This is a genomic window from Tenacibaculum sp. M341, assembly GCF_004337695.1.
In the GTDB taxonomy this organism is placed as follows: domain Bacteria; phylum Bacteroidota; class Bacteroidia; order Flavobacteriales; family Flavobacteriaceae; genus Polaribacter.
This window is the reverse complement of the sequence record NZ_SJXJ01000006.1, coordinates 57,672-115,342: the sequence shown is the minus strand read 5'-3', so window position 1 is coordinate 115,342 and position 57,671 is coordinate 57,672. Positions and strand designations below refer to the sequence as shown.

The window sequence follows — 57,671 nt, the reverse complement described above, 5'->3', positions numbered from 1 at the left end:
ACAATCAGTGGCAGAAATATCTAGACAATTAGGTTTTGAAGAACCCAATCACTTTTCAAGATTTTTTAAACACTATTCTAAAACAACTCCTACAGACTTCAAATTTAAAAAGTACAATTTGTAGTCCTTTTTTTGTAGCAACCAAACTTTAATTCAATCTCATCTTTGCAGTGTAATTATTAAAACACTAAACAAGATGAATATTAAAGAACAAGTACAAAAAATAGACGCAATAGTTTCACAAGGTGCCATTGTAGATGCTGTAAAACAATTCTTTGCAGAAGATGCAAACACATCAGATTACGGAAATACTGGTACCAATGGCAAATTAGAAATGGTTGCCAAAATGGAAGGTTTTGCTGGAGCAATTGCTACAGTAAACGGAATAACACATCATAACTCAATAGTTGACGGAAACGTATCTGCGTCAGAATTTACATTCGATTTTACTATGAAAGATGGCAGTAAAATTTACTGGCACGAAATCATTCGCAGAGTTTGGAATGAAGAAGGAAAGATAATTCAAGAACAATACTTTAACGCAGCATAATAATTTATAAAACTTTACACATGAAAAATATCATAAAAACAACAATCGTAGTAGTAGCTTTAATCATAAACTCAGCAGTTTTTGCTCAAGATAAAAAAGCAAATAACATAGATAATAGTAACATTGCTTTACAAGGATATAGCCCAGTATCTTACTTAGATTTAGGTTTGGCTCAAAAAGGAAATAAAAACTTTAAATCTGACTACAAAAAAGTGGTTTATTACTTTACTTCAGCAGATCAAAAAGCAGCATTCGATAAAAACCCAGATAAATATGTTCCTCAATACGGTGGTTACTGTGCATTTGGTTGCTATGCAGGTGCTAAATTTAGAGTTGACCCTAATAAATTTTTAGTAAAAGATGGAAAATACTATTTGTTTTTAAACAATGTTGAACTAGATGCTAAACAACTATGGTTAGCAGAAAACAACCATAACAAGTTAAAAAGTGTGGCTGATAAAAACTGGAAAAAACTTAGTAAAACACATAATTAAAAATTGAAGTTATGAAATTTGTAACCAAAAGAATACACGCATTTTTAGATTATCCTGTTGCAATTGCTTTAATAGCGCTTCCTTTACTACTTGGACTCGGAAAGTCTAATCCTATAGCATTACAACTTTCAATTGTAACAGGTATTGCAGCTTTTATATTAACCTTATTAACAGATCATCATTTAGGAGCTTTTAAGGTTGTTTCGTATAAAATGCATTTAATAGTAGATTTTATAGTGGCAATAGTATTTATTGTTACTCCTTTTATACTGTCTTTTAAAGGAATAGATGCTTATTATTATTGGATTAATGGGGCTGCGGTTTTAACTGTAGTAAGTTTACATAAATCGGAAATAGCCGTGTAATACTATATTTTAGTTAGTATTTATTAATAATAGTGATTTGGAAAAATTATTCAAATCACTATTTTTTATTGTTATCAATCCAATGATTTGAAAATGGATAATATTTGTTTTATTTGTATGAGTGTTATGAAAATAGTTGGGCTAAAACTAAGTAAAGCGACTTGTCTTTAAAAAATTATCAATTGAGAAATCTAAAAATATGAACAAAGAAATATTTAAAACAATCCCTCTAGACGATATATCGAAGCTTTATTATTCTGATAAAATAAAAGAATTTGATTTTTCTGAAATTGATTTTCAAAAGATTTGGGATACTCATCCAGAAGAATTCCACACTGTTAAAATGTATGGAAAAGAAATTTTAACTCCCAGATGGCAACAAGCATATGGAAAAAACTATAATTATTCTGGATCTAGAAATAACGCATTACCAATTCCTGAAATTTTTAAAAAATTCTTAAAGTGGTCACGAGAAAATATTGATGATAAACTAAATGGGTTGTTAGTAAACTGGTATGATGGAAAGAAAAATCATTACATTGGACCTCATAGAGATGATATTAGAGATTTATCTGAAGGTACTCCAATTGTTACCATATCTTTAGGTCAAGAAAGAGTTTTTAGAATGCGAAAATATGGTGAAAAAGGATTTAAAGATATTACTATTAGAAATGGAGGTATTATTATAATTCCCTGGAAAACAAACTTAAATTGGACACACGAAGTACCTAATTTCAAAAAATATGACGGAAAAAGAATTTCTGTAACCTTGAGAGCTTATTTATAGAAAACACAAAACATGAATACAGAAATTCTACATTTTATAGATAACAATTTTACATCTGACATAAGAGAAGAAGTAATCAATCAGCTTTTATCTATAGAATTAAAGCATGTAATGGCTGAATCTACAGATAATTTGTATAATACTCGAATGGCTATTTTACATTTAGCTGATGGTAACATAAATGAAGTTATTGAATTAACTGAAAGAGCAAAAATTGATTTCCGTGATGTTATCTTGTGGGCAACTAAAAAAGACGAATAATACTTTTACATTAAATAATGACGTGTAAAAATTGTGGTAATACAGTAATTGGTAATTATTGTTCTAATTGTGGACAAAGTACCAAAGTTAATAACATTAACCTTTCTAATTTTATTACGGAAGTTTCAAATAGTGTATTTCAAATTGATAAAGGTTTCTTTTTTACCTTAAAAGAACTATTTGTAAGACCTGGGCATTCTATTAGAGAGTTTATAAATGGTAAAAGGAAAAATCATTTTAAACCAATTGCATTTATTTTAACGCTTTCAACCATTTATTTTTTAATTTCTAAAATATCAGACGGTCATACAATAATTGACAATTTTTTAGCTAGCGCTTCTGATGCTGGCGACAAACATAATTTAAATACAAGTTCCTCTAATTTAGCCAAATGGCTATCTAATAATTATGCTTACACTGCATTACTTTTACTTCCTGTTTTTTCTTTTGCTACTTATATTTCCTTCGTTGACTTCAAAAAAAATTACTTAGAACATATTGTTATTAACGCATATGTAACTGGTCAACAAACTATTTTTTACTCTTTTTTTTAATTCTTGGAGTACTAATTGACAATGAAGATACAACGACATTGTTTGCTACAATCATTGCTGTTTTATTTAATTTTTGGGTGTTTTGTCAATTCTTTTATGATAAAAGAAAGCTTTTTATAATACTAAGGCTAGTCTTAGCATATTTCATCTATTATGTATTTGTATCTTTATTACTCACGGTGTTTGTAATTGAGAGAATGATGAATCTGTAAAAAAAGAATCTAAAGATGAATAAGAGAATTTCTAGAATACCAAATGATGTACAAGATAGAGACTCTGTAGCTTGGAAAAAATTATGCGAATATGTTAACCAAGTAGCAGAAAACGGATCTGAAGAATTTGTTCCAAGAAAAGCGCTTGGTGATGAACTATTTTCTCAAATTTCCACACTCCCAGAATCCATTAAAAAGCTTAAAAAAGTAAAGAAAATGTACCTTTATGGAAGTAATTTAAAAAGGATTCCACCAGAGATTGGAGAAATGGAATCTCTTGAATATTTTGATCCGTATACCTCATATAATTTACATTGGTTTCCTTTTGAAATAACTAAGTGCAAAAACTTAATTGATAGCAGGATTAGTACAAGAGCTTTGTATGGAAATTATAAAAATAGAATGGGGTTTCCTAAACTCAATCATAATCCGGTTAGATATTTTGGTAATGAATTAAAATGCAGTGTTTGTAATAAAGATTTAACATACGAAACTACCAATCAAATGTGGATTACTGCTAAAGTAGCAACTGACATTATACCAATGCTGGCAAACCTTTGTTCTCTTAAATGTGAACAACAATTGCCTAAATCACCACAAAATTATGTTCCTGTTCCTCATAAAGGAGGCGCGAGTTTAGTACAACCTTTAGACGAAGACAGTCAGCCTGTGCAAGTACAAATAAACATGATGCAAAAAAGAGCTCAAAATATAACCGCTGAGAAACAAAAAGAAACTGAATCATCTATTTTTAAACTGATTAATAAAACCTGGAAGAGATAAAGAATATATAGCAAGAAAAGTCAAATATTCTAATGGTTAGCAACTATCTTTATCAATATGAAACAAAAAGAAACAAAAGGTTCCTATCTAGAAGCTATAAATAGAGCTATTGAATTTATAGAATCTCATACTTCAAAGAATATTAAACTAGAAGACATTGCTGCCTATTCTTTTTTATCAAAATTTCACTTTCATAGGGTGTTTAAATCCATTATTGGAAATACTGCTAAAGAATATCTAATCCGATTAAGATTAGAGAAAGCCGCACTGCAATTAAAAAATACAGAAAAAGCAATCAATGAAATAGCATATGATTGTGGCTATAATTCTCCTGAAATCTTCAATCGTGCATTTAAAGCGTTTTTTTCAACAACACCAATGCGCTTTCGTAACAATTCAAAAAAAGAAATTACTATAAAAAAGAACTTATACAGCAATATTTCTTTTGATGCCTTAAACATTACTAAGCCTGAAATTATAGAAAAAGAAAGTATGAGTTTGGCTTATATTAGACACTTTGGAAGTTATGAAACTATTGATAGTTCTTTTGAGCAATTACTTTCTTGGGCAACAACAAACCTATTACTTAAAACTCCGCACTCAACAATTGGCATTGTTCACGACAATCCGGAAATAACAGAAGAAGCGAATCTAAGATTTGATGCTTGTATAATAATATCAAAAGAAATTCAACCTCAAGGAGCAACAGGATATAAGAAAATTAAAGGCGGAAAGTTTGCTGTTTTTAAATATAAAGGATCTTTTGAATCATTCCATACTGTGTATAATTATATTTACAATTGTTGTCTTTTTGAATTTCAATGGGAATTAAGAGATGAACCTGCTTTGGAAACTTATATAAGCAAACCTCCATTTTATGGAGCTAAAGAATTAATTACAAATTTTTACTTACCCATACTTTAGCAAGAAAAGTCAATTTTAAATATTTCAAAAGGATCAAATTTGCATCAATATTAATTTAAAACATAAGAAGATGAACAAATTACCTTTTAAAACACACCTATCTCTTTTATTAATGAGTTTTATAACTTGGGGCTTTTTTGTATTGGTTGGATTCCCCGATTACGGACAAAGTTGGAGTTTTAATTTAACCGTAACAGTTGTAATTGCAATTACCATTTTTTACATTCCTTTTGGAGAATTTCTCTTAAAAAAAATGTTTCCTAGTAAAGAATACTTTAAAAACTCAATATGGTTGGCATTGTATTTAACTGTTCCATTATTTACGTACGATACTATTTTTATTAGCTTAATAGGTGGAGAAGGTTTTGCCTTTTTACCAAAATACTGGTACCTAACTTTTTTCTATTTCTCTTTTTGGATTCAGTTTCCTTTAATTGGGTTACTTCATGAAATAAACTTATTGAAAAAGAATAGTTAACATTAAAGATAGTTAGCTAAGCAACTTTTTATATATTTGTAACATGATTAATAATACATACTTTCAAATTGAGCTTACCGCAAGAAAGATTAGACAATACGGACAAAACGTATTAAAAGCTCATGGAGTAGATATTACAATAGAACAATGGTTGGTTTTAAATGTAATAAATGAGAATGAATCTATTAGTCAAATTTCAATAGGAGAAAAATTAGTAAAAGATAAGCCTACTATTTCAAGAATGGTTAATCATTTAGAAAAAAAGGAATTCATTGAAAAAACCCCTTCTCCCATTGACTCAAGAAAAGTTGAATTATCAATCTCAAAAAAAGGGAAAAATTTAATTGATACCCTGCACCCAATTATTGAAAAAATTCGTTTTTCAGGCTTAAGTAAGCTTTCTGAAAGCGAAAAAGAAAGTGTAAAAATCATTTTAGAAAAAATTCAAAAAAATTTAGATGACTAATTTTTTAACCAAACAGTTGTCTAGCTAACTATATTAATAATTCTTAAATTTAAAATCATGAAAACTAAATTTTTAACCATTTTAATTGCATTCAGTTTTATAACTTGTACAACAACAGCACAAAATAATGAAGAACAACAAGTAAAATCTGCTTTAAAATCTTATATAAATGCTGGTGATACAAACAATGTTGAAAAACTAAAACCTAATTTACATAGTGACTTTAGAGTTGTTTTATACGATGACAAAAAAGATGCTACTTCAATTCTAAACAAAGAAACCTATGTTTCTTTTATAGAGACTAAAAAATTTGGTGGTTATAAACGAAATGCTACTTATGAAAGTATTGAATTTATTGGTAAACATATGGCTACTATTAAAGCAACACTTACAAGTCCTGGAAAACCAACTTTAAAGAATTTTTATTCTCTGGTAAAGATTAAAAATAAATGGAAGGTTATTCAAGATTATGTAGTGTTAGTTCCATAAATCGATTCGGTTACCAACATGTTATTATGGACAGTAACTATGTAGTCCTATCAGTATGGAGTATTTAAAATCAAAAAGATAAACTCAAAATAGTATATTTGACTTAATACCAATCTGAAGGAAAGTACATAACTACTGTCCTTTTGTTGTTAACAACTATTGAAAATGAAAAATTGGACTACTAAAGATTTACTAAATGCAGCTTTTGATTTCAAGGGAATAGTTCCTGACTCAAGTGCATGGAACGAACAAAATTTAATTCACAATAAACCAAGGTTAATTAGATTCAGAAGATTAAACTCTTTATTTAAAGCTTTTGAATTATTTGAAGTAGAAAAACAAGAGAAAAGTATTTGGTCTATTTTTAAAGAAAAGAAAAATAATAACGATTTAAAAAAAGTTAATATATCCTCAATTTTTAACGGGAATTTCATCTTCCATAGAGGAGAATTTGAATACACAGAGATTAAGGAAATTATAGAAAAAGAGAAAGTATTTGAATCAGATAACTATAGTGGATTGAGAGATGTATACTTTTTCTATTCAAATCTGATAAAATATCGATATAAAATTGAAAATGTATTAATGCATAATAGTGGAGTTCTTGAAGCAAGCAGTTTAGGCTTCAGGTCAGTCATTTCTTTAACTGATGATTTTAATAATAACATTCGTAATAAAATTGATGAAATTGACGAGTTATTATTTCAAATTATAAATCCAAAAGGTTTGTCATTCAATGAAGAAATTCTAATTAATGAATATAACTTCCCTACTGACGATTTAGACGCTATTGACTTAGATAATTTCTAAAGTATTCTCAACATAAAACTCAAACAAATGGGACTAGACTACACTGATGGTTGTGTGAATTTTAGAGATGTAGCTGAGTTTATTAATTTAATAAAAGGAGAAAAAGTTACTCAATGAAAATTTACTGTTTAGAGGTGGAAGTATTGATTATGTTGATCAACTAAATGAAATTGGTAATGCAAAATCAATGATAAACCTAAGAAATGGAGCTGATTCTGAGTTATTTCAGATCGACTATTTTCATTTTCCAATGGCTAACAAAGTTGAAAAATATGATACTAGCCAAAAAGAAGTTAGAGTTTGGTTGAATGAAATTATAAAAACATTCGAAAATTCTAACTTAAAATTTCCTGTGTTAGTTCATTGTTTGTCTGGAAAAGATAGAACAGGTATTGTAGTTGCAGCAATACTTTTAATTATTGGAATTGAAAAAGAGATCATTATTGAAGAATACCTTTTAAGTGATGGCGAAGTAAAATTAGAATGGATACAATTAGCTTTAAACGGAATGCAAAATATTGATAATTACTTTAACAGGGTTGACTTGGAGAAAATCAGAGAAAACTTGCAAGAAACACTAATGAAACAGAAATAATCAGTTCTTTAACAGAAAGAAAGCCTCGTTTTAACAATAAATATAATAACTTTATCGTATTGGTAAAGGATATCCAAAAAGTGTAGATAAAAACTACAATCATCAATCATAAAAATGAGCGTAGTAAAAGTCCACATTATATGCTGTTTTTATTGCTTTTGTTATTGTTAAAAGCACTAAAACAACATCTCATGCTTTTTGACTAACTTTACACCCGAAAGTCCCCTTATAATTATATAAATCTATACCCAAAAAATGAGTCAGAAGTTGTGCAAAACCAGAATTTTTATTAAAAATAAACTACTATTTTTTTTCGGAGTTATTGGCTTTTTAATGATTTCTGCTTGTGACGAAAATCAAGAAACATTTCCTAACGATACTTTTATAACAGAAGCACTCACCTCTGCTACCACCGAACAATTAATTGGTAAATGGACTATTTCAGAATTAGAATTTGAAGGTAAAACAACTGAAGTACCAGCTTCTTTTGCAGAGTGTGGTAGAGATTTTTTTGAATTTAAAGAGAATGGTGAATACCTAGAATATTTATTTAATGACAATACAGAGTGTACGCCACAAATAAATAAGCTTAGTTGGTCTTTAACAAACGGTGTTATTAATTCAAGTAACGGTACACAAACTGATCAATTAGTAATTACTGAATTATCAGAAAATAGATTAGTGTTTAAATTTAGACTTGAAACTAGTGTAAATGGCTATCCTAAATTTTTTAAAGCAATTTGTAATCGCTATCAACCTCCAACTGAAACCGATGTTTATTCTGACAGTTTTCAATGGGATACCAATGTTGAAAATTTAGATAAAATACTTTTAAAATGGAATACTTATGAAGGTTTCAATCAATTTGATAGGTATGAAATTTATAGATTAGACGCTAATTGTAATGCTGCTAATGCTGAATTAGTTTCTACAATTACAGATGTTAATCAATCATCTTTTACAGATCTTACTCCACCTCCTTATGAAAACATTTGTTATTTCTTCAGAATATATACCAACGGAGAACTTTTAGGAGAAAGTGATACTATTACTGTAGATACAAGCCAAATAATAGTGCCTAATATTAATGCTATAACAGTAAGTAATATTAATAACTCTTTTATTGATTTAAATTGGGAACAATACCAAGGTTATTATTTTTCACATTATGAAATTGAAGCTCGTAATTACTCTTCTGGTTCTGGAGGAGGCTTTCAAGCTGTACAATTAGCAGAAATAGATAGTTTAACTACCTTAAATTATAATTGTGAATTGCCTTACTTTTCTAACCCTGTATTTGTAGTTCATGTTCATAATATTTTTGGTTCTGTGAGTCAAACAGTAATTGAAGGACAAAATCAACAAAGCACTAACTTTGTTAGAGATGAAATTTTACCAATCAATTTTATAACGTTTAGTGCATTTTCACCTAATGAAACAGTGTTATACTATTCTGATTATTCAACTTTATACCGTTATAATTATACTACTAAAACCGTTGAAGCTACGGACAATCTTAATAGCTCTTCTATTGTGTTTTTAAAAGTTTTTGAATCTAGTTACGGTACCGAAGTTATAGTGAATACAGGTAGTGAAGTAAGAGTTTATGATGCTAATTTAAACTTTAAATACAGCTTAAATATACCTGTGTTTAATATAGAGCATCTTATAAAGACCTTTAATGATTATTGGATAGTTACTGATAGAGAAAGAATATATTCACTTTATAGAACTGAAAGTAACTTAAACATAATAAGTGTTAACGATTTATACAATCAATCCTTTAGTAATAGCAGAATAAATATTATGGATATTGGACAAGATAGGATTCTTGTTGGTAATTATACACAAGCTTATGGTATACAATTATACATTAGTGGAAGCGGTGTATTATCAAATCCTACTCCAGTAAATTTAAATCCAAATTCTCAATGGAAAAACAATTCTCTGTTTTCTGAACCTAACGAGTATATTTTAAATTTAGAAGATAAAACAATACACTCAACAAATACCTATAGTTTAATTACAACATTAAATCAAAGTTTTACGCCTACAGGTATAGGCGATCGAGGATCAATTATCTTAGGAACAAATAATAATCCAGTTCCTTCAGTAAATAGTTTTCACGAAAAAAGAGTTAGAACTCTAAGTTACCCTAATTTTACTGAACAAGTATATGATACTAAAGGATATCCTCATATTATACATCAAAATCACTTAGGACAAATAATTTCTCTTTCTAAAGGATTAATCGGTAGCCTAGATTACAGCACTGTTGAGCGAGATATTTTCATTGAAATTGTTGAATAATTAACGTGTTTAGAAAAATTAAAAAAAACTTACTAACTAAAAATAGGATTAAAAAATATATAACCTACGCTATTGGAGAAATTGTTCTTGTGGTTATTGGTATTTTAATTGCTTTGCAAATTAATAACTGGAATGAACAGGCTAAAAACAATCAAATTAAAACTGTTTTTTTAAAAGATTTTATTTCTGATTTAGAAACTGACATACATGTTTTAAAAGGAAGGATTATAGATAATGAAAATAGGTTAAAAGCTATCGATTCAATATTATTCAACCTAACTAATAAAACGAAGTTATCTAATAAAAAGTTAAATCAATTCATCAATAATCATTATGAATTAGCTACCGAATCTTATTTTATTGCTGAACAATCAACCATACGACAATTTGAAACCAGTAATAATGGAAATTTAATACTACCCAAAAAGATAAAGGACAAACTATTCAAGTATTATGCTATGAATAATAGAATTGAACAAAATGATGAAAAAAGCCTTCAATTATATCAACACAATTTTATTACCAAAGACATTATTACTCCTTTTTTAAAAATAAATGCTCCTAAAATGGTTAACTTTAACTTCAATACGAAGAGTTTTGAATTACAAACATTGAAGGAAAATGAAAACTATCTTTTTGCCATAAATATTAAAAAAATTAATACTGTAAATCAAACAGGTAATTATAAACTCATCATTAATACTGCTGAAAACATCATAAAATCAATAAATACTGAATTATCTAAATGAAAATAATATGCATTTCTGATACTCATGGATTCCATCGCGGGCTAAAACTTCCGAAGGGAGACATGATAATTCATGCTGGAGATGTAACAAAAAGAGGGGAAAAAGAAGAAGTTATTGATTTTTTGAGTTGGTATCAACATCTCGATTTTAAACACAAAATATTTATTGCTGGCAATCACGATTTTTTCTTTGAAAAAGCTTCTCCTAAAGAAATTAATGAACTCATTCCCTCTGGTATTACCTATTTAAATGACACTGGTATTACAATTGAAGGAATAAAAATTTGGGGATCTCCTATTCAACCTTGGTTTTACAGTTGGGCATTTAATCGCCAAAGAGGAAAAGAGATTCAAAAACATTGGGATAAAATTCCAAACGGATTAGATATTTTAATTACACACGGACCTGCATATGGTGTTTTAGATTTAACTCAACATAACCAATCTGTTGGATGTCAAGATTTATTTAATAAAATTCGAGAAGTAAAGCCTAAAATTCATATTACTGGTCATATACATGAAGCTTATGGAAGATTAAATATGTTTGGTGTAGATTTTGTGAATGCAAGTGTGTTAAGTGTAAAATACGAATTAACCAATCCGCCAATTGAAATAGATTTTTAAAAACTACTAGAAATTTACTAATGAGCTTTCTAACTAAAATATATAGAGATAAAAATGGCATCAAAATTCATGGTATTAAACTCCCTGTAATTATTAACGATCATGGTTACTATTTGACTGAATTAATTGTTTATAAAGATGGTTTAATTGACTGTTGGGGACTTAAAAGTTTAGAACAAATTAAAGCTGAAGTTAACTCAGGGAAACTATTACAAAGTGCTCCTGATAATGTTAGCATAGAATGTGATTTAGGAACAATAAAATGCGGCAAATTCGCTGCTGAAAAAACTAATGAAGGTTTTATTAAAGAAATTGAAGATACTATTAACACACTTAATAATCGTGATACTAGAATTACAATTTGTCAAAACGCCTACAAAAACTACTTAATCAATCCTTCTAAAGAGAATTTAAATGATTTAAATGAAAAATATGATGACTTACCATCACATGAAAAAGTTTTATTCGAATACACCGAAGAAAAAGACCCTTTGTGTAAATTTATTGATGAAAAAGAAACATATACGGTTGATCGTAGGAAGCAACTTTTGAAGTTTTACTTTAAATTTGATTTGTAAAAACCCCACAAATTAAAGGAAAATTGAAAAATAGAGATTACACCCAACCTATAATTTGGAAGGGAGATTTAAATGATGATTGTACTGCTAAGTGGGCTGGTTTACTACTAAGAGCTGAATGGATGGATGACGGTTACTGGTGGTGGAGTGTTTACGACTTGTATGATAAAGAAAAGCAAATTGACTCTTCTAACGAATATAATAAACCTTATACTAATGGAGAGATTGCCAGAAAAACAGCTGAAGACAAAGCAAAAGAATTTCTAAAAAATGAATTAATTCTTAAAATTAAGGAAACGAATTCACAACTAAACATAGAGTTGTTAATTTCTGAATTGAAAACTATTGGCATTTCACCTACACAATTAATATCAACTTTAGTTAAAGATTTTAATTTTGATCTTAAAGTTGCAAAAGAAAGTGTTTTAAACTTATAACCTTAACACGATTTACAATGATTCCTTCAGAACAAAATATAAAGAGTTTGACATTTCTAATGTGTAAAATTTCATTTTATCAACCTTCTATTTTTAAGTAAGTCAATAGTTTAATTATATTTACGGACTGAAAATTAAAAAAATTGTGATGACTTCCTAGTCAAAACATTTGCTACAAACACAAAAAAGATGAGTAAAACATACGTAATTGGTGATATTCATGGATGCTATGATGAATTGATCAAACTTACCAAACAAATAGGAATAACAGACGATGATTTAATAATCTCTTTGGGAGATATCGTAGACCGAGGAAATAAATCTTTAGAAGTTTACGAATACTTTAAAAACCGTAAAAATTCAGTAGTGCTAATGGGTAACCATGAGCGCAAACATTTAAACGGAGTACTTAGCTATTCTCAAGAGATCGTTAAAGTTCAATTTAACAACAAATACAGCGAGTTTTTAAAATGGTTAAAGACTTTACCCTATTTTTATGAAACAGACACTGCAATCATTGTCCATGCCTTTTTTGAGCACGATAAAAACCTTTATCAACAAAAAGAAGAAGTATTAGCTGGTACCACTTCTGGAAGTAGGTATTTAGAAAATAAATACGAAGAAGGTACCTATTGGTCAGATTTTTATAACGGTGAAAAACCTATAATTTACGGGCATCATGTTGTTGGTGAAAATCCTAAAATAGCAAATAACACCTACGGAATTGATACTGGTGCATGTCATGCAGGAATGCTTACAGCTATTGAATTACCAGGCTTTATCATTCATCAAGTGAAAGTTGATAATGATTACTGGAAAGAAGAACAATCGAAATGGCAAGTTCCTGTATTAAAAGCTAAAAACTGGGAACACATGAAAATTGCTCAAATACATAAGCAAATAGAAAAGCTTGCTTACAAAGAAGAGCAAGATGTAAAAGATTTCTTAGAGAATCAAAAAATATGGATTAGCGAAATTGAAAAATTCATCGAAGTAATTAAAACTGAAATTGAAAAGACAACTACAAAGTTAATAGATCAATTTGCAGATAATTTTAATCAAGAAGTTTCAAAACTTAAATATAAAACATACGTTTTTAAAGCAAAATCTAATAAGTTAACCATAAACGACTTAATTAAAACGTTAGATACGCCTCAAAAAGTAATCAATTTAGCTGAAAGTTTACAAATTAAAAATATACCTTACAGGAAAAATTAATTATTTGAATATAATAGAATTATCTACAGAAGTTAAAAATTTACTCAAACAATACAATGCTCCTCAAAGGTTAATCAAACATTTAACCATTGTCAATTCAACAGCAAATTATTTAGTCCAAGAATTAAAAAAAGAATGGAATGATTTGCTGTTAAATGAAAAAGAAATTCTCTTTGGTGCTTCTACTCACGATATTGGAAAAACTATAATTACAAACGAATTATATCAAAAAGGTAAACAACATGAGCTAGAAGGTTTTAAAATTTTAAAAGAAAACGGTTATAAAGATGCCAAAGCAAGGTTTACCATAACTCATGGCAATTGGGAAGATGAGAATATTAAAATAGAAGATTTAATTGTTTGTTTATCAGATAAAATTTGGAAAGGAAAAAGAGTTCTTGATCTGGAAGAATCTATTACTCATAAAATTTCAGAATTAACTAAAACTAGTTTTTGGGAAGTATCAACAAAACTAGAAGTAATCTTAGAAAAAACTGTTATTGGAGCAGACGAAAGAATAGCTTGGCAAGGAGCTTGAATCGTTTTTTGTTTAATTCAGTATATTGGATGCTTAAATTAAAATGAATAGAAAATGCCATTTGGAATATTTAATAGTTTTTGGGATGATCATCCCAATCATTTACCTCTATTAGGTTTGAGCATTAATTCATCAAATACTGAAAGGATAAACCTTGATAAATCATTAAAAAAATTGATCAAGTCATTGCTAATAATTCATTCGAAGAAATTTATGAAGATGGCTGTAAGATATTAGCCGAATTTAATTGGCGACCTCATTTAGTACTATTTATAACCATCTTAAAATTAGAAAAACCTGAACAAGAAAAGTTTGTTCCTCTTTTATGGAAACGACTTTGTTTAGGTACATGGGTAAGCCCACAATTATTAGTAACACTATCAAATATTGATACAGACTTCAAAGAAACTTCAAAAAAGATAACTACTAATATAGGATTGCAAGAATTTAGAACACTGTATTTAAGTGAACAAGAAATAATGCAAAGAAAATTCAACTATGAAATTACTGACAGAAAAATATTAAACGCTCTCAGATATTTAACCACTGGTGAATTTTTAATTAATGAAGATGATGACAACGGAGGTTCCATTGCTAAAAACTGGAACGAAAAAGTAAACGAATTAAAAAAACTTGGTTTGATTTTGAATCAATCTTAAAACTTCAAAGATTATATATTCAATCGAAATAAGTAACTTAGTGCAGTTCCTCATTTCAGGAACATTTATTGAAAATCAACCAAATATTAATAACTAACACCAAAAATGAAAAAACCTAGTATTGCATTTAAAAATGTACTATTCATCAACATTTTACTAGTTACTTCTCTATTCTTTTTTTCCTGTGCTAAAACTGAAACTAGCGTAAAAAGTATACAGCTATCTTTTTCAACAGATCATTATAAAGAAGCTTTAGATGGAAGGCTTATTGTTTTAATCTCTAAAGATAATGCAACAGAACCACGCTTTCAACTTAGAGACGATTCTAAAACTTGTCAGGCTTTCGGAATGGATGTAAACAATTGGGAACCTGAAAAACCGATTCAATTTGACATGAAAGCTTTCGGATATCCAATTGAAAGCTTTGAAAAATTACCTTCTGGAGAATATTTTATACAAGTTTTATTTCATAAGTACGAAACATTTAATCGTGCAGACGGACATGTTGTAAAATTACCAATGGATAGAGGCGAAGGTCAACAATGGAACAAAGCTCCTGGAAACCTTTACACAACTCCACAAAAATTTACCATTACCAACGGGGAATTTCCTGCCATCAATATCAAATTAGATCAGAAAATACCTGCAATTGCTGAACCTAAAGACACTAAATACGTAAAACACATTAAAATTAAGAGTAAGTTATTAAGTGATTTCTGGGGAAGAGATATGTATTTGGGCGCACATGTATTGTTACCAGAAGGATGGGATACACATCCAAATGTAAAATATCCTCTTGCTATTATGCACGGACATTTTCCGAGTGATTTTGGAGGATTTAGAACAACTCCACCTGATGCTAATTTAAAACCAGATTACAGTGAGCGTTTTAAAGTGAAAGGCTACAACCTAATGGTACAACAAGAAGCATACGACTTTTATAAAAAATGGACAGGACCTGATTTTCCTAGAGTTATCGCTATTGAAATTCAGCATCCAACACCATATTACGACGATTCTTATGCTGTAAATAGTGAAGCTCAAGGACCTTATGGTGATGCAATTACTTATGAACTAATTCCATATATCGAAGAAAAGTTCAGAGGAATTGGTGAAGGTTGGTCTCGATTTACTTATGGTGGTAGTACAGGCGGATGGGAATCTCTTGCTGTACAAGTAAAATACCCAAAAGAATATGGAATGTGCTTTGCTGCTTGTCCAGATCCTATTGATTTTAGAGCATATTGCTTGGTAAATATTTACGAAGATAAAAATGCATACTACAAAGAAGGTGATTTCAGAAAAACCTTAGTTGCTGGTCATAGAGATTATTTAGGAAATGTAGATGCTACGTTAAAAGATATGAATTACAGAGAATTGGTATTGGGTACCAAAGGAAGATCTGGTCAACAATGGGATATTTGGGAAGCAACGTACTCTCCTATCGATAATGAAGGATATCCAAAAAGAATTTGGAATCGTTTAACTGGTGAAATTGATAAAGAAGTAGCTGAATTTTGGAAAGAAAACTACGATCTTGCTTATATTTTAAAACGTGATTGGGCTAAGCATGGTGAAGATTGGAAAAACAAAATTCATTTGTATTGTGGCGATATGGATAATTATTACTTAAACAATGCTGTTTATCTTGCAGAAGAAATCCTTTCAGAAACCACTGCTCCTTATTACAATGGTGAAGTTGATTATGGTGACAGAGCTGAACACTGCTGGAATGGTGATCATGAAAATGGAAATCATATCAGTAGACTTCGTTATCATAGCATGTTTATTAAAAAATATGTTGATAAAGTTCTAAAAGTTGCACCTAAAAATGCCGACTTAAAAAGCTGGAAATATTAAAATAAACTAAAAAGGAATGTACAAACAATGCTTAGTAATGTTTGTACATTCTTTTTTATAGATTTTAAGATCTAAAACCAAACCTAACATACTTGAAAGATTACGAAAACATACTAAATAATATTAAACGATATGTTTCTTTAAACGAAGAAGACGAACAACAATTTTCTTCCATTATAAGAACATCTAACATAAAACGTAGGCAATTTATTGTGCAACCAAATTTTGTTTGCACGCATCTAACTTATGTTTTAAAAGGCGCTTTTCGTAGTTATTTTGTAAATGATCAAGGAGTAGATCATACAATTCAATTTGCTATTGAAGATTGGTTTATTAGCGATTTTAATAGTTACATTACTCAAACACCTGCATCACTTTTTGTTGAAGCTTTAGAAAACGCTGTTATTCAACAAATATCTTATGAAGATGTAGAAAAGATTTGTGCTGAAAACCCCAAGTTTGAACGTTTTTTTAGATTAGTTGCTCAAAAGTCTTTTGCTTTTGCTCAAAGACGTGTTTTATCTAACTTAGGAAAATCTGCTGAAGAAAGATATCTAGAATTTCAAAACCTTTATCCTAGCATTGTTCAAAGAGTTCCTCAATATACATTAGCCTCTTATCTTGGTATGTCTGCTGAATTCCTAAGTAAAATTCGTAAAAGATTAGCTACAAAATCTTGAACTAGTTCAAGAGAATTTCCTAAAATAGTTCATTTTCTATCACTATAAAGTAACTCAACTTTGTAATGTCAATAAAGACATCATTTAAAACAAAGTACCATGAGTATACAAACACAAACTCCTTCTTATGCCGAAGGATTAAAAACATTACAAAACAATTTAGGAGAGATGTTACCCAAAGAAGCACTTGCTGTTTTTGAATCAGATGCAGCAACATTAAAAGCTAATTATCAATCTATTTTAAAATTAAATGTAGGAGACATAGCACCTAATTTTTCATTATTAAACGCAGTAGGAGTTGCCACTTCTTTAACATCTCTTTTAGAAAAAGGAAAAGTTGTACTTACTTTTTACAGAGGTACATGGTGTCCGTACTGTAATTTACAATTACAGCAATACCAACAAGTTTTAAAAGAAATTAATTCACTTGGTGCCAACTTAGTAGCTGTATCACCACAAACACCTGATGAATCTTTAAACATTAAAGAAAAAAATGAATTACAATTTGAAGTATTAAGTGATAATGGGAATATTGTAGCAAAACAATTTACCACTGTGTTTAAAAACGATTCAAAACCTATTGAAACCATGCATTCATTAGGTATCGATTTTAATAGTCATTACGCAGATGATTCTCAAGAATTACCAATTCCTGCTGTTTTTATTATCGAAAAAGATCAGACTATTTTATTTGCAAAAGCAATTGATGGCGATTATAAAAATCGTGTTGAAGCTTCAGAAATTATCAATTCTTTAAAAAACAAAAACTCATGAAATATTGGTTTATAACAGGAATATCTAGCGGATTGGGTAAAGCACTTGCCCAATCTGTTATGGAAAATAACGATTTTGTTATCGGAACATTTCGTAAACAATCTCAAGTAGATCATTTTAATGAAATGTACCAAGGAAAAGGTTTTGCTTACCTACTTGATATTACAAACTTTAATGAAATTGAAAATGTTGTACATGCGATTATCTCACAGTTTGGTAAAATTGATGTTTTGGTAAACAATGCTGGAGTTGGTTTTGTTGGAGCCATTGAGGAAGCATCTATAAACGAAATTAAAAATGTTTTTGAAATTAATTTATTTGGAACACTAAAACTTACCCAAGCTGTATTGCCCTTTATGCGTAAACAAAAGAACGGAAATATTGTTCAAATTTCTTCACACGGAGGAATTAAAGCCTTTGCTGGTTTTGGTATTTACAATGCTAGCAAATTTGCTTTAGAAGGGTTTAGTGAGGCTTTGGCTGAAGAAGTAAAACCTTTAGGAATTAAAGTTTTAATTGTAGAACCAGGACCTTTTAGAACAAGTTTTGCTGGAAATGGACTGATAGAAGCACAACATAAAATTGATGATTATTCAGATACGGCTGGAATATTTAGAACCAAACTTAAAAATGTTGACGGAAAACAAGAAGGTGATCCTGTAAAAGCTGCCAAAGCCATTATTAAATCTGTAAACTCAGAAAACTCAATATTAAGATTACCGCTTGGCAAAATTGCCATTAAAACTATTGGTATAAAATTAGAAAACGTAAAAACGGCTATTGAATTTTATAAAGAAATTGCTGAAGATTCGGTGTATGGTTAAACTTAAAAAAACAATACTAATAGTCTGTAAATCTTTCTTTATCAACAAACTCACAACTCTAAACAAAAAGTTAAAATTCAACAGCACTATTGTTAAATAACAAACTACAATACATTTTTTTTATACTTTTAGTGATAACCAAATAAATTTTTAACTAAAATTCATCATTATGAAAAATATTTTGAAGATCCAAGGTATTAAAGAATTAGACAAAAACAGTCAAAAAGAACTTGTAGGAGGCTTTTTAACAGAATACGTAGCTTATTGCGGTGTGGCTTCTAATGGTTTAGCTTGTTTAACTGGCTTACCTCATTGCCCAACTGGTTTCTGTGTTGGTCCTGGAGTTTGTTCTCCATCTACAAATGGATAAATCTTTTTGTTACTTTTAGAACAAAAAATAGCCATACTAAAAAGTATGGCTATTTTTATTTTAAATATATCGAGTAAACTATCCTTCCATCTTCATTGAAAGTTCAAACCAACGTTCTTCTTTGGTTTCTAAATCTTCAATAATTTTTTGAAGTTCTACGGATTTATCATTTATATCTTCTGCAGCAACTTCTCCATTAGCAAATTGCCCTTCTATTTCGTTTTTCTTCTTCTGTAATTTTTCAATATCTATTTCTAACACACCAAACTCTCGCTTCTCATTATAGCTTAACTTTCCTTTTTGAGGTGTTTTTTCTCGTTTTACAACCTCTTTCTTTTCAGTTTTAGGTTCTGGTGCTTTAGAATCTTCATAAGCTCTAAAATCAGAGTAATTTCCAGGGAAATTCTCCACAACTCCATTCCCTCTAAAAACAAATAGTGAATCTACTATTTTATCCATAAAATAACGGTCGTGAGATACCACCATTAAATTCCCAGGATAGTCTAATAAAAAGCTTTCCAATACATTTAATGTTACTACATCTAAATCGTTGGTAGGCTCATCAAGAATTAAAAAATTCGGATTTTGAATTAACACTGCACACAAATACAAACGCTTCTGCTCTCCTCCACTTAACTTTTCTACAAAATCGTATTGTTTTTTTCTATCAAACAAAAAGCGTTCTAGTAATTGAGCTGCTGAAATTTTTCTTCCTTTGGTTAACGGAATATATTCTCCAAATTCTTTAATTACCTCAATAACCTTTTGTCCTTCTTTAATTTGAATTCCTTTTTGTGTATAGTAACCAAATTTTACAGTTTCACCAACCACAATTTTACCTCCATCTAATGGAAGTTGTTCAGTAAGAATATTTAAAAACGAAGACTTTCCTGTACCATTTTTACCAATAATTCCAATTCGTTCACCTTTTTTAAACACATAATCAAAACCATCAAGAATCACCTTATCGTCAAATGATTTTTTCAACTTATGCAATTCAACAATTTTGCTTCCCAATCGTTCGATGTTAATCTCTAACTGAACTTCATGTTCGTTTCTTCGTTGATGTGCTCTTTGCTTAATTTCAAAGAAATCGTCTATTCTAGATTTAGATTTTGTTGTACGTGCTTTTGGTTGACGACGCATCCAATCTAATTCTTTTTTGTATAAACTTTTTGCTTTACTAAGATTAACTGCCTCTAAAGCTTTTCGTTCTTCTTTATTTTGTAAATAATAAGAATAGTTTCCTTTGTATTTATATAATTGTCCGTTATCTAATTCTATAATTTCATTACACACTCTCTCTAAAAAGTAACGATCGTGTGTTACCATAAACAACGTAATCTTTTCCTTTGCAAAAAATGCTTCTAACCATTCAATCATTTCTAAATCTAAATGGTTGGTAGGCTCATCAAGAATTAACAAATCTGGCTTGTTAATTAAAATAATTGCTAATCCTAATCTTTTCTTTTGCCCCCCAGATAAAACAGCCACTTTTTGCTGTAAATCGTTCAGTTTTAACTTTGATAAAATTTGCTTGTATTGCGTTTCAAAATCCCAAGCACCATGTTGTTCCATTAATTCAAAAGCCTCCTGATATGCTTCTGTATCATCAGGATTTTGAAGTGCAGCTTCGTACTTTTGAATAATCGGTAATATTTTATTTTCTGTTGAAAATATAGCTTCTTCTATTGTTTGATTCGCATCAAAACTATGCTCTTGAGACAAATAAGCAATATGAATTCCTTTTCTACTAATTACCTGACCTGTATCTGGTGTATCTTTTCCTGCTATTATATTTAAAATAGATGTTTTTCCGCTACCATTTTTAGCTACAAACGCTATTTTTTGATCTTTACTTATACCAAAAGATAAATCTTCAAACAACACTCTTTCTCCGTACGACTTTGATATATTTTCTACAGTAAGGTAATTCATTCGTTGTATTTAAGCTGTTTTTACTAGAATCGCAAAGGTAATCATTTTAAAATGTGAGCCTCTTGTAATAGTTACTTACTTCTTTTAAAAATCAAAACCAAAATTAAATAGCTGATTTAATAATATTTACAAAAAAAAGCCCAAGCGTAATGCTTGGGCTCACAATTGGCTTAATTATAAAATAACTGAAGGGTTTTTTACCTTTTAACCAACTTAGTTTTAAATCCTTCTTGTCCATCAGTAACTTCTAGCATGTAAATACCAGAACTTAAATCTGTTATATCTAATCTATCACCTGTTAAGTTTCCTTTCTTAACAACAGCACCTACGTTATTCACGATTCTAAAAGATGATAAAGTAATATCGTCTCTATTTAACTTCACTTGAATAAAATCTATAGATGGGTTAGGGTATACTAATAACTTTAACGGTTCATTATCTTCTAAAGTTGAAAAATCAGATACATCAGCGCTAGTAGCAGCTGTTGTATTGTTAGTTGTAACTGCTAAGTTATCAATAGCTATATCACTTCTCCAACCATTTCCAGTGCTACCTACAAATCTTAACTTCACTACTGCACCTGCATATGTGTTTAGGTTTACAGTAACATTGTTCCATTGGTTACCTTGATTTCCAGCATCAGTCCAAACATTTGTCCAAGTAGTTCCGTCTGTAGAAGCCTGAACTGTTAATGAACCTATATTTGTTCCAAGCATGTGGTTGCTAAATGTAAAGTTTGCAGAAGATGCTCCTGAAAGATCAAAACAAGGACTTTCTAAAATTGCTGTTGCATTAGATCCTATTTGACCTGCTCCACTTGTTGATCCTTCAATATACATGTAGAAAGATCCTTCTGTTGCAGCACTTGGTCCAGTTTCTCTTGATGGAGTTCCTCCACTATTTCTTAACCAATCTCCGTCATCTCCTCCTACTTGAGTCCATGCAGCTCCAGATTCGAAACCTTGACTGTAAGGGAAACTACTAACTGTTGAAGTACATGAAATTGGTGAAGTTGTTGTAAAACTTACTGTATTACTTGCAGCAGATTCGTTACCTGCAGCATCTTTAGCTCTAATAGAGAACGTATAACTTGTACCAGAAGTTAAACCAGTAATATTAGCTGTTGTATTAGCTACAGATCCAATATTAGTAGATCCTTGGTAAATATCATATTCAGTAACTCCTACATTATCTGTAGACGCATTCCAACTAATTGTAGCTGTTGTTGCTGTAACATTAGAAGCTTGAATATTTGTTGGTCTAGATGGAGCTTGTGTATCTGCACCACCTCCGGAAGCAGTAGTTACAGCTAAGTTATCGATTGCAATATCACTACTCCAACCATTTCCTGTAACACCTACTAATCTAATTCTAACTGTTGATCCAATATATGTTCCTAAATTAACAGCAACATCATTCCATTGATTTCCTTGACTTCCAGATTGTGTCCAAACATTCGTCCAAGTAGTTCCATCCGTAGAAACTTGAGCAGTTAAAGAACCCACATTATTACCAAACATATGGTTGCTAAATGTAAAGTTTGCTGAAGAAACTCCTGAAAGATCAAAACATGGGCTTTCTAAAATTGCAGTAGCATTTGAACCTATTTGACCTGCTCCACTAGTTGAAGCTTCTAAATACATATAGAAAGATCCTTGTGTTGCAGCACTTGGTCCTGTATTATTTGATGGAGTTCCACCACTATCTCTTAACCATTGTCCATCATCACCACCAACTTGAGTCCATCCATCTCCAGATTCAAATCCTTGACTATAAGGGAAAGTATTAACTGTTGAAGTACAAGAACCAGTTGGAGGAGGCGCTGTAGCTGTTCCTGTAAAAGTTCCAGTAAATACACCTCTACCATATGTAGATGCTATAATTCTATTTTCTGTATTATTTCCATTTACATTCCAGTAATCAAAAGAAGTAACACTAACATCACTCATTCCGTTATAAGCTTGTGTCCAATTTGGATTAGCATCGTTAAAGTTTGATGTAGACCAAACTCCTAATTGAGTTGCAATAATAGCTTCGTCTCTATCTAAAGGATTTTGTAAAATATCTCTTACAGGAATATTAGGTAAATCTCCTTCTCTACTTACCCAAGTAGTTCCTCCATTATTTGTAGACCAAACACTTACTACACCATAATTATGAATCGTTACAAAAATATCATTTTCAGTAGCTCCAAATCTTACAGAAGAAACTGACCCTACAAAAGGAGTGTTTATTTCAGTAAATGTAGCTGTTGAATTTGTAACATTAGAAAGTCTTAAAAGACTACCATTTGCTAAACCTACAAACCATCTGTTATTTGTAAAAGGTGAAGCTCTAAATGCTGTTGGTGCTGCATCTAAATTTGCATTAGTTAAAGTACCATTAGAGTTATTGGCTACATTAATACTTAAAATAGAAACAGTCACATTTCCTGCATTATCTCTTGCTGTATTATTAGAAAGTAAACGATTTGCATCACTATCAAAATCCATTTCATTTACAAATGATCCTGTGTTTTGGTTTTGTGATAAAACAGTTGCTCCTCCTTGTAATCTACTTCTTCCATTCCAAGGTAAATTGAAACGATAAATCACATTATTAGTAAAAGTAGAAATCATAAACTGACCATCTTTATCTACAAATGTGTAGAAACCATCACCATCACTAAGTTCAACTGAAGCGTTAACTCCTGCATTAGCGTTTCTGAAAGCCTGAGTTCCGTTATCTTGAGCACCTGCAGTAAAAATACCATCTCTATCTCCTCTTCCATCTGGACCAATAGCAGCTTTTACAAACTGAGTAACATTATATCCTCTATTTCTTGCATTAATTGTTCCTCCTGAATTGTTTGAATAGTAAACTCCTCCATCGTTACCAAATAACATTCTAGTAGAAGAATTATTTGCAAAAGCAATAGAGTGCTGATCGGCATGAACTAAACTTACATTTCTAAGCCCAAGGTTTCTCCACTGAGAAATTTGGTTCCAAGTAGTTCCTCCATTTGTAGTTCTAAATAAATCAATACCACCTACATATACTACATCGTCGTCGTTAGGATCTGCTTCAATAACTAAATCGTAAAAAGCTTGCCCTCTACAAAAGTCATTTGCAGGTATACCTGTATCTGCATCATTAGGTAAAGCTAATGTTCTAACAGTATTAAAGGCATTAGTAGTTTCAAAAATACGAACAGGATTCGCACGAGTTGTACCTTGTGCTAATGCATAAATTCTATTTCTATCAATAGCAGATGGCTCCAATTCAACTCTATTAGATTCTACTAATGGAGAAGCAGCAGCTTCTGTCCAAGTTCCACCGTTGTTAGAGCTAAATATTCTTCCTCCACCTTCACCTAAACCAGGACTAGTAATAGTTCCCAGCCAAAGTCTATTATCCGCACCTACTTCTAAATCATTTGGTATAAAGTAATAATTATTTCCACCAAACTCATATCTCATATTTGCACCTTCAATCCTATTCCAAGTAGTACCATTATTTGTTGAACGATACAAACCTGCAGATTGTAATCCTAACCAGTTTGTTGGATCAGAAGAATCTCCATAAACATGTGCTCCTACAGCCACAAATAATTCAGTAGAGGAACCATTATCCCAAGCTAAAATATCATTTACATAATGAATACCTGAAAGAAAAACATTTCCTGCGTTTACATTAATATCTCCGCCTCCAGCAGCAGGAATATTGATAGCTCTCCATGTAGTACCACCATCAACAGTTCTGTAAACTCCGTTACCAACAACATCTCCTGCTGTATACTGCTCACCAGTACCAACATACCAAGTGTTAGAGTTTCTTGGATCTACAGTAATTGAAGTAACTGATAAGTTTCCTGGTACATTTTGAATTCTTTGCCATTGAGAATTAGCATTGGTAATATCATTATTTACCCACAAACCTCCACTAACTCCACCAGCATATACACGTCTGTTAGTAGCATCATTCGGATCAAACATAATAACTCTAGTTCTACCTCCTACATTGTTAGGTCCTCTTTCTACCCAAGCATTATCATCATCTCCAGGTGCTCTTTGTGCTGCTCTTCTAGCCATTAACTCCTCACGAAGTTTTATTAGCTTATCATCTTCAGTTTTACCTGTAGCAGGGTTCATTGTAAGCTCCCACATTTGCTCAAAATACCTGTTTGGAGGTAAACCGTTAAGTTTTCTTGTTTTTTTGTCCCACTTTAAAGTTTCGTTGTAAGGACTGTTTTTTAGAAATTCAGCATGGATTTGCCTTTTTTCTTCAATTTCTCTTTTTTCCTTAATTGATTGGTATCCTTGATATCCGATGCTCGAAATTAGAGCCAAAGATACTCCACCAATTAAAAATTTGAAATTTTTAATCATTATTTGAAGGGTTTATATAGTTTTTATGTTTGAAAATAACTAACAAAAAAGGTTGCGTTTTTGTTAATTATTGCGCCAAATATAGATTTTTTATAATACAATCCAAAAAAAGTAGTTTTAATTTTGCAATTATTATGTTTTTTGTTTAATTTTTTTACCTTTTTTACACTTTTACCTCAAATCACTATTGATTTTTAATAAATCTATAATTTACATTAACATTTCCATAAAGCACTAAAAAAGCTTAAGCACTGAATATCAGTCAACAAAACCCGAAATTTAACTTCAAAAATTGTTTTTTTAACCTAAAAAATTTTGTTTTATTCAATATTTTAAACAAAGAGAGGGTTTGATAAAAACTCCTTTTCATTTCATTTTCAGCAATAAAAAAACCCAAACTCTAAGTTTGGGTTTTTAAAATCGGTAATCGATATAAAGGGTTTTTTATTTCTTAACCAATTTAGATTTGTGTTCTTTTTGACCATCATTAACTTCTAATACATAGATACCAGAATTTAAATTTGAAATATCAATTTGCTCAGCACTTAATTGTCCATTCTGAACTGTTTGTCCTATAGTATTAATGATTCTATAAGTACTATCAGCATTTCCTTTATTGATCATTTTAACTTGTACAAAACTACTTGCCGGATTAGGGAATGTAGTAATTTTTAACGGCTCTTCATTACCTAAAGTTTTAGCATCACTTGTAGTTGCAAAAGTTGTAAAGCTACTTGTACCAGTTGCAATAATATTAATTGTATAATCTTCAACTTCACCATCATCAAAAGTTTCACAAGCAGTTTGTGCGCTATTATACTTCATAGATACTCTCATTCTTGTTTGCCCTAATAAAGCAGAAGAAGGAACATCAACACTAGCAGATAAATCACCTGCACTAGAAGAAGAACCACTTACAACTTGCTCAGAAGCTTCAAAAGTTCCATTTTGGTTAAAGTCAATCCATACTGACCAGAATTCTGTATAAGCAGTACCACTAAATCCAGCACTAACTACCATTGAATTAGCAGAACTTCCTCTTACTAAAGAACCTACTTGAGAAGTAAAGTCTCCATAACCTCCGTTATCACCAGTAACGTTACTAATACCTCCTAATTGAACTTTATCAATCCACTCAAAAGAAGAACGGTTACCTCTAGATGTACAGTAATTAACTGGAGCTGGAGTATTTGATGTAGTTGTAAAAGATACTGAACCAGCAGAAGACTCATTTCCTGCAGCATCAACAGCTACTACTGAGAAAGTATAACTTGTTCCAGCAGATAAACCAGTAATGTTTGCTGAAGTAGCCGTTACAGTTCCAATATTTGAACTTCCTTGATATACATCATAACCAGTAACTCCTACATTATCTGAAGAAGCTGACCAACTAATTGTTGCAGTAGTTTCTGTAATACTAGATGCTTGAACATTAGAAGGAACTGAAGGCGCTTGTGTATCAGCAGTAGATCCACCACCAGCAGTTACAGCTAAGTTATCAACAGCAATATCACTACTCCATCCATTTCCTGTAGTACCAACTAATCTAATTTTTATGTTAGATCCTGCAAAACTATTTAAGTTTACAGACACATCATTCCATTGGTTACCTTGGTTACCAGATTCACTCCATACATTAGACCAGCTAGCTCCATTATTTGAAGAAACCTGAACTTGTAAAGAACCTACATTTGAACCATACATATGGTTACTGAAAGAGAAAGTAGCATTACTTACTCCTGAAAGATCGAAACATGGACTCTCTAAAATAGCAGTTCCATTTGCACCAATTTGACCTGTACTTCCATTAGAAGAAGCCTCTAAGAACATATAGAAGTTTCCTTCTGTAGCTGAACTTGGCCCTGTATTACTTGAAGGAGTAGCTCCACTATCTCTTACCCAATCTCCATCATCACCACTAACTTGTGTCCATCCTGCATTTGATTCAAACCCTTGGCTGTATGGTAAGTTTTCACATGTATCTGGTGTAGGGTTAGTTGTTCCAGAACCTTTTAAACCAGTTACAATTAAAGAGTAATTTTGACTTCCACCTGTTAAAGTTCCTTTGTTTGTTACTGTAATAGTATAAGTACCTGAAGCACCAGTTACATCAATTCTTTCATAAGGATCAACATTGTTATCTCTTCTTGTGTTAGTAGTAGCACCAGTTAACTCATATGGTAAATAAGTAGTTCCTGATTTTGTTACTCTAATATCTAGATCGTTTACTAAAACCGGAGTTGTTGAATTTACTGTTGTAGTAGCAACACCTGGTCTGTCTGTCCATGAAATAGAAGCTAATAAAGGACTAGTTCCATCAGACTCAACTGTAATAGAATATGTTTGTCCTGAATTTAATGTTAATTCCTCTATTCTTGTAGCACCTGTAGACTCGTTTGTAATAGTTTCAGCTGCTTTCTTAGCATTTAATAATCCCCATCCAAATACTGCATCAGGACCACTAACACCAGCATCATCAGCTGTATGTAAAGCTAAACCTTTTAAAGTTGCAGCTCTCATAAAACTACCATTTACATTGTTATGGTGTTGTTGTAAAATTAATAATGAACCAGCAACATTTGGCGATGCCATTGAAGTACCTGTAATAGTATTGTAAGCTGTATTACTAGTTTCATACGTAGAATATACTCCTGTACCGTTACCAGTAATATCTGGTTTGATACGGAAATCATCTGTAGGTCCTTCACTACTTGAAGAGTTAATAGCTACAGATATTAAATTACCGTTTGAATCTACGTTAGCATCTTGTGCATTTGCAACTACTAGGTTGTTTTTAGAAGTTGAATGACCTGTTAACTTATCAAATCCGTTACCTCCAGTTGGGTTTGTATTTGCAGTATTATCATTTCCATCGTTACCTGCAGCTACTACCATTAAATAGTTAGGTGCATTAAACAAAATCTCATCCCAAGCTCTTGACTCGTCAATATAACCTCCAAAGAAGTATTGTGGTAATTGAACCTGACCAGTGTTAGGGTTTCTTGCAGCAAAACCGTAAGAGTGATTAGATACTAACATACCATTTGAAGCTGCGGTTGTAGCCTCTGCTTGATCGTTGTTCCAGTCATAACCAACAGCATCTGCATGCGGAGCCATACCTTTAGCATCTGCCTGAACACCTGAAGCTATAATAGTTCCTGTAACGTGTGCTGCGTGAAAGTTTAAAGAAGAACTTCCATCACCAACAGAAAAACGGTTAGTACCTCCTGCTCCATCATACTCTTGGTGAGATGCTCTAGCAATACCACCATCCCAAACGTGTGCTGTCATACCTTGCCCCATCAAGTTTAAACCTAAAGAACCTCCACTATTTAAGTGATTTGTTCTTGTAGATCTTGCAGCGTCTACGTTAAAAGTTGAATAATAGATTGGTTTACCGTTAACTACTCTTTGTAATTCTAAAACTCGGTTGTCTTCTGTAGTAAGTTTTGTTTTCCATCCGTTTTGTTTAGCTAATTGAACAGCTTTCTGCTTTTCAGTAGCAGCTTTTTCAACAAATGTCTTTTTTAAACCTTCAAGCTTTGTCAAATTGTAATTTTTACGAATTTGATCCGCCTGCTTTTTACTTTGTGCGTGTCCTTGTATGCAAGAAGCCAACACAGCAGCAGAAAAAAGGAATTTTCCTACGTAATAGTTTCTCATTTTAAGAAGGGTTTATATGGTTATTTAGTTTTAACATAACCAACAATAAAAGTTAACTTATTGTTAATTATTTTGCCAAATATATATTTTTTTTGTTCAAACAGAAAAAAGGGTGATTTTTTTTTGCAATTTTTATCGGATTTTCTTATATTAACTTTTTTAATGAATATTTTTCAATATTTAAACCCTTTTCTTACGAATCCCACAATTAACTTACGGTAATTTTTCGTTATTCTTTGTTTATTCTGAAATCAAGACATTAAATAATTGATGTTTTGTTCAATTTAAAAATCAATTCCTCACTTCACTTAAAAATCAAAAAAAACAACTAAGTACAAAAACAACAACTTTTTAACGCAAAACTGCCTTGCTAACAATAGCTAAAAAAGCCTAAGTACAATTCAAAATTCACTAAAAAAAACAGTTGTTAAAACCATTATGATATTCGCAAACTATTAAAAAACAAAAAACCTCTTGAAACGAATTTCAAGAGGTTAAACAAAATGTGGTTAAGCTTTAAACCAAACCTTTATTTTACAATAAATCGTCGATTTGTTTTTGTAAACTCATTTTCTAATCTAAGAATATAAACTCCCGATTTAATTTGATCTACATTAATAGCTCTACTTTCATTTAAGCTTCCTTTTTCTACTACCTGACCTATCATATTAATTACCGAATATGTAGTATTAGTTAAACTTGAATTTGAACCGATTATCTTTAATAAACTTCCTTTGTTTACTGGATTTGGAGCAACCTGAACCGATGTAAACACATCCTCATCTTGATCTCCTAAAACATCTGTTCTAGTTCCAAAAGTTGTTAGTAAGAATGCTGAATTTCCACAAGATCCTTCATAAATTTTTACATTTGAGAATGTAGAATTATTACCAGAACCAGCATCATTATCATTTATAAACACTAATCTATCCATACTTCCTGTATATGAATCTCCAACAGGAATAACGTACGTTTGCGTTCCACCAGCATAATTATCAAAATTAGTAACTCCATAGTTTTGAGTACCATGTACTTTAAAGTATCTACTAGAAGTTAATGAGTTATCATTTTCAAAACCAATACCGTGAATTTCACCTTGAGATGTACTACTAAACTCAAACTCAATTACAGTATTAGCTGTTACTGTGTAATCTAAAGGAATATATTTCCAAGTATTATTTGTTAATGTTAATGAAGATCCTCCACTACCAATAGAGAAGTTTCCTGCTGAATCTTGATTAGAAAAAGAAGTGATTGTATAATCATTAAAATCTAAAGAAGCACATCCAGGATCTGGATCTCCACCTCCACCAGCAGTAATTGAAATATTATCAATTGCAATATCACTAGACCAACTTGAACCAGTAGTTCCAACAAATCTGAAGCTTACTGAGTTTTGTCCTAAATAAGAACTTAAGTTTACAGAAACATCATTCCACTGATTTCCTTTATTACCTGAATCAGACCAGATAGTTGCCCAAGCACCTCCTGTTGAAGCTTGTAATGTTAAAGAACCAACACTTGTACCATACATATGATTACTAAACGAGAAAGTAGCACTGCTTTCGCTAGAAAGATCAAAACAAGGACTTTCTAAAATAGCTGTTGCATTGTTCCCTATTTGCCCTGTACTACCATTAGTAGATGCTTCTAAGAACATATAAAAACTTCCGTTTGCCCCATTACTTGGTCCTGTACCAGAAGATGGAGTACCACTAGCATCTCTTACCCAATCTCCATCATCACCACCAACTTGAGTCCATCCCTCATTTGACTCAAAGCTTTCACTGTAAGGTAACGATTGACAAGGTACTGGTGCATCTGTAGTAAACGTTACAGAAGAACTGTATGAAGAAGTTGATCCATCAGAACAAACACTACGAACCTGTACTTCATATTGAGTAGAAGCAGATAATCCTGATAAATCAGCCGAAGTACTTGTAGCGCTACTTGTAGTCCAAGATGAAGTACCAACTTCACGATATCTTACACTGTAAGTAGCAGCAGCAACTGACGACCAGTTTACTGTAGCTTCAGTTTGAGAAACTCCTGTTACACCTACTCCAGTAGGAGTTGTTGCGTTACATACTGCAGGAGTACCTGTTACACCTGTTACAATTAATGTATAGTTTTGGCTACCTCCTGTTAAACTCCCTTTGTGAGTTACTGTAATTGTATAAGAACCAGAAGCTCCACTAATATCTACTCTTTCATAAGGATCAACATTGTTATCTCCTTTACCATTTGTAGTAACACCAGTTAATCTCCAAGGAGTGTAAGTTGTTCCTCCTTTTGTTACTCTAATATCTAAATCATTTACTAATCTTGGTGTAGAAGAGTTCGTTGCTGTAGTAGCTGTACCAGGTCTATCTGTCCAAGAAATAGAAGCATATAATGGATTTGACCCATCAGAATCTACAGTAATTGAATATGTTTGACCTGAAGTTAATGTTAATTCTTCAACTTTAGATCCATTTCCATTATTTGTAATTGCTTCAGCAGCAGCTTTAGCATTTAATAATCCCCATCCGTAAACAGGATCTGGACCAGTAGTTCCAACATCATCAGCAGTATGAAGTGCTAAACCTTTTAAAGTTGCTGCTCTCATAAAGTTACCATTCACATTGTTATAATGTTGTTGTAAAATTAATAATGAACCTGCTACGTTTGGAGAAGCCATTGATGTTCCTGTAATTGTATTATACGCAGTATTACTACTTTCATAAGTTGAATATACTCCAGTACCATTACCAGTAATATCTGGCTTAATACGGAAATCATCCGTTGGTCCTTCACTACTAGAACTATTAATAGATACTGAAAGTAAATTACCATTACTATCTATATTCGCATCTTGTGCATTTGCAACTACTAAGTTATTTTTAGCTGTAGCGTGTCCAGTTAATTTATCATAAGAACTGTTACCTCCTAATGGTGATCCGTTGTATCCGTTTTGATTTCCATCATTACCAGCAGCAACTACCATTAAGTAATTTGGCGCATTAAACATAATCTCATCCCAATTACGAGACTCAGTAATATATGCTCCAAAATAGTAATCAGGTACTAAATCTCCTCTAAAACCGTAAGAGTGATTAGAAACTAACATACCATTACCTGCAGCACCTGTAGCTTCAGATTGATCACTGTTCCAGTCATATCCTAAAGCTTTTGCATGAGGAGCCATCCCTTTTGCATCAGCTCTAACTCCAGAAGCAATAATCGTTCCTGTAACGTGAGCTGCATGGAAGTTTAATGTTGAACTATTATCTCCAATAGAAAAACGGTTATTTCCTCCTGCCCCATCATATTCTTGGTGAGAAGCTCTTGCAAGACCTCCATCCCATACGTGTGCAGTCATTCCTTGACCCATTAAATCTAAACCTAAAGAACCTCCATTATGTAAATGATTTGTTCTCGTAGATCTTGCAGCATCAACATTAAATGTAGTGTAATAAATTGGCTGGTTGTTAACTACTTTTTGTAGTTCCATATAAGTACCATCAGCATTGGTAATTTTTGTTTGCCATCCTTTTTGTTTGGCTATTCTTAAAGCTTCAGCTCTTTCTGATGCTTCTGATTTTTTTATTGCTTGTTTAAGGGTTTTAAGCTGTGTTAAATTGTAATTACTACGAATTTTTTCAACTTGATTTTTGGTTTGGGATTGTAATTGCAACGAAAACGTAAGCAATCCAGCGGAAAACAGAAGTTTTCCAAAGTAATTGATTTTCATTTTTTGAAAGGTTTTTGTGTTTATTATTAAACAATCGACACTAAAAAATTAGTTTCAATAGGATTTAAGTTAATTATTTAGGTCAATTATTGCGAATATATAATTTTTTTAACCAAACATTAAAACTATGTTAAAATTAAACAGATTCTATTTTTTTCTATTAGTTAATTAAAATCAATAGTTTTGTTTCTATGGTGGATATTAGAAATCTTTTTGTCTCTTTTAAAAAAACTACTGTTTTAAATAATATATCTTTCAAACTAAAACCCAACACAATAGTTGGCTTAGTAGGTGAAAGTGGTAGTGGAAAATCGATAACTTCAAAAGCTATTATGGGACTTCTTTCAAAAGAAGCTACAGTTAAAGGTGAAATTTTCTTGAATAAAACTGACCTTATTTCTTTACATGAAAAAGAATTTCAACAAATTAGAGGTCGTAAAATCTCCATGATTTTCCAAGAACCTATGAGTTCTTTAAACCCAAGTATGACCTGTGGAAAACAAGTTGCTGAAATTCTGAAAGCACACACTAAACTATCTTCTTCAGTAATTAAAAATGAAGTGATTAGTTTATTTGAAAAAGTAAAATTACCAAGGGCGGCACAAATTTTTGATGCATATCCACATCAAATAAGCGGTGGACAAAAGCAACGTGTAATGATTGCTATTGCCTTAGCTTGTAAACCAGATTTTTTAATAGCTGATGAACCAACAACTGCCTTAGATGTTACCGTACAAAAAGAAATAATTTTATTATTGAAAGAGATTCAGAAAGAAACCAAAATGGGAATATTATTCATTTCTCATGATTTGAATTTAGTATCTGAAATTGCTGATGAAATTATAGTAATGTACAAGGGTAATATTATTGAAAAAGGAACTGTTAACAATGTGTTTAAAAATCCGACAGAAAATTACACAAAAGCACTTATCAACTCTAAGCCTAGTTTAGATGTAAGATTTAAAAAACTTCCGACAGTTAGTGATTTTATTGCAAATTCTGTAACGAATGACTTATACACTAAAGAAGAACGAGCTAGTTTTCATGAAAAACTTTACAATAATACTCCTTTACTCGAAATTAAAAACCTACACAAAGAATATATTTCCTCTTCATTTTTATTTTCAAAACCAACTATTGTAAAAGCTGTAAATAATGTAACTTTTTCTGTATTTGAAGGAGAAACTTTAGGTTTGGTTGGAGAATCTGGTTGCGGAAAAACAACACTTGGTAGAACTATTTTACAAATAGAAAAAGCAAGTTCAGGACAAATTTTTTACAAAGGTTTTGATATTACTGAGTTAAACAAATCACAACAACAAGAATTAAAAAAGGAAATTCAACTTATTTTTCAAGATCCTTTTTCTTCTTTAAATCCAAGAATTACTGTAGGTAAAGCGATTCTTGAACCTATGGAAGTTCACCAAATTTTATCTACTAAAGAAGAAAGGATTGCTTATGTGTACGAATTATTAGAAAAAGTAGGCTTACAAAAAGAACATTTTAATCGATATCCACATGAGTTTTCAGGCGGACAAAGACAACGAATTGGAATTGCAAGAACAATAGCTTTACAACCTAAACTTATTATTTGTGATGAATCTGTTTCCGCATTAGATGTTTCTGTTCAAGCTCAAGTTTTAAATTTATTAAATGAATTAAAACAAGAATTTGGCTTTACTTATATTTTTATTTCTCACGATTTATCCGTGGTTAAATACATGTCTGATCAATTAATTGTAATGAACAAAGGAGAAATTGAAGAAATGAATGATGCCGATGAAATTTATGAAAATCCAAAAAAAACTTACACAAAATCATTAATTAACGCTATTCCCAAAGGCATTTAGTATAAAAAAGAAAAGCTCTCCTAAAAGCCTACAGATATTGAGCAGAGATAGCTAATATTCTTCTCAAGAAAAATATTAGTGGTATATTGCGTTTGTTAATCAAAAAGAGTAAAGATTTAATGAAAATAATAGTGCCTATGGCTGGTGTTGGGTCTCGATTAAGACCTCATACACTTACAACCCCTAAACCTTTAACAGTAATTGCAGGTAAAACTATTGTTCAACGCTTAGTTGAAGATATTAGCAAAGTAATAGATCAAAAAATTGATGAAATTGCTTTTGTTATTGGTCCTGCTAAAAAAGGATTTCCAGAAAGTACAGAAAAAAACCTATTAACCATTGCCGAAAATTTAGGCGCTAAAGGTTCTGTTTATGTACAAGAAGAAGCTTTAGGAACTGCCCACGCTATATATTGTGCTAAAGAATCTTTAGATGGACCTTGTGTTGTAGCTTATGCTGACACATTATTTAAAGCAGATTTTACTTTAGACACCAATGCTGATGGTGCTATTTGGGTAAAACAAGTTGAGGATCCTAGTGCTTTTGGTGTAGTAAAATTAGAGGATAATTTTATTGTTGATTTTATTGAAAAACCAAAAGATTTTGTGTCAGACTTAGCAATTATTGGTATTTACTATTTTAAAGATGGTAACAAGCTAAAAGAAGAAATTCAGTATTTGATTGATAATGATTTAAAAGAGAATAATGAATATCAATTAACAAATGTTTTAGACTCTTTAAAGGATCAAGGTGCTAAATTTGTACCTGGAAAAGTTGATGCTTGGATGGATTGTGGTAAAAAAGATCCTACGGTTGACACAAATAAGCAAGTATTAGATTTTGAGCATGCAGATGGTAATAATTTAGTAGCTAAAAACGTTGTTTTAGAAAACTCTGAAATTATTCAACCTTGTTATATTGGTGATAATGTTGTTTTAAAAAACAGTAAAATTGGTCCTCATGTTTCTATTGGAGAAAATAGTGTCGTTGAAAACGCAACAATCACCAATTCTTTGATTCAAACGAATGTAGAAATTAAAAATGCATCATTTGATAATGCAATGATCGGTAATTTTGCTAAATTTAATGGAAAATTTACATCTATAAGTATTGGTGACTATACACAACTTACATAAAAAACACATACAGCAAACAGCAAAAACATACTTTTTTGTATTGTTTTTGCTGTTTTCTTATTTCTTTTCTTTTGCACAAGATAGTATTACTCTTGAAGCTGGAATTAAGGAAAAAAAACTCGTAGAATTTGAACAAAAGTTTTTTGATGCTATTACTAATAAAGCTATTAATAATCATCAAAAAGCTATTGAAGATCTGGAAGAGTGTAATTCTATAATGCCAGAAAACAAAGCTGTATTATTTGAACTATCTAAAAACTATCTGTCTTTAAATAAGCTTCCAGAAGCAGAAGAATATGCAAATCAAGCATTAGCAATTGACAACGAAAATATTTGGTTATTAGAGCATTTAGTTTCGGTATTTAAAAAGCAAAGAAACTTTAATAAAGCCATAGAAGTTCAACTAAAAATAGGCGAGAAAAACCCAAAGAAACAAATACCTCTAGTATATTTATACTTACAAAAAGGTGATCGTAAAAAAGCTAAAAAATTACTACAAAAATTAGCTGATGCAAAATTGTTAAACTCTAGACTTTTAACTTTAAAAGCTCAGTTAAATCAAAAAAGAGCAAAACCTACAGTAGCAAAGAAAACAATTCCTGCCAACGAAAACACAGACTTAAAAGTACTTTTTAAAGAGAAAAAATCTTACAAAGTACTTTCAAAACTACTCTCTCAGTTAGATGAGAAAAATGATCGTGATTTATTATCATTTAGTGAGCAAGGAATTTCTTTATTTCCGGCACAACCTTTTGTGTATTTAATGAATGGAAAAGCTCTGAATAAAGAAAAAGAACACAAAAAAGCGATAGAAAGTTTACAAAATGGTATTGATTTTGTTATTGATGATACTCAATTAGAAAATCAATTTTATTCAGAAATTGTAAAAGCATATAAAGCCATTGGAGATGCTAAAAATGCAAATAAGTATCAGAAGAAAATTAAATAATGTATGAAGAGATTATTGGTTGCTTTTTTATTAGTAAACCTAGTATTAGTATCGTGTAAATCTACAAAAGTAGTTACTGAAAATGGAGACGTTATTAAAAGAATGTCTGCAAGAAAAATTGCTAAAAAACACCTAGCAGCTACACCTAACTTTAAAACGGCTGATGCCAAACTTAAAGTAAATTATAAAAGTAATGACGAAAAAATAGGGTTTTCAGTAAAAATGAAAATTAAAAAAGATGAAGTTATTTGGTTGAAAGGAACCAAACTCATCACTGTTTTTAAAGCTAAAATTACTCCTGAAAAAGTAAGTTTTTATTCTCCTTACAAAAAGAATTATTTTGAAGGTGATTTTTCAATGCTTAAAAAACTTTTAGGAATTGATGTAAACTTTTATCAACTACAAAACATATTACTGGGACAAGCAGTGTTTGATTTGAACGCGTCTAAACATACTTCAGAAATAAAAGGAGTTCAATATCAAGTATATCCAAAAGAGCAATCTCCCCTATTTGATCTTTTTTATTTAATAAATCCTAAGAATTATAAATTAAACAAGCAGCTTGTAGTTAATGATTTAAAAGAACAAGAATTAAGTATTACATATCCTGAATATATTAATAAAAATGAAATTCTTTTTCCTAAAACTACTAGCATTAAAGCAACAGAGAAAAATAAATTTACAAACATAGATCTTACAGTTCGCTCTATTGTATTTAATGAAGAACTGAGTATGCCTTTTAAAATACCATCAGGTTATAAAGAAATAAAACTATAGTGAAAAAGCTTTTTTACATATCTATTTTAAGTTTTCTAATGTTTGGGTTGTCATCACATGGACAATCGAGAAAACAGCTAGAAAAACGCCGCAAAAAACTTAATAGCGAAATTAAGAAATACAATAGTTTATTAGTTGAAACAAAAAAAGAGAAATCTAATGCTTTAGATGATCTTAAAGATTTAAGTCAGAAAATTACTGTTAGAGCACATTTAATAGAAACTATTGAACTAGAGAGTAAAGAACTAACTAAAGAAATTGAACAAAACGAAAAAAAGATTAGCCTTAACAATAAAGAGTTAGATGCTTTAAAAGCTGACTATGCTGATATGGTTTTTAAATCGTACAAGAGCAAATCGCAGCAAAGTAAAACAATGTTTTTACTTTCTTCTAAAAACTTTTTACAGGCTTATAAAAGAATTAAATACATAGAACAATATAAACGCTATAGAAAAAAACAAGGTGAGAAAATTATTACCAAAACTGATGATATAAAGCGTTTAAATGATTCTTTAATCAAAAAGAAAGATCAAAAGAAACAGCTAATTGCTTCAGAAAAAAATCAAAAGAAAAAAATTGAAAATGAAAAAGAAGAGCAAGAAGATTTAGTTGTAAAAATTAAAAATCAAGAAGGAAAATACAAGCGTCAGCTTCAGAAAAAAATTAGAGAAGAAAAAGCAGTTGCCAAAAAAATAGACAAAATTATTAGAGAAGCAATTGCAAAGGCTAACAAAGGAAAAAAAGGAAAAGCTAAAAAGGGAGAACTTTTATTAAACAAAAAGGAAAAAGCTTTAAAAGCTAATTTTGAACAAAATAAAGGACTTTTACCATGGCCTTTAGACGGAATTATTACTAGAAAATTTGGTGTACAACCTCACCCTACATTTAAATCTATTACAATTAATAGTACAGGTTTACATATACGTGGTAAAAAAGGTGATGTAGCTAAAAGTGTTTTTAATGGTAAAATTTTAAGCATAGCACAATCTGGAAAAGGTACTAAAAGTGTTATGGTACAACATGGTGATTACATTACCACCTACTCTAACTTAAGAGATATTTTTGTTAAAAAAGGAGACAATGTAAAAACAGGTACTTCTTTAGGAAACATTTTTACTGATAAAGTAACCGGTAAAACTCATCTGGTTTTTGTTTTGTATAAAAACACCAGTCCATTAAACCCAGCTAAATGGATAAGAACTAATTAATTATGAATAAAGCTTCTAATTTTATTATTGTTTTAGTAGCAATTATCACTGTATTGGTAATTGGTAAAGGCATTTTAATTCCTTTTCTTTTTGCTGTTATTTTTTGGTTTTTTACACGAGAAATTCGCAAATCAATTTATAGAATTCCTTTTACTAAAAAATTTATTCCTCAATGGTTAAGTAATGTAATTGTTTTTTCAATTATCATTTTAGCATTTAGTTTTGTATCTGATATTGTTACAAATAGCGTTACCGATGTTACTGATTCTTACCAAGAATACGAACCAAACGTAGAAAAGATTATTACTGAACTGGGTAATTATTTGAATGTAGATATTTTAACTTCTATAAAATCATTATTGGGCGATTTTAATTATGGTTCAGTTTTAGGTGATTTAGCTAACGGTGTTAGTGGTCTTTTAGGAGATACTTTTATGATTGTGATTTATGCCTTATTCATCTTTTTAGAAGAGCGTAGTTTTATTGAAAAGCTTTATAAAATTCTTAGTAAAGGCGATAGTTATGAAAGCATACAAATAATGTTAGACAAAATAGAAGATTCTATCTCTAGTTACTTACGGTTAAAAACCTACGTAAGCTTATTAACAGGTGTTTTAAGCTACTTTGTTTTATTAATGGTAGGTGTAGATAGCGCACCCTTCTGGGCTTTCTTAATCTTTCTTTTAAACTATATTCCTACTATTGGATCTTTAGTTGGTACTTTGTTCCCTGCTATTTTTAGTTTATTACAATTTGGAGAGCTTACCCCTTTTATAATTATTCTTGTTGCTGTTGGAGCAATTCAAGTAGTTGTAGGTAATGTTGTTGAACCTAGGTTATTCGGAAAATCATTAAATGTTAGTCCGCTAGTAACAATTCTAGCCCTTTCTGTTTGGGGAAAAATATGGGGAATTACAGGTATGGTTTTATCTGTACCTATTACAGTTATTATGATTATTGTTTTTTCTCAGTTTGAAAAAACAAGAGCTATTGCTATCATGCTTTCAGAAAATGGAGATATTGATAAAATACATCAGAAAACAACTCCTAAAAAACAATATTGATTTCTATTTAAAAATCTCACAATAAGACAAAAAAATAGCCTAAAAATGAAGATTCAAATTTTCACTTTTAGGCTTTATAACTTTATAAAAAGTATTCTTTATGAAGTAAATAGCGCTTTTAACTCTGTTGCTTCATCTGGCTTCATTTTACCAGCCAACACTAAGCTTAACTGTTTTCTTCTTAATGCACCTTCAAAACGTTGCTTTTCTAGATCTGTTTCAGGCTCTATTTTAGCAATAGGTACAGGTTTACCGGTTTCATCAACAGCTACAAACGTGTAAATTCCTTCGTTTACCTTTGTTTTTTCTCCAGATTGACGGTCTTCTATCCAAACATCTACAAATACCTCCATAGAGGATGTAAAAGCTCTAGAAACCTTAGCTTCTAATGTTACTACACTACCTACTGGTATCGATTTTGAAAAAGCTACATGATTTACAGATGCAGTTACCACAATTCTACGAGAATGTCTTCTAGCAGCAATACTACAAGCTCTATCCATTCTGGCTAATAATTCACCACCAAAAAGATTATCTAAATAATTTGTTTCTCCTGGTAAAACAAGATCGGTAAGTACTGTTAATGACTCTTTAGGAGTTTTAGTTCTCATTCGTTATTTTTTGCAAAGATACAAAACACACTAAAATTAGTGTGCTGTTCATATTAAATAAAGAAATAGAAATTAGTTGTTATTTTACAAGAATCCAAGCATCTGGAGATGTGTTACTTCTCACCTCTTCAATAACTTCTTGTGCTGCTTCTTTAGTTGCAAAGCTACCAACTGACACTTGAGTTAAGCCCCAATTATTTTTTCCTAAAATTTTAGCATCATACCCTTTAGCTTGTAACTCTTCAATCTTTTTATTAGCGTTAACTTCTGACTGAAAAGCTCCTGCTATAATATGAATTTTATGATTACTATTTTCTTTAGAAATATTGAAGTTAATTGTTGGCAATTCATCATCTATAATAAACGTAGCTTTCTGAATTTTTTGCTCAATAGCATCTTGCTCAATAGCTAACGTATTGATTTGTGAATTCTTCTGATACTGATTTACCCCAACTACACCAGCAACTAAGATAGCCGCAGCAGCAGCGTATTTTACAAATCCGAAAGATTTTCTTTCTTTTTGTAATGTTACTACTTTGCTTTCTGTAGCTTCTTCTTCAGCAACAACAGGAATTACCTCTTCTTGTACTTTTTCAATAACTGAAGCGGTAACTGGAGCTAAACCGAAAGATTCTGTTAAGAAGTTTGTTTGCTTGTTAGGCTCAAAAAACAATTGATTTTCTGAATTTTGAGATAATACACCAACACCTTCTAAAGAAATAGTTTCTGATTTTAAGTTCACATTCCATTGTAAAACAATTTCAGAAATTTGCTTATTCGCTTCTTCAAAAGATATTTTATTAGCAACAGCAACTTCATTAGCCAATAAACCATCGTTATGTTTTAATTGACTGTTAAATGAAATCTGTTTATTAGGTGGATATATTGTATCATTTTCTATTCTAGCACCAACTTTATTAGTAACAAAACCTCCAAAGTTTGGTACAATCACACAATCATATCTATATAATAAATCCTTAATATAAGTCGCTAACATCATAATTACAAAACTACTTAATTTCTTTGTGTTTTCAAAGGATAATTTAGGATTCTTGTAGATGAAAAATTGTATATTGTGCCTCAATTAATTACTTGAAAAAAAATGCTAGAAGAAGAATTATTCGCTGTACTTCGTTTACAGCGTACGCCAAAAATTGGCGATATTATTGCTAAAAAATTAATTCAGACTACCGGAAGTGCCTCACAAATTTTTAAAGAAAAGAAATCTTCCTTACTTAAAATTGATGGTATTGGTCAATTGATTGTCGATGGTTTATTAAATGAAAATTATATAAAAGCTACCGAAAAAGAATTCTCTTACATAAAAGAAAAAGAAATTGCTTATTCTTTTTATTTAAATGATAATTATCCTAAATCACTTGCAAATTGTATTGATAGCCCAATTTTGTTTTTTTATGACGGAAATATCAATTGGAATAATTCAAAAATTATTTCTGTTGTAGGAACACGTAATATGACAAACTATGGTCGTGATTTTTGTAATGAACTTATCAAAGATTTAACTCCTTACAATCCGATTATTGTAAGCGGTTTTGCTTATGGCGTTGATATTTGTGCTCATAGAGCTGCTATTGAAAATGACTTGCAAACCATTGCTGTGCTAGCTCATGGACTTGATCAAATTTATCCGAAAACTCATAAAAAATATATGAAAGATGTTATGAATAATGGTGGATTTATTTCTGAGTTTTGGCACGATGAAGATCCGATGCGTGAAAATTTTTTAAAACGAAATAGGGTAGTGGCTGGTATTTCAAAAGCAACCATCATTATTGAATCTGCGAACAAAGGAGGCTCTTTAGTAACAGCTGATATTGCGAATTCTTATCACAGAGATGTTTTTGCAGTTCCTGGCAGAACTAGCGATGTTTATAGTAAAGGCTGTAATCGTTTGATTAAAGAAAATCAGGCTCATCTATTATCTTCTGCTGAAGATATTATAACCATGCTAAACTGGGATCTTCAAAAGGAAACTAAAACCATACAACCACAATTATTTTTACAATTAACTCCCATTGAACAAAAAGTTTATGATTATCTTTTAAAAAATGGAAAACAGTTATTAGATGTAATTGCACTGAATTGTGAAATTCCTGTGTATCAGCTTTCTTCTATACTAGTACAAATGGAACTGAATGGAGTAGTGAAGCCATTGCCTGGGAAGTTATTTGAGGTGTAGGGTTTTAGTCGGAAGCTGGAAGTTAGGAGCTTGAAGTTTTTTTTCTTTTAACATAAACCCCACAGTTTTTTAAAACAGTGGGGTTACAACTTATATTACTCCACCATAAAAGTAATTGGTAATGTGTATGTAACACTAACTTTTTCTCCTTGATGTTCTCCTGCATGAAATTTTGGTAGCTTTTGCACCATTTTTAATGTATGGTTTTTTAAAGTTGGATGTGGTGCTCTTACTTTTATATCAATTACATTTCCTAAAGAATCAATTGTAAATTGAAAAGCTATCCTTTTCTTTCCTATAGACAAACCTAAGTTTTGAGCAATACTGGCATCAAAATTATTAATGACAAAATCTTTCATCTTTTCTTCAAATACCTTTTTTAATTCTTCTTTTGATACTTTTTTAGTCCCAAAAAATCTAGGTGGGGTATCTACAAAAGATATAGAAATTGGTTTATTTAGCTCTTCCGGAATTACCAATCCAAGTGTTACCATCTCTATTTCACCTTCAACAGGTATTTCTCCCATAATATCAGGTTCTTCTGGTGGTGTAAGACAGAATGTTGGAGGCTTAACTTTTAGTGAATCTTGCTTATTAATAACAGGCAATGAATCTATTTTTTGCAAACTATCAATTAATTCAACTTTTTCTATTTTCTGAATTTTGTTAGTTTCTGTTTTACAGCTAAACAACGTAGTACCCATCACTATCAATAAAATGAGTATAAATGATTTTTGAAAAGACAAATTTGTATGAAAAGTATGCTCAGGTATTTGAATAACAATACTATCTAATTGTTTTCGATAAAAATGACCACATACTTTTTCATTTTTTCTTTCTGATAAATATTCCTGAATTTCTTTAGGTGTCTTTTTTGTAAAATCTACTACAGTTTTAGCACATGATTTACAAAATTTTCCTTTTTCATTAGGTGTCATAGCATTCCAATTTTCATGACATGGCTTTGGAATAGATAATTTATAGTTTTTCATAGTTAAATAGTTTGGTTATCAGTAACAAATTCTATTCCAAAAAACATATCGTAAAATATTCGACATTATCTAAATACAAATACGTTTACAATTACACACTAAAAAACTACATACTGCCTACTAAATTGATTATTCTTTATTGTTATATTGACAACTGAAAAAACACCCTCAGTTTATGCATTCAGAAGAAAAGTTAATGTCTAAAAAGAAACCTGCGTTTCCTATTAATCATTTTTTAAACGATTATTTGGTAGAACACAGTAGAAATATAAAAATTCCTATTTTTTATGAAGATTTACTGCGTTTTCAAGGATCTGTAGTAGTGTATGATAAAAATGAAGAAGACACTTTATGGATTCGTGTGTATTATTCTGAATTTGATAGACAAGAAATCGATTTGAGTTTAAAAAAGGTATACAACATTTTACATTCTAATGGTAACGAAGACAATATTCAATACCTAAATATTGATGCGGTTGATTATTGTACCTTCGGAAACTCAAAACCTTTTAGAGTAAAAGTTCGTAATGTTTTAAATGATAACTACACGTATTTTTATGTCAAAAAAACAGATGCTTCTCGTGTATACGGACTTGAATTAGAGCATATTTTATCTCCTTACAATCTTAACTTTTTAGTGTATAAAGACACTTTAATTGAAGAACACATAGCTGGTATTCCGGGTGATACTTTTATTAAAGAAATGTTGCCAAATTGTTCTGAGCTAGAAAAGTCGCAAATAGCCAAAGAATTTGTCAAATTTAACGAGCGTTGTATGATTCGTTTATTAGGAGACATGCGTTCGTATAATTATGTAATTGTACCAACTCACGATTTTGATCATGTGGTGTATAAAATTCGTGCTATCGATTTTGATCAACAATGTTTTGAAGGAAAGTTTAAGGTTTATTATCCACAATTTTTTAAAGAAAATTATCCGATGGTAGCGCTAGTAGGAGAGAAGCTTCAAGAAAATTCTATTGAACAATACAAATTAGAAGAAAGATCTATTGTTGCTAAGCGTATTTTATCATCTGAAGATAGAATAAACGAACTCATCTTTTGTATGAAGAATGATGTAATTTCTATGGATGAAAATATTGAGTTATTAAAAATGCAGATTTACGATTTTACCAAAGATATTTCATTTAAAAAGAGTGAAAGTATGGGACAAATTTTAGAGAGAGCTCTCGATTTTGTTAGAAGAAATTATGAAGATGTTTCTACAAGATAATACCTTTTAATCTTTGAAAAATGTAATTGTAAAAGTATTTAAATACTATCTTTGGCGAGAATTTGACGTATGTCTATTCGAGTATTTTATGAAGTAATAACGTAATAAAAATGTATCGAGAACAATTTAAAGACTTCTCTATACTAAATTATTTTCCATTTTATTTCAAATAATTTCACTCGAAGTGACATTCATTTCATAAAACAATTACATTTTCAATCAAATCATGAGTAAGAAATCACTTTTTATTGCCATAGAAGGTCTGGACGGAACAGGTAAAAGTACCATTGCTAAACTATTATCTTATTTTATTCAAAACACCTTAGAGAAAAATGTAAAACTTACTTTTGAACCTCATGATCCATCTTGTGGTGGTTTGTTTATAAGACAAATTTTAGAAAAGAAAATCCGTAATTTCTCAAACGAAACATTAATGACTGCTTTTGCTGCCAATAGACTAGATCATTGTAATAGAGAAATTAACACTTGGCTTTCTAAAGAAAACAGTATGGTTATTTGCGATCGCTATTACTTATCATCATTGGTGTATCAATCTAGTGAAAAACATCCTTTTGAAGCTGTAATGAAAATAAATGAACATGCTACAAAACCAGATGTTACGCTGTTTATGAATGCCAGTAACGAGGTTTGTTATCAGAGGATGGATATTCGAAATAAACCAAAAGAGTTATTTGAAGAAGGATTAACTGAAACACGAGAAAAATACTTGAATGCTATTCAGTATTTACAAGAAGTTAAGAATGAAAAAATTCAAATAGTAGATGCTAGTGGATCTATAAAAGAAGTATTAGAGCGTGTAGTTAATGTAATTTCTGATGAATTTTCTGATCATATAAAAGCACAGTTAACTTCTGCTGTTAAGGAATATGAAATACCTTCATCAAACATATTTTCTTTAGATGGAGAAATTCCTGATTTACGTACTTCAGTTATTGAAAAAATAACAACTAATAAAGGACTTACAACTGACAATGTAAATGAGATAGTAAAAACGGAATTAGATACGTTAACTTTTACAGATAAAGGAGTCTTATTTTTAAATTATTTAGAAAACTTAGGTTATAACATTGGTGAAAAATGTTCATGGACCTCTTTAGATAGTTATAATATTGAATATACGCTTCCTGGCGGATTAACTCAAAAAGGAAAAGCATTATTAATTAACGAAAATCAACGATACGATGTTATTTTAGGAACTGCTAGTCAATTAGCTGAGCTTGAAAAAATGTCTGATTTCATGTTTATTTTTAATCCTGGACCGTCAGATTTAATTACAAAATTTTACGAGAGAGATATTATTGAATCTACTAAAGATCAATCGTTTTTATTCCCGAATATTCAGCAAATAACAGAACAAAATTTACAAGAATTCCTTGTTAAAGAATTAGTTTAAAATTTGTAGGAGAGAAGTACATTTGATATTCTCATTATATTTATAAAATGATATCGTTGTAATAAACAATCCATAAACTCGATGAACTACAAAGAAGTTATTTTATCTAATATCTGTTATACAGAACTTGTGTATGGTAGAATTAATAAAAAACTGAATTCTAAGTATTCAACTCAAGAAATAGAGGAACTTTTGCCTAGTATTATTGAGAAAACTGAGTTAACTAATTTTATTAGAAAAGGAAAGAATATCTATGTTTATAATGAAGAAGATAATCTAAGAATTACCATAAACATAAACACATTTAGAGTAATTACTGTAGATAAATTGAATCAATAATAGATATGCGATATTAGAAATTAAAAGTTATTATTGATTTTCAGGTGTAGCCTATGAGATTGAAGTTTTTTTCTTAAAATTGATCACCGATAACTGATAATTGTTCACCGAAAAAAGATTACTTCACTAAACTGCGTTCCGTTCGTAATGACATAACTAAAATATAAAGAGGTAAAAGAAAAACCTCTAACATTAAAAACTTTCAACTTTACAAACTCACTAACAACTAACCACTACATACTGATTCACTAACGTTTACTTCGTATACTTTCTATGACTACAGTAGCTAAAATTAAACCTCCACCTAAAAACGTATTTAAAGTTGGAATTTCATTCAAAAACAAAAAAGCAAGAATAATTCCGAAGATAGGTTGAACACTACTAATGATACTTGTTGTTGAGGCAGAAAAGAACTTTAACGAATACACCATTAAACTATGTCCTAGAGCCGTTGTTATTAATGCAAGCATAATTAGATACGGAAATTGAGTTTGAACGCCAGAAATATCCATAAAAAAGAGTGTAGGAGAGAGACACACTGTAATTATTACTACTTGATAAAACATTAATAACACTCCGTTGTACTGTGTCACATACTTTTTTAAGATTAAAATTCGAATAGCATAACATAAAGCTGAAATTAATCCGAATAAAATTCCTTGAACTGTTGTATTTTCAAAAGTAAAATTAGGAGATAAAATGTATAAACCTAAGAGTACCATAATACCTAAAAGAATATATATTGGATTGAATTTTACTTTCAAAAAAACTGGTTCTAAAAAGGCAATCATAACCGGAAAAGTATAGAGTGACAACATTCCTATTGCTACGTTAGATAATTTGAGCGCATAAAAATAAGTTACCCAATGTATTCCCATAAAAACTCCAGCAATAATAAATGGAACTCTATGTTTTGGAGATTTTAATTTGAAATCGATTTTTTTTAACAAACAAAACCCTCCTAACAATATCATTGCAAAAAAAGAGCGAAACCAAATAATCACTTCAGAAGGCATTGCTATATATCTACCTAAAACTCCAGATGTACTTATAAAAAAAGTAGCTAATAATAATCCTAATAAGTTTCTTGTATGATTGTTTTGCATGAAATTTGAGCTTTTTTGTTCAAAAACTCCAAAGATACAAACAGCTTTTAAAATTTAGTTTTAAAAAAACACATGAAAAACTACTTATTTTTAACTAAAAAAAATTGAAACTATCATTATAAAAAAGTAGGTTTTTAATTATTTATAAACATAGGTAAACAAACCTACAACTCCTTATTTTAAAGGGATTTAGCTCTATTTTACCACTCGTCGGATTATACTTGTATTTAGTCGATAGAACAAACGTTTGCAAACGATATTACATCCTGAAAAATAGCGATCTAAAATATCTTTGCACCGTAATCTGAAGGGTTATAGTATTTAAAATAGATAATACTTTTTTATAAAAAAGTATTTGAATAGTTTTTCATTTTAAAGTTTCCATTTTCCCCAATTTACGGAAATTTTAGATTTATTTGGTTGATTATAAAATCCTTTCGCAATTCTTATTGCTTAAGGGTTTTTTCTGTTTATAATACAACCCTAACAATAGCTAAATCATCGGTAACAACTAGGTTTTCGTCATCTCTTAACTTTTTAATTTTTCTATCTAACATGTTTTCAAACTCATTCCCATCAGTACTTACGAGTAAATACTGTATGAGTTCTTCTTCAGATCTTTGTTTGGCAGCACTTTTTAAGTTTTTAAACGTAAAAACACCATCTGTAGCAATAGAAATATCATAGCATTCTGTAAAAGAAAGTTTTTGATCTTGATTGAGATACCATTTTTCAAAATCTTCCTGTAAATGGTACCCTAAATAATCTGGTTTGTCTTCTTGTTCAAAATCATATGTTTGACCATTACAAACAACCAAACCATCACCAATTACAATAAATTCTGCATTTTTAGTATCTGTATCAACAATTCCTAAAATAAGTGTTGAGAGCAATTCATGTTTAGACAAATCTAACTGTTGTTGTACTTTCTTTACTTCAAAAAATAATTCGTTCAGCACATTTTTTAGAGTATCATTCAATGATGTTTCTGCCGTTTGTTTCGAAACAAATTCTTTGTAATACTCTTTATTAGCTATTGTTCGAAGTATTTTTCCATATAAAATAGAAGCAAATACAGATTCTTTTCCCATAGTACATCCGTCTAAAACGGCTATGAGTTTTCTTTTGTTAGAAATGTTTTCTGATAATAAAAAGTCTTCGCAATAAAGGGTGTGGAATTCTCCAATTTGAAGTGTTTTGTATACATTCATTCGCCGACAAAGTTACAAAACACTCCACTGTAAATTAGTTGTCTGGATTTAAATATTTATCAAGCATCTTTTCTACCTTTTTTACTGATACATTGCTTAGATTTTTTTCTAATTTTAAACCTTTTAAAGAAAGCAACATATAACTAGGTATTCCACTCATTTCGTATGCTTGAATGAATTTAGATTTATCTCCTTTAAAAAATAAATGCTCTCCAGTACCTCTTAAGTTTTTTTCTTTAATTACTGTAAGCCATTTGTTGAAATCTTCTTGATTATCTAAAGAAATTCCAACAAAAACAATTGGTTTGTCGCTATACTTTTCTTTTAACTCTTCTATTTTTTCGAAGTCTTTTAAGCATCTTTTACACCAAGATGCCCAAGCACCAATAAAAATATAGTTACCAGCATAATCTGATAGTTTTACCGCTTCTCCGTGAATGTTTCTGTAATCAAACTTAGATAAGTTTTTCTCAGCTTCAACATTTCTTATTTCATCATATTTTTCTTTTGCTTTTGTAATTAACTCTTTACGTTCAGCATAGGTTTTTATTATCTTGAAATATTCTTTTGTAATTTTAGGATTGTCTCTACCCATATCATTGTATAAACTCCATAACACACCTTGTTTTAAAGGCGCTGTTCTGATAGAATTTAAGACTTCTTCTTTTTCAGTAGAAGTAGGATATCTTTCAATTTCTTTTTTCCATTTTAAAATACTCAAATTCTTGTAATCTGGATATTTTTCAAAGAGTAATTGACTATCAAAATGAATAGTGTTTAAAGGCTGTAAAAATCGTTTAGAAACTGTAATACTATCTGTAAACTTGTAATGTTTTTTAGCATCTTCAAATCGTAAAATATCGTAATAGTAAGCATATTGTAGATTCTTCATTTCATCATCAACAAATTGTTGATCTAGATCACCAGAAAATAAGGTTCCGTAAAAATCATTGTAAAGTGCATCTAACTTTACTAAATAATCATTTTCATCTCCTTCGTAAAATGATTTTTTATGATACTTTTTTAAGTTTCCAACATCATTTAAAAAAATTTGTTTTCTACTTAATAAATATGAATTTTCTGCTGAGTTTTGTCCAGAAATCACCAATGTTTCGTAAAAGTTATTGGCATCGAAAGCGATATTAAACTCGTCACTTGGCTTTAAAAATAGCGGAATTGTATTGCCTTCTTTTTCTAAAAGATAGTAGCCTTTATCAAAATTAATATCAACTTTAAAGTTCTGTTCTTTAATTACTACAGTTTCTAAAGCTTTATTAGTAAGCGATCTAATGGTAAAAACATTTCCAATAGAATCATTTCTTATTTCAAAATTAATTCTTTGACCAAAAATAGCAGTTGTGGTAAATAGTAAAACGTATGTAACTATTTTTTTCATATTCAAATATTTATGCCGCTGTAAAGATAAACAACGGGTTTAAATCTAATGCTAACAAAACCCAAATAACGTATTTGGGTCTTATTTATTTTACTTATTACAATTAATGTGCCTAAAAATTGATAAAACAGCAAATTATTTACTATTCGAATTATACAGTTATCAATTTAAAATGTTATGTGATACTTTTATTTTATTAAAGTTCACCACTTCTAACCTTTTCCATTTTAACGGTATAGGCTTTTATTAACTTACCATAGTAACTTGAATACACTCCATTACTATAAGTTTCTAACTTTATTCTATCCCAAATTCCATATTTGTAAACATTGTATCCAGGTCCTGTTGAATAAGTACTTGCGCCCATTCCTGGTTGTCCTTGTGCATAACCTTTCTCAGATTCAAAAATATACCTGTATGTATCTTTATCAGAATACTTGTCTTTTGTTTTTAAATCTTCTCTAGTAACAAATTCATACTTTCCTTTGTAATTCTTTTCTACATGCTTTTTCATGTATTTATCAACACTCTTTTTACCATCTAACATACATAAAAGAATGTGATCTGTATTTGCAAAATCAGGAGGAATAGCACCCTTTTCTATAGATGTTTTACCAGAAGCAACTCCTTGGATAATCATACCACAGGAAGAAAACAATACAGATATTAAAACAATTATTACTCTTTTCATATTTCTTACTTTATAAATCTTTATTAATTGTCACTTTTTCTAATCTCCTCCAATTTTTTCGCATGTGCTTTTAATACCATTTGATTATTGGTTGAAGAAAAACCTGTTCTGTAAACTTTATTTTCTTTTCTATCTAGCATAAAAAAATCTTTAAAACTACCATATTCAGGCATTTTAGATTCTTTAAAATCAAAAAGATAAGCGTATGTGCTTACATCTTTATATTTATCATTTGTTTCAAGCTCTTTAGTGCTTACAAACTCATGTTTTCCTTTGTAATATTTTGTGAAAATCTGTGCCAATTCTCCTCCTAAATTCTTTACTAAAAGCACTTGATTATCTTTTATAAAACTTGCAGGAACTGTACCTTGTGCAACACTTATTTTAGAAACTGCTTCGTTGTAAATTTTAGTGTTTCCACAGCTAACCAACAAAGTAGTAACCACTACTAAAACTAATAATCTTTTCATTCTAATTTTTTAAACTGATTTTAATATTTCTAGTGCTTTTGCAACACTATCTATTTTAATAAACGTGATTAATAATCGTAATCCATTTTTAGTTTGTTTTTCTTTCATTACACAACTTTTAGAATTACGTTGAACATACTTTAGCATTTTTGTAAATGCCTCTGTTTGATAAAAATCACTTTGTTGATCGGATACAAAATACCCAACCATTCTTTTTTGTTTTAGAATGATTTTTTCTAAACCTAACGATTTTGCTAGCCATTTTATACGAACACTATCTAACAAATCTTGCACCTGAGCAGGGAATTCACCAAAACGATCAACAATATTTTTTTCAAATGTTTCTAACTCTTCTTCTGTAGTTAAATCACTCAATTCTTTATATAAATTCAATCGTTCAGTAACAGCATTAACGTAATCATCTGGAAACAGAATTTCAAAGTCGGTATCAATTTGCACCTCTTTTACATACTCTTTTTCAACTACTTCCCCTTCAGATTCGTATAAATCTTTAAACTCGTTTTCTTTCAGTTCGTCAATAGCTTCTTTTAATATTTTCTGATACGTATCAAAACCAATATCATTAATAAATCCGCTTTGTTCACCTCCTAATAAATCACCAGCACCACGAATTTCTAAATCTTTCATGGCAATATTCAATCCGCTACCTAATTCAGAAAACATTTCTAATGCCTGAATACGTTTACGAGCTTCATCTGTCATTACATGATAAGGCGGAGTTATAAAATAACAAAATGCTTTTTTGTTAGATCGCCCAACACGACCACGCATTTGGTGTAAATCTGACAATCCAAAATTATTAGCATTGTTAATAAAGATCGTATTGGCATTTGGTACATCCAATCCACTTTCAATAATAGTTGTAGACACCAACACATCAAAGTCTCCGCTCATAAAAGATAGCATCAACTCCTCAAGTTTTTTACCTTCCATTTGTCCATGTCCAATACCAATTTTTGCTGAAGGTACCAATCGTTGTAACATACCCGCAACTTCCTTAATATTTTCAATACGATTATGAATAAAAAAGACCTGACCTCCACGTGAAATTTCATATGAAATAGCATCTCGCATAGTTTCTTCTGACAAGCGAATTACATTTGTTTCTACTGGATGACGGTTAGGCGGTGGTGTTTTTATTACTGATAAATCTCTGGCTGCCATTAAACTGAACTGTAAAGTACGCGGAATTGGTGTTGCTGTTAAGGTAAGCGTATCAACATTTTCTTTAATGGTTTTTAATTTATCTTTAGCAGATACTCCAAATTTCTGTTCCTCATCAATAATCAGTAATCCTAAATCTTTAAACTGAACACTTTTGTTGGTTAATTGATGTGTTCCAATTACAATATCAACCGAACCATCTGAAACACCTTCTAAAACCCCTTTTCTTTGTTTTGTGGTTCTAAAACGGTTTAAATAGTCTATTCGTACCGGAAAATCTTTTAAACGCTCAGAAAACGTTTTAAAATGCTGAAATGCTAAAATAGTGGTTGGTACTAATACCGCCACCTGCTTACCATTGTCTACAGCTTTAAATGCAGCACGTATGGCAACTTCTGTTTTACCAAAACCAACATCTCCACACACTAAGCGATCCATTGGCTGATCTCTTTCCATATCCGCTTTTACATCTTGTGTTGCTGTAAACTGATCTGGTGTATCTTCATAAATAAAACTAGCTTCTAACTCATGTTGAATATGCGTATCTGGACCAAAAGCATGTCCTTTTTCTAGTTTACGTTTTGCGTATAATTTAATTAAGTTAAAGGCAATTTCTTTAACTCTAGTTTTAGTTTTCTGTTTAATTTTCTTCCAAGCACCCGATCCTAATTTGTATATCTTAGGTGGTTTTCCATCTTTTCCGTTGAATTTTGAAATTTTATGTAGCGAGTGAATGCTTACATACAAAATATCTCTATCACCATAGATTAGTTTGATCGCTTCTTGTTTTTTTCCATCCACATCAATTTTCTGAAGTCCGGCAAACTTACCAACACCATGATCAATGTGAGTTACATAATCTCCTTTTTCTAAATTGGTAAGTTCTTTTAAGGTGATGGATTGCTTTTTAGCATATCCATTTTTTAATCGGAACTTATGGTAACGTTCAAATATTTGATGATCTGTATAACAAACAATCTTTTCAGTTTCATCAATAAACCCTTGATAAACAGGAAATACAATGGTTTCATAATGTACCTCTTCATCAGAATCGTCAAAAATATCTTGAAAACGTTGTGCTTGTTTTTCATTCGCACAAAAAATATAATTGGTATATCCTTTTGAATGATGCACATTTAAATCTTCTATCAACAAATTAAATTGTTTGTTAAAAGAAGGCTGTGAACGCATGTTGAAATCTATATTGGGTCTCGACTGCGCTCGACCTGACAACTGCGATTGATCTGAAAAATGAGCAACCGTAAAATCGGCTAATTGCGAAGTAATTAAATCACCATCACAAAATAACTCATCAGGTTTTGCGTGTTTTATTTCTTCAGATAATTTCTCAAACTCTACTTGTGCTCTGCGGAAAAATTTATCTAAATTTCCTTTTAGTAAGTCTAAATTCTTAACAAAAAGTACTGTTTTAGAAGAAATGTATTTTAAAAAACTTTCTCTAGATTCTTCCAATGCTTTGTTTTCAACATTGGGCATAATACTAACCTTGGTCAATTTTTCTTTAGAAAGTTGTGTTTCTACATCAAAAGTACGGATGCTATCAACCTCATCACCAAAAAATTCAATTCTGTATGGTTCATCATTTGAAAAAGAAAAGACATCAACAATTCCACCACGAACTGAAAACTCTCCAGGTTCAGTAACAAAATCTACACGATTAAAATTATATTCAAATAAAACTTCATTGATAAAATCGAGTGATAAGTTTTCACCTTGATTTACCTTTAACGTACTTTTTTCTAGTTCTTTTTTGGTAACTACTTTTTCAAACAACGCCGTAGGATAGGTAACAATTATAGCAGGTTTTTTACGTGAATTCATTCGGTTTAAAACCTCGGCACGTAATAATACATTTGCATTGTCTGTTTCTTCTATCTGGTAAGGTCTTCTGTACGATCCAGGATAAAACAATACGTTTTTCTCTCCAAGTAGTTGTTCTAAATCGTTTAAATAATAAGCAGCTTCTTCTTTATCGTTACAGATAAATAAGTAAGGTTTGTCTGCTTTTTTAAATGTTTCTGATATGATAAAAGACAACGACGAACCGACCAAATTCGATATTTGAAAATGGTGATTGCTTTGTTGTAGTTGTTCTAAAACCTCATTGGTTTTTGTAGACTTCTGATAGTAGTTTACAATAGATTGCTTACTCAACGGAAATAAATTTTTTCAAAGATAGGGGAATTGTGTGAAAAAGTTGAAAAGTTATACGGTTAGAAAGTTTTATTATGCTATTAATTCATATAATTCTTCAATTACTTCTTGTTTTTTAGAATTGGTTTTATTTATCATTTTTTTAATTTTTAAAAGTTTGGTAGAGTTTATATTATATTTTGATTTTAACCATAAAAACGATGAAGTAGACTCTTTAATATTGCTTATTTTTTTATAAATATCTTGTAACTCATTTTGTTTTTCTTCTAAGAATCTTAAATCGATAAAAGAAATGCTTTCTACTTCTTTTGTTTTCTTGTCTATAATAAACCCTGATGCTCCACCTATTACAGGACTCTTTTTGGGAATATTACCTTGTAAATCAACTAAAACAAAATTATAATAGATTTTAAAAACAAATTCTTTTCTATCACTGTATGTAAATTTAAATCCAGAAGAAACTTCGTCTAGTGATTTTACATATTGTTGTGCTATTTTATCAAAACTGTCCATAAACTCTATTTCTAACAAATTTAAATTACCCTAAAAATATATTACAAACGCTTAGCGTATTATTTATACTCAACTTTTATCTGTCTTCTTTCTAAAAATTTAACTAATTTAATAAAGTTTTCTTCCCCTATTTCAAGCCTATTTATTCGAATTGGCCACTCATTTTTTGATTTAAAAACTAAAAACATAGCATTATTTAAAATCAAACATTTAGTTATCTGACTTAAAAAAAAGGTCTCATATCTTACTTGACCACTTGAAATTTTTAATTGAGTTGGCTCAATGATTAAATTCTCAACACCAAACTTAAATATATTTGCAGAATCATTAATTGATTTAAGCGCTTTCAATGTGCTAATAATTTCTAGTAAAAGAAAAAAAAGTCCTAAAAAACAGGGATAAATTGCTATACCAACAAAATCAAACTCTGAATTAATTAATAAATCTGCTAAAAATAAAACACCACTAATTACTAAGATTATTAATGGTAAGTACAATTTCTTTTTCTTAATATAGAAAAGGTAATTTTTATAATCTTTTATGTAGTTATTTTTATTGTTGTTAACTGAAAAATTCAATTTTTACTATTTTAATATTAAATGAATCAGCTATAATAAACAATAAATTTTATGGAATCGACTTTCCAATAACAGTTTTATAATAATCTCGTTCTAATTTTCGGTGTCTAGAAGAAACCCAAAAGGGTATTGAAACACCGCCGGATACAATGCCGCTGGTAATTAATAAACCTCCAAAAATATCGGAAGAACCATTTCCTTCACTTACTACAGCACAACCTGAAAGAAAGCTTACAGCAGAAGCTGCGGTAAAAATAATTCCTAAGGTTTTGTTTGTTTTTCGTTTAGTTTCTAATGTTAATATTCTATTTAAATCTTTACGAATAGTTTCGTCTCTTAAATTTAAATCGTTAGTATCAACTCTTAATTCATCTAATTTAAGCATTTGAGTATCACTTAAACTCTGAGATATGATATTAAAAGATACTAACAATGCAACGATGAGCATTGCTTTGTGGGGGGTAGTAGTCATCTTTATATACTTTTATGTCGTTTAATAAAGATAACTAATTTTAATGAGATTTCAAAAAAACATCTGATTTACAGTGTTTTCACTGATTTATCATGTCTATCATACGTTTCTTTCATAAATGTTTTTAGTAAGGAAGTAGCTTCTTCATGTGAAGCTTTAATGTATTTTGATAATAATGTAATTTCTTTTTCAATATTGTTACTTTTTAAATCATTAATTAAATCGTTACAATTGTTAGTTATCAACCTACTTTCATCTGTAATTTTAAACTTATTGGTTATAAAACAATTTTCAATAGCAAGTAATGTTACTCCAGAATATAAATAACTTCTGTAATCTACTGGGTGAACTCCTATTTGATTGATTTCGTAGGTAATTTCTACGTTTCTTATTTCTTTAAACTGTCTATCAAATAATATAATTGTCTCAAATATTTCTTTTATGGCACGACTATAATTATATGTGAAAAAATCATTACATTCTTCACTTTCTATATTCAGCTTAATTTTTTTATCGTTCTTTTTAGACTTATAAATTTTAAGATATAAATGTGCATAACGTTCCCATGCTTTTCTTAAAGCAGAACCCTTTCTTTCGGTTAAATCCCATGATATAACTTCCTCTTCGTATTTAAGTAACCTATTATTCTGAAAAAGTATCATGTTTTTTTGTTTTGAAAATGGTTAAAATAGCTATACAACTCCATAACATATTAGTTACAAAAGGTGGTATTGCATTGTAATGATAACAGTTTAAAGCTATAAAAACACCTCCTAATAAATTAAAGTATTTACCTGTTTCTAAATATTTTTTATTTTCTAACAGTGTAAATGCATAGGCTATTATGATCAAAGCTGAACCTGTCCATCCTAATATATCAAAGAAATATTTCATATTTTGTTAAATTGAGAATTATCGATATGTTTTGTTTTTTAAAGTATAAAAGCCGTGAAATTTTGAATTATTTTTTCATTTCTTTTTAAATATGTCCATTTGCCATGACGTGTAGAA

56 protein-coding genes (2 of these 56 cut by a window edge) are annotated in these 57,671 nt (G+C 30.2%); 37 read left to right on the top strand and 19 right to left on the bottom strand.

Annotated elements, in window-relative coordinates:
- From EYW44_RS08375 to EYW44_RS08245, 27 genes are all read left to right on the top strand, one after another.
- Nucleotides 1-124 carry the end of a helix-turn-helix transcriptional regulator gene (locus EYW44_RS08375; RefSeq protein ID WP_132723216.1) on the top strand. 935 nt of this gene lie to the left of the window's left edge, so only the last 124 of its 1,059 coding nucleotides appear in the window; its start codon lies beyond the left edge, outside the window; the stop codon is at nucleotides 122-124.
- A 72-nt stretch (nucleotides 125-196) separates the two neighbouring features.
- A complete protein-coding gene (locus EYW44_RS08370; protein WP_132723215.1) occupies nucleotides 197-550 on the top strand; it encodes a SnoaL-like domain-containing protein in 354 nt (117 codons plus the stop codon).
- A gap of 20 nt (nucleotides 551-570) precedes the next feature.
- Nucleotides 571-1,044, top strand: coding sequence for a YHS domain-containing (seleno)protein (locus EYW44_RS08365; protein WP_132723214.1), 474 nt, complete (start codon nucleotides 571-573; stop codon nucleotides 1,042-1,044).
- An 11-nt stretch (nucleotides 1,045-1,055) separates the two neighbouring features.
- Nucleotides 1,056-1,409, top strand: coding sequence for a hypothetical protein (locus tag EYW44_RS08360; RefSeq protein WP_132723213.1), 354 nt, complete (start codon nucleotides 1,056-1,058; stop codon nucleotides 1,407-1,409).
- Nucleotides 1,410-1,608: 199 nt separating this feature from the next.
- Entirely contained in the window at nucleotides 1,609-2,196 is a 588-nt protein-coding gene (locus EYW44_RS08355; protein WP_132723212.1) for an alpha-ketoglutarate-dependent dioxygenase AlkB, read from the top strand.
- Between the two features lie 12 nt (nucleotides 2,197-2,208).
- A complete protein-coding gene (locus EYW44_RS08350) occupies nucleotides 2,209-2,457 on the top strand; it encodes a hypothetical protein (RefSeq protein WP_132723211.1) in 249 nt (82 codons plus the stop codon).
- Nucleotides 2,458-2,474: 17 nt separating this feature from the next.
- Complete coding sequence (locus tag EYW44_RS08345) at nucleotides 2,475-3,011, top strand: DUF3667 domain-containing protein (RefSeq protein WP_132723210.1); 537 nt, start codon at nucleotides 2,475-2,477, stop codon at nucleotides 3,009-3,011.
- A gap of 227 nt (nucleotides 3,012-3,238) precedes the next feature.
- Complete coding sequence (locus EYW44_RS08340) at nucleotides 3,239-4,006, top strand: hypothetical protein (RefSeq protein WP_207893762.1); 768 nt, start codon at nucleotides 3,239-3,241, stop codon at nucleotides 4,004-4,006.
- Nucleotides 4,007-4,063: 57 nt separating this feature from the next.
- Nucleotides 4,064-4,930 (top strand): AraC family transcriptional regulator, encoded by an 867-nt coding sequence (locus EYW44_RS08335; protein ID WP_132723209.1) that lies wholly within the window; start codon nucleotides 4,064-4,066, stop codon nucleotides 4,928-4,930.
- A gap of 70 nt (nucleotides 4,931-5,000) precedes the next feature.
- Nucleotides 5,001-5,408, top strand: coding sequence for a hypothetical protein (locus EYW44_RS08330; protein ID WP_132723208.1), 408 nt, complete (start codon nucleotides 5,001-5,003; stop codon nucleotides 5,406-5,408).
- A 43-nt stretch (nucleotides 5,409-5,451) separates the two neighbouring features.
- On the top strand, nucleotides 5,452-5,874 hold the full coding sequence (locus EYW44_RS08325) for a MarR family winged helix-turn-helix transcriptional regulator (protein ID WP_132723207.1): 423 nt from the start codon (nucleotides 5,452-5,454) through the stop codon (nucleotides 5,872-5,874).
- Between the two features lie 57 nt (nucleotides 5,875-5,931).
- Entirely contained in the window at nucleotides 5,932-6,363 is a 432-nt protein-coding gene (locus EYW44_RS08320) for a nuclear transport factor 2 family protein (protein WP_132723206.1), read from the top strand.
- Between the two features lie 165 nt (nucleotides 6,364-6,528).
- A complete protein-coding gene (locus EYW44_RS08315; RefSeq protein WP_132723205.1) occupies nucleotides 6,529-7,173 on the top strand; it encodes a hypothetical protein in 645 nt (214 codons plus the stop codon).
- A 187-nt stretch (nucleotides 7,174-7,360) separates the two neighbouring features.
- The gene (locus EYW44_RS08310) at nucleotides 7,361-7,768 is read left to right on the top strand and encodes a tyrosine-protein phosphatase (RefSeq protein ID WP_207893761.1); all 408 of its coding nucleotides are present in this window, start codon (nucleotides 7,361-7,363) and stop codon (nucleotides 7,766-7,768) included.
- Nucleotides 7,769-8,023: 255 nt separating this feature from the next.
- Nucleotides 8,024-10,078, top strand: coding sequence for a lipocalin family protein (locus EYW44_RS08305; RefSeq protein WP_132723204.1), 2,055 nt, complete (start codon nucleotides 8,024-8,026; stop codon nucleotides 10,076-10,078).
- Between the two features lie 5 nt (nucleotides 10,079-10,083).
- On the top strand, nucleotides 10,084-10,827 hold the full coding sequence (locus EYW44_RS08300) for a DUF6090 family protein (protein ID WP_132723203.1): 744 nt from the start codon (nucleotides 10,084-10,086) through the stop codon (nucleotides 10,825-10,827).
- Nucleotides 10,824-11,450, top strand: coding sequence for a metallophosphatase domain-containing protein (locus EYW44_RS08295; protein WP_132723202.1), 627 nt, complete (start codon nucleotides 10,824-10,826; stop codon nucleotides 11,448-11,450). Before EYW44_RS08300 ends, EYW44_RS08295 begins: the two co-directional genes overlap by 4 nt.
- Before the next feature lie 20 nt (nucleotides 11,451-11,470).
- Complete coding sequence (locus tag EYW44_RS08290) at nucleotides 11,471-12,028, top strand: DUF7638 domain-containing protein (RefSeq protein ID WP_132723201.1); 558 nt, start codon at nucleotides 11,471-11,473, stop codon at nucleotides 12,026-12,028.
- 23 nt (nucleotides 12,029-12,051) lie between these two features.
- Nucleotides 12,052-12,465: a hypothetical protein gene (locus EYW44_RS08285; RefSeq protein WP_132723200.1), complete on the top strand. Its 414-nt coding sequence runs from the start codon at nucleotides 12,052-12,054 to the stop codon at nucleotides 12,463-12,465.
- Between the two features lie 189 nt (nucleotides 12,466-12,654).
- Entirely contained in the window at nucleotides 12,655-13,683 is a 1,029-nt protein-coding gene (locus EYW44_RS08280; protein WP_132723199.1) for a metallophosphoesterase, read from the top strand.
- Nucleotides 13,684-13,687: 4 nt separating this feature from the next.
- Nucleotides 13,688-14,221, top strand: a complete 534-nt coding sequence (locus EYW44_RS08275; RefSeq protein WP_165872184.1) for an HD domain-containing protein — start codon at nucleotides 13,688-13,690, stop codon at nucleotides 14,219-14,221.
- A 479-nt stretch (nucleotides 14,222-14,700) separates the two neighbouring features.
- Nucleotides 14,701-14,880, top strand: a complete 180-nt coding sequence (locus tag EYW44_RS08270; protein ID WP_132723197.1) for a hypothetical protein — start codon at nucleotides 14,701-14,703, stop codon at nucleotides 14,878-14,880.
- Nucleotides 14,881-14,985: 105 nt separating this feature from the next.
- Entirely contained in the window at nucleotides 14,986-16,740 is a 1,755-nt protein-coding gene (locus EYW44_RS08265; protein WP_132723196.1) for an alpha/beta hydrolase-fold protein, read from the top strand.
- Nucleotides 16,741-16,832: 92 nt separating this feature from the next.
- Nucleotides 16,833-17,420 carry a Crp/Fnr family transcriptional regulator gene (locus EYW44_RS08260; protein WP_132723195.1) on the top strand — a complete coding sequence of 196 codons (588 nt, stop codon included), beginning with the start codon at nucleotides 16,833-16,835 and terminating at the stop codon, nucleotides 17,418-17,420.
- A 99-nt stretch (nucleotides 17,421-17,519) separates the two neighbouring features.
- A complete protein-coding gene (locus EYW44_RS08255) occupies nucleotides 17,520-18,194 on the top strand; it encodes a peroxiredoxin-like family protein (RefSeq protein WP_243643626.1) in 675 nt (224 codons plus the stop codon).
- Nucleotides 18,191-19,018, top strand: a complete 828-nt coding sequence (locus EYW44_RS08250) for an oxidoreductase (protein ID WP_132723194.1) — start codon at nucleotides 18,191-18,193, stop codon at nucleotides 19,016-19,018. Before EYW44_RS08255 ends, EYW44_RS08250 begins: the two co-directional genes overlap by 4 nt.
- 169 nt (nucleotides 19,019-19,187) lie before the next feature.
- Nucleotides 19,188-19,388 carry a hypothetical protein gene (locus EYW44_RS08245; RefSeq protein ID WP_132723193.1) on the top strand — a complete coding sequence of 67 codons (201 nt, stop codon included), beginning with the start codon at nucleotides 19,188-19,190 and terminating at the stop codon, nucleotides 19,386-19,388.
- A gap of 78 nt (nucleotides 19,389-19,466) precedes the next feature.
- Here EYW44_RS08245 and EYW44_RS08240 read toward each other — a convergent pair whose 3' ends face one another.
- The 4 genes from EYW44_RS08240 to EYW44_RS08225 form a co-directional block, all read right to left on the bottom strand.
- Nucleotides 19,467-21,326 carry an ABC-F family ATP-binding cassette domain-containing protein gene (locus tag EYW44_RS08240; protein WP_132723192.1) on the bottom strand — a complete coding sequence of 620 codons (1,860 nt, stop codon included), beginning with the start codon at nucleotides 21,324-21,326 and terminating at the stop codon, nucleotides 19,467-19,469.
- Between the two features lie 197 nt (nucleotides 21,327-21,523).
- Nucleotides 21,524-25,693, bottom strand: coding sequence for a fibronectin type III domain-containing protein (locus EYW44_RS08235; protein WP_132723191.1), 4,170 nt, complete (start codon nucleotides 25,691-25,693; stop codon nucleotides 21,524-21,526).
- A gap of 444 nt (nucleotides 25,694-26,137) precedes the next feature.
- Nucleotides 26,138-29,356, bottom strand: a complete 3,219-nt coding sequence (locus EYW44_RS08230; protein ID WP_132723190.1) for a S8 family serine peptidase — start codon at nucleotides 29,354-29,356, stop codon at nucleotides 26,138-26,140.
- Nucleotides 29,357-29,885: 529 nt separating this feature from the next.
- Nucleotides 29,886-33,089, bottom strand: a complete 3,204-nt coding sequence (locus EYW44_RS08225) for a S8 family serine peptidase (protein WP_132723189.1) — start codon at nucleotides 33,087-33,089, stop codon at nucleotides 29,886-29,888.
- A gap of 191 nt (nucleotides 33,090-33,280) precedes the next feature.
- On the opposite strand from EYW44_RS08225, the gene EYW44_RS08220 reads away from it, so the two are divergent.
- From EYW44_RS08220 to EYW44_RS08195, 6 genes are all read left to right on the top strand, one after another.
- Nucleotides 33,281-34,939 carry an ABC transporter ATP-binding protein gene (locus tag EYW44_RS08220; RefSeq protein ID WP_132723188.1) on the top strand — a complete coding sequence of 553 codons (1,659 nt, stop codon included), beginning with the start codon at nucleotides 33,281-33,283 and terminating at the stop codon, nucleotides 34,937-34,939.
- A gap of 119 nt (nucleotides 34,940-35,058) precedes the next feature.
- Nucleotides 35,059-36,075 carry a sugar phosphate nucleotidyltransferase gene (locus EYW44_RS08215; RefSeq protein ID WP_132723187.1) on the top strand — a complete coding sequence of 339 codons (1,017 nt, stop codon included), beginning with the start codon at nucleotides 35,059-35,061 and terminating at the stop codon, nucleotides 36,073-36,075.
- A complete protein-coding gene (locus EYW44_RS08210; protein WP_373681053.1) occupies nucleotides 36,053-37,024 on the top strand; it encodes a tetratricopeptide repeat protein in 972 nt (323 codons plus the stop codon). Before EYW44_RS08215 ends, EYW44_RS08210 begins: the two co-directional genes overlap by 23 nt.
- Nucleotides 37,025-37,027: 3 nt before the next feature.
- Nucleotides 37,028-37,801, top strand: a complete 774-nt coding sequence (locus EYW44_RS08205) for a DUF4292 domain-containing protein (protein WP_132723185.1) — start codon at nucleotides 37,028-37,030, stop codon at nucleotides 37,799-37,801.
- Complete coding sequence (locus tag EYW44_RS08200; protein WP_243643625.1) at nucleotides 37,801-39,009, top strand: murein hydrolase activator EnvC family protein; 1,209 nt, start codon at nucleotides 37,801-37,803, stop codon at nucleotides 39,007-39,009. Before EYW44_RS08205 ends, EYW44_RS08200 begins: the two co-directional genes overlap by 1 nt.
- A gap of 2 nt (nucleotides 39,010-39,011) precedes the next feature.
- Complete coding sequence (locus EYW44_RS08195; RefSeq protein ID WP_132723184.1) at nucleotides 39,012-40,073, top strand: AI-2E family transporter; 1,062 nt, start codon at nucleotides 39,012-39,014, stop codon at nucleotides 40,071-40,073.
- 98 nt (nucleotides 40,074-40,171) lie between these two features.
- On the opposite strand, the gene EYW44_RS08190 is transcribed toward EYW44_RS08195, so the two are convergent.
- Both EYW44_RS08190 and EYW44_RS08185 read right to left on the bottom strand, forming a co-directional pair.
- The gene (locus EYW44_RS08190) at nucleotides 40,172-40,684 is read right to left on the bottom strand and encodes an acyl-CoA thioesterase (protein WP_132723183.1); all 513 of its coding nucleotides are present in this window, start codon (nucleotides 40,682-40,684) and stop codon (nucleotides 40,172-40,174) included.
- A 79-nt stretch (nucleotides 40,685-40,763) separates the two neighbouring features.
- On the bottom strand, nucleotides 40,764-41,684 hold the full coding sequence (locus EYW44_RS08185) for an SPOR domain-containing protein (protein WP_132723182.1): 921 nt from the start codon (nucleotides 41,682-41,684) through the stop codon (nucleotides 40,764-40,766).
- Between the two features lie 102 nt (nucleotides 41,685-41,786).
- On the opposite strand from EYW44_RS08185, the gene dprA reads away from it, so the two are divergent.
- Nucleotides 41,787-42,884 (top strand): DNA-processing protein DprA, encoded by a 1,098-nt coding sequence (dprA, locus tag EYW44_RS08180; RefSeq protein WP_132723181.1) that lies wholly within the window; start codon nucleotides 41,787-41,789, stop codon nucleotides 42,882-42,884.
- A 95-nt stretch (nucleotides 42,885-42,979) separates the two neighbouring features.
- On the opposite strand, the gene EYW44_RS08175 is transcribed toward dprA, so the two are convergent.
- Nucleotides 42,980-43,876 (bottom strand): energy transducer TonB, encoded by an 897-nt coding sequence (locus tag EYW44_RS08175; protein ID WP_132723180.1) that lies wholly within the window; start codon nucleotides 43,874-43,876, stop codon nucleotides 42,980-42,982.
- Between the two features lie 175 nt (nucleotides 43,877-44,051).
- Here EYW44_RS08175 and EYW44_RS08170 point away from each other — a divergent pair, with 175 nt between their 5' ends.
- The 3 genes from EYW44_RS08170 (at nucleotide 44,052) to EYW44_RS08160 (ending at nucleotide 46,863) form a co-directional block, all read left to right on the top strand.
- A complete protein-coding gene (locus EYW44_RS08170) occupies nucleotides 44,052-45,110 on the top strand; it encodes a hypothetical protein (RefSeq protein ID WP_132723179.1) in 1,059 nt (352 codons plus the stop codon).
- A gap of 226 nt (nucleotides 45,111-45,336) precedes the next feature.
- Entirely contained in the window at nucleotides 45,337-46,524 is a 1,188-nt protein-coding gene (gene tmk, locus EYW44_RS08165; RefSeq protein WP_132723178.1) for a dTMP kinase, read from the top strand.
- An 81-nt stretch (nucleotides 46,525-46,605) separates the two neighbouring features.
- Nucleotides 46,606-46,863 carry a DUF3781 domain-containing protein gene (locus EYW44_RS08160; protein WP_132723177.1) on the top strand — a complete coding sequence of 86 codons (258 nt, stop codon included), beginning with the start codon at nucleotides 46,606-46,608 and terminating at the stop codon, nucleotides 46,861-46,863.
- 248 nt (nucleotides 46,864-47,111) lie between these two features.
- On the opposite strand, the gene EYW44_RS08155 is transcribed toward EYW44_RS08160, so the two are convergent.
- From EYW44_RS08155 to EYW44_RS08100, 12 genes are all read right to left on the bottom strand, one after another.
- Nucleotides 47,112-47,969: a DMT family transporter gene (locus EYW44_RS08155; RefSeq protein ID WP_132723176.1), complete on the bottom strand. Its 858-nt coding sequence runs from the start codon at nucleotides 47,967-47,969 to the stop codon at nucleotides 47,112-47,114.
- Between the two features lie 470 nt (nucleotides 47,970-48,439).
- Complete coding sequence (locus tag EYW44_RS08150; protein WP_132723175.1) at nucleotides 48,440-49,180, bottom strand: protein phosphatase 2C domain-containing protein; 741 nt, start codon at nucleotides 49,178-49,180, stop codon at nucleotides 48,440-48,442.
- Nucleotides 49,181-49,214: 34 nt separating this feature from the next.
- Complete coding sequence (locus EYW44_RS08145; RefSeq protein WP_132723174.1) at nucleotides 49,215-50,576, bottom strand: TlpA family protein disulfide reductase; 1,362 nt, start codon at nucleotides 50,574-50,576, stop codon at nucleotides 49,215-49,217.
- A 196-nt stretch (nucleotides 50,577-50,772) separates the two neighbouring features.
- A complete protein-coding gene (locus EYW44_RS08140) occupies nucleotides 50,773-51,267 on the bottom strand; it encodes a hypothetical protein (protein WP_132723173.1) in 495 nt (164 codons plus the stop codon).
- A 23-nt stretch (nucleotides 51,268-51,290) separates the two neighbouring features.
- On the bottom strand, nucleotides 51,291-51,737 hold the full coding sequence (locus EYW44_RS08135) for a hypothetical protein (RefSeq protein ID WP_132723172.1): 447 nt from the start codon (nucleotides 51,735-51,737) through the stop codon (nucleotides 51,291-51,293).
- Between the two features lie 9 nt (nucleotides 51,738-51,746).
- A complete protein-coding gene (gene mfd / locus EYW44_RS08130; RefSeq protein WP_132723171.1) occupies nucleotides 51,747-55,097 on the bottom strand; it encodes a transcription-repair coupling factor in 3,351 nt (1,116 codons plus the stop codon).
- Nucleotides 55,098-55,169: 72 nt separating this feature from the next.
- Nucleotides 55,170-55,610: a hypothetical protein gene (locus EYW44_RS08125; protein WP_132723170.1), complete on the bottom strand. Its 441-nt coding sequence runs from the start codon at nucleotides 55,608-55,610 to the stop codon at nucleotides 55,170-55,172.
- 59 nt (nucleotides 55,611-55,669) lie between these two features.
- Complete coding sequence (locus EYW44_RS08120) at nucleotides 55,670-56,107, bottom strand: hypothetical protein (protein ID WP_132723169.1); 438 nt, start codon at nucleotides 56,105-56,107, stop codon at nucleotides 55,670-55,672.
- A gap of 130 nt (nucleotides 56,108-56,237) precedes the next feature.
- Nucleotides 56,238-56,660, bottom strand: a complete 423-nt coding sequence (locus tag EYW44_RS08115; RefSeq protein WP_132723168.1) for a hypothetical protein — start codon at nucleotides 56,658-56,660, stop codon at nucleotides 56,238-56,240.
- 68 nt (nucleotides 56,661-56,728) lie between these two features.
- Nucleotides 56,729-57,322: a hypothetical protein gene (locus EYW44_RS08110; protein WP_132723167.1), complete on the bottom strand. Its 594-nt coding sequence runs from the start codon at nucleotides 57,320-57,322 to the stop codon at nucleotides 56,729-56,731.
- Nucleotides 57,303-57,554 (bottom strand): CBU_0592 family membrane protein, encoded by a 252-nt coding sequence (locus EYW44_RS08105; protein ID WP_132723166.1) that lies wholly within the window; start codon nucleotides 57,552-57,554, stop codon nucleotides 57,303-57,305. Before EYW44_RS08105 ends, EYW44_RS08110 begins: the two co-directional genes overlap by 20 nt.
- A gap of 38 nt (nucleotides 57,555-57,592) precedes the next feature.
- Nucleotides 57,593-57,671: the 3' portion of an ArsR/SmtB family transcription factor gene (locus EYW44_RS08100; RefSeq protein WP_132723165.1), read on the bottom strand. It continues 224 nt past the right edge of the window; 79 of the gene's 303 nt are visible here — the last part of the coding sequence; its start codon lies off the right edge, out of view — the gene reads right to left on this strand; the stop codon is at nucleotides 57,593-57,595.

Bases quoted from the DNA above. Each gene is read 5' to 3' on its own strand.
- EYW44_RS08370 (WP_132723215.1), top strand. From the start codon at position 197: ATGAATATTAAAGAACAAGTACAAAAAATAGACGCAATAGTTTCACAA.
- EYW44_RS08365 (WP_132723214.1), top strand. From the start codon at position 571: ATGAAAAATATCATAAAAACAACAATCGTAGTAGTAGCTTTAATCATA.
- EYW44_RS08360 (WP_132723213.1), top strand. From the start codon at position 1,056: ATGAAATTTGTAACCAAAAGAATACACGCATTTTTAGATTATCCTGTT.
- EYW44_RS08355 (WP_132723212.1), top strand. From the start codon at position 1,609: ATGAACAAAGAAATATTTAAAACAATCCCTCTAGACGATATATCGAAG.
- EYW44_RS08350 (WP_132723211.1), top strand. From the start codon at position 2,209: ATGAATACAGAAATTCTACATTTTATAGATAACAATTTTACATCTGAC.
- EYW44_RS08345 (WP_132723210.1), top strand. From the start codon at position 2,475: ATGACGTGTAAAAATTGTGGTAATACAGTAATTGGTAATTATTGTTCT.
- EYW44_RS08340 (WP_207893762.1), top strand. From the start codon at position 3,239: ATGAATAAGAGAATTTCTAGAATACCAAATGATGTACAAGATAGAGAC.
- EYW44_RS08335 (WP_132723209.1), top strand. From the start codon at position 4,064: ATGAAACAAAAAGAAACAAAAGGTTCCTATCTAGAAGCTATAAATAGA.
- EYW44_RS08330 (WP_132723208.1), top strand. From the start codon at position 5,001: ATGAACAAATTACCTTTTAAAACACACCTATCTCTTTTATTAATGAGT.
- EYW44_RS08325 (WP_132723207.1), top strand. From the start codon at position 5,452: ATGATTAATAATACATACTTTCAAATTGAGCTTACCGCAAGAAAGATT.
- EYW44_RS08320 (WP_132723206.1), top strand. From the start codon at position 5,932: ATGAAAACTAAATTTTTAACCATTTTAATTGCATTCAGTTTTATAACT.
- EYW44_RS08315 (WP_132723205.1), top strand. From the start codon at position 6,529: ATGAAAAATTGGACTACTAAAGATTTACTAAATGCAGCTTTTGATTTC.
- EYW44_RS08310 (WP_207893761.1), top strand. From the start codon at position 7,361: ATGATAAACCTAAGAAATGGAGCTGATTCTGAGTTATTTCAGATCGAC.
- EYW44_RS08305 (WP_132723204.1), top strand. From the start codon at position 8,024: ATGAGTCAGAAGTTGTGCAAAACCAGAATTTTTATTAAAAATAAACTA.
- EYW44_RS08295 (WP_132723202.1), top strand. From the start codon at position 10,824: ATGAAAATAATATGCATTTCTGATACTCATGGATTCCATCGCGGGCTA.
- EYW44_RS08290 (WP_132723201.1), top strand. From the start codon at position 11,471: ATGAGCTTTCTAACTAAAATATATAGAGATAAAAATGGCATCAAAATT.
- EYW44_RS08280 (WP_132723199.1), top strand. From the start codon at position 12,655: ATGAGTAAAACATACGTAATTGGTGATATTCATGGATGCTATGATGAA.
- EYW44_RS08270 (WP_132723197.1), top strand. From the start codon at position 14,701: ATGCAAAGAAAATTCAACTATGAAATTACTGACAGAAAAATATTAAAC.
- EYW44_RS08265 (WP_132723196.1), top strand. From the start codon at position 14,986: ATGAAAAAACCTAGTATTGCATTTAAAAATGTACTATTCATCAACATT.
- EYW44_RS08255 (WP_243643626.1), top strand. From the start codon at position 17,520: ATGAGTATACAAACACAAACTCCTTCTTATGCCGAAGGATTAAAAACA.
- EYW44_RS08250 (WP_132723194.1), top strand. From the start codon at position 18,191: ATGAAATATTGGTTTATAACAGGAATATCTAGCGGATTGGGTAAAGCA.
- EYW44_RS08245 (WP_132723193.1), top strand. From the start codon at position 19,188: ATGAAAAATATTTTGAAGATCCAAGGTATTAAAGAATTAGACAAAAAC.
- EYW44_RS08240 (WP_132723192.1), bottom strand. From the start codon at position 21,326: ATGAATTACCTTACTGTAGAAAATATATCAAAGTCGTACGGAGAAAGA.
- EYW44_RS08235 (WP_132723191.1), bottom strand. From the start codon at position 25,693: ATGATTAAAAATTTCAAATTTTTAATTGGTGGAGTATCTTTGGCTCTA.
- EYW44_RS08230 (WP_132723190.1), bottom strand. From the start codon at position 29,356: ATGAGAAACTATTACGTAGGAAAATTCCTTTTTTCTGCTGCTGTGTTG.
- EYW44_RS08225 (WP_132723189.1), bottom strand. From the start codon at position 33,089: ATGAAAATCAATTACTTTGGAAAACTTCTGTTTTCCGCTGGATTGCTT.
- EYW44_RS08220 (WP_132723188.1), top strand. From the start codon at position 33,281: ATGGTGGATATTAGAAATCTTTTTGTCTCTTTTAAAAAAACTACTGTT.
- EYW44_RS08215 (WP_132723187.1), top strand. From the start codon at position 35,059: ATGAAAATAATAGTGCCTATGGCTGGTGTTGGGTCTCGATTAAGACCT.
- EYW44_RS08205 (WP_132723185.1), top strand. From the start codon at position 37,028: ATGAAGAGATTATTGGTTGCTTTTTTATTAGTAAACCTAGTATTAGTA.
- EYW44_RS08195 (WP_132723184.1), top strand. From the start codon at position 39,012: ATGAATAAAGCTTCTAATTTTATTATTGTTTTAGTAGCAATTATCACT.
- EYW44_RS08190 (WP_132723183.1), bottom strand. From the start codon at position 40,684: ATGAGAACTAAAACTCCTAAAGAGTCATTAACAGTACTTACCGATCTT.
- EYW44_RS08185 (WP_132723182.1), bottom strand. From the start codon at position 41,684: ATGATGTTAGCGACTTATATTAAGGATTTATTATATAGATATGATTGT.
- dprA (WP_132723181.1), top strand. From the start codon at position 41,787: ATGCTAGAAGAAGAATTATTCGCTGTACTTCGTTTACAGCGTACGCCA.
- EYW44_RS08175 (WP_132723180.1), bottom strand. From the start codon at position 43,876: ATGAAAAACTATAAATTATCTATTCCAAAGCCATGTCATGAAAATTGG.
- EYW44_RS08170 (WP_132723179.1), top strand. From the start codon at position 44,052: ATGCATTCAGAAGAAAAGTTAATGTCTAAAAAGAAACCTGCGTTTCCT.
- tmk (WP_132723178.1), top strand. From the start codon at position 45,337: ATGAGTAAGAAATCACTTTTTATTGCCATAGAAGGTCTGGACGGAACA.
- EYW44_RS08160 (WP_132723177.1), top strand. From the start codon at position 46,606: ATGAACTACAAAGAAGTTATTTTATCTAATATCTGTTATACAGAACTT.
- EYW44_RS08155 (WP_132723176.1), bottom strand. From the start codon at position 47,969: ATGCAAAACAATCATACAAGAAACTTATTAGGATTATTATTAGCTACT.
- EYW44_RS08150 (WP_132723175.1), bottom strand. From the start codon at position 49,180: ATGAATGTATACAAAACACTTCAAATTGGAGAATTCCACACCCTTTAT.
- EYW44_RS08145 (WP_132723174.1), bottom strand. From the start codon at position 50,576: ATGAAAAAAATAGTTACATACGTTTTACTATTTACCACAACTGCTATT.
- EYW44_RS08140 (WP_132723173.1), bottom strand. From the start codon at position 51,267: ATGAAAAGAGTAATAATTGTTTTAATATCTGTATTGTTTTCTTCCTGT.
- EYW44_RS08135 (WP_132723172.1), bottom strand. From the start codon at position 51,737: ATGAAAAGATTATTAGTTTTAGTAGTGGTTACTACTTTGTTGGTTAGC.
- EYW44_RS08125 (WP_132723170.1), bottom strand. From the start codon at position 55,610: ATGGACAGTTTTGATAAAATAGCACAACAATATGTAAAATCACTAGAC.
- EYW44_RS08115 (WP_132723168.1), bottom strand. From the start codon at position 56,660: ATGACTACTACCCCCCACAAAGCAATGCTCATCGTTGCATTGTTAGTA.
- EYW44_RS08110 (WP_132723167.1), bottom strand. From the start codon at position 57,322: ATGATACTTTTTCAGAATAATAGGTTACTTAAATACGAAGAGGAAGTT.
- EYW44_RS08105 (WP_132723166.1), bottom strand. From the start codon at position 57,554: ATGAAATATTTCTTTGATATATTAGGATGGACAGGTTCAGCTTTGATC.